The following is a 52,441-nucleotide window of genomic DNA, read 5'->3' on the forward strand; positions in this document are numbered from 1 at the left end:
CGAGCGTAGACACAAACCGTTCTCCCGATCATCCGATCCGGGAGACTCACCCCACAGCGACCGCGCCGGAAGGTGGGACCAGAACACCGCTTACTTTGATACAGCGACCTTGCGAACACGAACTGCAGCCCCCGATACGGCGGACAGCAAAAAGCCAGCATCCCTTCGGGATTGCTGGCTGATTTGGTTGCGGGGGCGCGCAACCACCGAGACTTGACGCTGCCGCCAGTGGCGATATGAGCAAAAATGACTCCTCTGGAAGGATGCGTCCGATACGAGCGGCATGAACGAGCTGGATTCGCGACCTAGGATATCCCCGCTGGTACAACGAGAACTTCCCACTCCCTTTCATTGAGTGATCCGCACATGCCCGCGCCGTCCTCGTGGCGCAGCGATTGCGACCACGTTCGCCCTCACTCCGGCCTCATTCACCACAGCGACCGCTACTCAAAAGCTCATTGGATGAACCTGCGCCGGCCGCTTTGCTCCGGCGCAGGGCGCGTCGGCTGACGGCTGGAAAGAGGCGCCGAAGCGCCCCTCCCCAGTTCTCGAATTTGATCAAACGGTCTTCGGATACTCGATGCTCTTGAAGCTCATGCCTTCCGCGCCAGGCACGTGGCCGATCCGCCGGATGTTGGCCCAGACGTTCTTGTAGTTCGGGATCATCAACTCGTTGGTTCCCTTGCTGATGACGTTGCCGACCTGGCCGGTCGGCGCGATGAACAGCATGAAGGCCTGCCCGGGCTTCGCTGTCGGAGTCGGATAGACCATCGCCTGGGTCGAGCCGACGTCATTATAGACTTCGACAAGGTCACCGGCTTTAAGCCCCAGCTTCTCCATGTCGCCGGGATTCATCTCAATCGGCGCAACCGGATTGCGCTCGCGGACGAAGGGCGAGTGCACGTCGTAGAAGGCGTTCTGCCAGATCAGGTTGTTGCGCCCGTTGTTGATCAGGAACGCGTACTTCTCCTTCTGTTGCTCACGGCCGCCGACCTGGAGGCCGCGCCACTCCGCCTTCATGAACTTGGCGCGCCCGTCGTCGGTCTTGAACCTGCCGTCGGCGTAAAGCCGCTTGGTGCCGACCAGCTTGCCGTTCTCGAAGCCGGCCACCGGCTCCTGCACGCCGTTCGTGCCCATGGAGCGCAGGCGCTCGTAGGTCACGAACCGGCCGCCCTCGGCGTGCTGGTTGTAGCCGTCCATGAAGGCATCTTCTTCGGTCTTCCAGTCGAACTTGCCCTTGAATTTGCCGGCATAGGCTTCGTTGCCCGCTCGCCGGAACGAGTCCTCCAGCGCGTTGGCCAGCCGGGCGGCGATCAGGGCGTCGGGCAGCGCCACGCCCGGCGGGTCCATGTAGCGCTCGGTCAGCCGCAGCCGTCGCTCGCCGTTCATCGAGGTCAGGTTCATCTCGCCCGCCGTGGCCGCCGGCAGCCAGACATGCGCCGCCTCGCCCATCTGCGTCGGCAGGATGTCCACCACCACGCTGAACAGGCCGCCGCGCTTGATCGCCCCGACGATCTGCTCCAACTGGGCCTCGCGGTCGCCGTAGGGCACGCTGTCCATCGCCTCCTTCACCATGTTGGTGCGGCGGCGGTAGACGCGGCGGAACTCCTCGGCGTTGAGCGTGGATTTGAAGTGATCGGTCGCCCAGATGTGGTGGACGCCGCCCTGCCCGCCGATCAGAAGCTGATCGACATAGGCCGCCGGCCGTCCGACGTGGGCGTCGGACGGGCGCACGTAGCCCTCTTGGTGCCCACCGAGACGCACGCAGCCCGTGCCCTCGCGCCCGATGTTCCAAGTGGCCAGCGCCAGGTTCACCATCGCCGCGTTGGTGCGGTAGTTGTCATTGCCCCAGATCAGGCCCTTCTCGTAGGCCAGCATCGTGCGGCGCGGCTTGCCGGGAGCCTTTGGCTCGGCGATCCACCGCGCCGCCTTGCGGATGTCCTCGGGCTTCAGGCCAGTGATGGCGGCCGCCTCCTCGACGGAGACCGTGTTGGCCTTCACGGCGTCGTCGAAGCCGCTGGTGTGCCCGGCGATGAAGTCCTTGGCGTGCCAGCCCTTGGCCACGATCTCGGTCAGCAGGGCGTTCAGCAGCACCAGATCGGTGCCGGGGTTGATGGCGAGGTGCAGGACGTTGTCCTTGCCGGCGGCTACTTCGCAGGCGTTCACCGACACGGTGCGGCGCGGATCGACGATGATGACCTTGGCGGCGGCGTGCGGTTCGGAGGCCAAAAGCCGCTTTTTCTTGTCCAGCGTCTCGCCGCGCAGGTTGGGCACCCAGTGGGCCAGGAAATAGTTGGTCTGGTTCTCCAGCGGGTTGGCGCCGACGACGAAGATGGTGTCGGCCAGCTCCGCGTCCTCGTAGCTGTTGTTCAGCTCACCCACGCCCATGTCGCGGCTGGCGTGAACCTCGGAGTTGTAGGCCGGCCGGTTGTGGATGCGGATGTTCTTGATCTTCAGCGCGTCGAAGTAGAGCTTGCCGGTGCCCCAGGTGTTCTCGTAGCCGCCGGCGGCACCACCGTGGTCGAAGGCGGAGACGATGACGCCGTCCTCGCCCATCTCCTTGATGACGCGCCGCGTGACGTCGGCGACCAGCGACAGGCTGTCGTCCCAGGAGGTCGGCATCATCTGCGAGTAGCGCCACACCATCGGCTGTGCGAGGCGCGCCGTCATGGTGCCGCGCTGGCCCGAGAAGCGTGTCTCGCCCATGCGCCCGCCGCGCACGGAGTTCAGGCCGGCGTTCACCTCGCAGTCCTTGTCCGGCTTGATGACGAGGTGGACGAGCTTTCCGTCCTGCTGGACGACGTTGTACATGGCCGTGTTGTACCAGGCCGGGCTCTCGGCGCCCTGCTGCTGGGTCAGGTCTTCGCCGAACGCGTTCTGGTCCGGCCTCACGCCGCCTTCGCGGTCGATGGGCCACGAGATCGCCTTGTAGCCGCAGCCGACGATGCAGAAGTCGCAGGTGACGTTCTGCACCCTGGCATCCCTGGGCGGGATGGGGAGCTGATCGGTACCGCTCTTGTAGGTCATGGGTCCTGTCCTCCCCGTCAGCCCTGAAGCACGTTGCGCGTGCGGCCGTAGATCAGTTCGTCGATACCGACGGCGCTGATCTCGCCCTTGCCGTCCACGGCGAGGCGGAACATCGCCAAATTCTGCGTGGCGTGCCCCCAGACCTGCTGGCCCTCCTTCTCGGTGTCGAAACGCGAGAAATGGCCGGGGCAGTTCAGCGTCTTGTCCGTGGCGTCGTAGGCCAGCGGATAGCCCTTGTGCGGACACAGCGTGGAGTAGGCGACGACGTCGCCATCCGGGCCGGCACCCCCTTCGACCCGCGTGCCGAGCTTGATCAGCACGCCGGGCGAACCGGCGTCCGGATAGGCGATCTGCACCGGCTCATTGACCTTCAGGTCCTTGATGTTGGCAAGTCGGTTGGCTGGGTAGGAGACGCGGGCGGCCGGGACCGACGCGTCGGCCGGACCAGTTGGAACCACGCTGGCCGCCGCGGCACCGGCGGCAGCGACCGCGCCACCGCGCAAAAACTGGCGGCGGCCCAATTCGACGAGCTTCTGACATCCCGCCATGGGGTATCCTCCCTTGGTTGCAAGCGGCTGCCACCAAGGCAATTTCAAGGCCAGTCGATGGGAATCCCGGCTTTTCGGGCCACGGCCCGCCGCGCGCCGGCCCCGGATGTTCGGATTTCCAAACAACCTGAACTGGCCCGCCACCAAAAACGTTCGGATTTCCGAACTGGCACCCCGGCCCCTCGGCTCCCCGACATTGCCGCCGTCAGGCGGTCGCCGGCGCCAAGGCAAGGCCCGCGCGGTTCGAGGCGCTCCGCAGGCAATCGCGCAGCCAGTTGGCCAGAACGGTGGTCGCCCGGTTCGGGACCTGCCCTTCGGCGCGGACGAGCCAATAGGAACAGGTCGAGGCAACGCTGACCGGGATCGGCGCCACCAGCCGGCCTTCCGCCAGATCGTGTTCCACCAGCAGGGAACGGCCGAGCGCAACCCCAACCCCGGCGGTCGCCGCGCGGTAGAGGCTCGTCCCCTCGTCGAAGCGGGGGCCGAGCTTCATCCGGGCCGCGTCCAGCCCGGCCGCCTTCATCCAGTTCGCCCAACCGCTGGGGATGTCGTCCATCAGCAGGTTCACGCCGATCAGCGAGGCCGGATCGGCAGTGATGCCGTGGCGTTCGGCGAAATCGGGGGTGCAGACCGGGGTCAGCATCTCGTGGGCGAGCAGTTCGGTGTGCACACCGGGCCAGCCGCCACGCCCGTAGCGCATGGCGACATCGATCCCGTCGCGCCGCAGGTCGGCCAGTGCCCGGCTGGCGTGTATGCGCAGGTCGATTTCCGGGTGACGCCCGGTGAAGTCCGCCAGGCTCGGCGCCAGCCACAGCGCGGCCACCGACGGCAGCAGGGAGAAGGTCACCTGGTCCTCGCGCCGGCCGCGCGACAGCATGGCGTCGTTGGCGGCGCGGATGCAGTTCAGCCCCTCGGCCACGCGGGTGAAATAGTCGCGCCCCGCCGCCGTCAAATCCACGTACCGCCCGCGCCGGGTGAACAGGGGGACGGCGAACCAGTCCTCCAGCGTCCGAACGTGCCGGCTGACGGCGCTCTGGGTCAGCCGCAACTCCTCGGCCGCCTCGGTAAAGTTGCCCAACCGCGCCGCCGCCTCGAACGCGCGCACCGCGGATAACGACGGCTGGCCGGTTCTTGGATGAGTTTGAGTCATAGAGAGCGTCGCCTTTAGTTGTTTTGCCGCCAATCCACGAGCACCTATGCTCATGGACCATCTTAGTCCTGCAGTGAGGGCCGGTCCATGAGCGAAGTCGCCGTCGAATGTCAAAGGGGCGCGCGGCAGCCCGCCGCCACCCCCGCCGCCACTCCCGTCACCAACGGCGCGTTGCTGTCCGTTCCGCTGCCGCTGGTGATGCTGCTGTCGGCGCTGGCGCTCGGCATCGCCGGCGGACTCAGCGGCAAGCCCCTGCTGCACGCGCTCGACGCCGGTTTCGGCGCGGCCTTGGCCGAATACGCGTTGATCCTGATCCCCGCCTTCGTGCTCGCCTCGTCCCTGTCGCGTTCGGGGGCAAAGCCGGGATCGGGGCGGGGCGTCGTGCTGCTGGCCCCTCTGGCCGGGGCGAGCATGGCCTGCCCGGACACCGCCTACGCCGCGCTCTCACCGGTGGCCGGCGCGCACAAGATCTCGATGCTGTTCGGCGCCTACGCGGGATTCAAGCTGCTGGTTCCAGCCGGGCCGGCCATCGTGGCGACGGGCTTGGGCGGCTTCGACGTGCATCTGGCCGTGGCGGCGGTCCCGGTGTTCTTCGTGGCCTGGGCGACCGGGTTGGCCTACGCGCACCGTTTTGAAAAGGCGGGGGCGGAGGATGCGCCTTCAGGTCCGGGCGGGCTGAGCAGCCACGTCATGGTGCCGATCGGCATCATCATCGGGCTGCTGGCGCTCGGTCTCACCCTGCAGCGCTACACGACGCTGCCGCCGCTGGCCGCCTTCCTGGTGAGCCCCAAGGGCGCGCTGCTGGTTGCCGCCGTGGTCTCGCTGTTCCCGCTTTCACGCGCCGACCGTGCCCAGGCGCTGGAGAGCGGCATGCGGCGGACCGCGCCGCTGCTGCTGACCATCGGCGCGGCGAGCGCCCTGGGCGCCATGCTGGTCGAAACCGTGCCGGTGGACCGCTACGCCAACGCCCTCGTCTCGACCGGCCTCGTCCTGCCGGCCCTGTTCGTCTTCACCGCGACCTTCAAGGTGATGAAGGGATCGTCGATGGCCACCTTCGCCGGGACGAGCGGTATCGTCGCCGCCTTGCTGCCGTCGCTTCAGGTGTCGCCGGAAGCCGCCACCCTGGCGATGTGCGCCGGTGCCTTCGTGTCGATCACCCCGAACGACAGCCTGTACTGGCAGGTCCGCCAGGACGTCTTCGCCGGCCAGGACGAGGCCTCGGCGATGCGCGTTCTCACCGTGGGATCGGCCTTGCAGGGAATCGCCGCGCTGCTCACCGTGTGCGTCATGCAGGCCGTGGGTATCATCTGATTTCAGACCGGCACGCCGCGCTCCGCTGGCGTCCCCGCGCAGGCCTGCGGCAGCCGGAAAGGCCGCCACCCCTCCGTTGCGTTGGCATCGGCGGGGTGGCGGCAATTCGCGTTTCGAAGCCGGGCCAGTGTATCCGCGAGTTCAAAGCGTTGCATTGACGCTTGAGGCCTTTGCCGCCATCTCATGGCCTTCGCGCAAAGCATTCGCACAAAGCGAAAGCCGAAACGATGATGTCCCGTTCGACGAAAATCAGAAAGTCCGGAACCGTTTTGTCTTGCAAAAGTTTTGTCTTGGAAAATTTAACAAAATTTTCTTGAAATATTTGGACTGCCTTGGCAGTAAACTCTCCTTCAGAACCGCCGGAAGCTCGGCTTATGAAGCGGCAGGCCTGACATGAAGCTGGAAGAACTCGCCGGTTGCCTTGAAAAACTGGGCAATCCCACGCGCTTGGCAATCGTGCGTTTGCTCATCAAGGCTGGGCCGGACGGCATGACCGTGGGCGAGTTGCAGGGCCATCTGGCGATCCCGGCGTCCACCTTGTCGCACCATATTCTTTTTCTGGTGACGTCCTCGCTGATCCAGCAGGAACGCGACGGACGGATGGTCCGATGCAAGGTCAACCTGCCGCTGATCGATGACATCATCCAGGCGCTGATGGCGGAGTGCTGCGCCGGCGTCGATGCGGTCGGAACCGGGGGCGGAGCGGCCCCCGCGTGCAGCGCCCGGCCGCGCCGGAAGGCGCAGTCGTAAGCAGCGCCTCCCGGATTCGGCGCTGGATTCGACATCACATTTTTCCCGTTTCCATGGCTTCAGGCGCGGCCCGCTTGTGCGGGCATCGCCCGGGTGGATTGCTATCCGCGCGCGATCGCTACGAACCGCAAAGCCCCCGAAATCATGGGCGATGCGGCGGAACGTCGCGGTTCCGGCGACTTTAATGTTCACTCCCCCTGCTCCTTTCTTCTCGGCACGCCGCGCCATCGGCGCTCCTTTGCCGTTGATGCGCAAAGGATAACGGCGAAATCCGCAAATTCATCGCCGCCAATCATTCCGCATATGCCCCACCATTATTTTGAAAATTACTGAATTGTATCATGTGATTTTTGAATACATTCATATGAAGGCCGTTTATTTCCGAATTGACAGTCGATAATGCCCGCCGCCATAAAATAACCAGTTGCCTAGAAATATCGTATTATTGCGCCGCACAAAGGTTGCCGGCGCAACGAAATACCGTACCGCACCCGACAATTTTGCGCAGGATTGAACGCATGATCCGAGCGATATCCTTCCCCTTTCGAAAAGGCCGAAGCTTCCTGGCGCTGTCCGTGATGGCGCTTCTCTCCGTCGCGGCTTCGGCCCATGCGGCCGAAACCATCGTGCTGACCGGGTCGAGCACGGTTGCCCCCCTGATGGCGGAGATCGGCAAGCGGTTCGAGGAAACCCACCCCAACCTGCGCATCGACGTGCAGACGGGGGGCTCCTCTCGTGGCGTGCGGGACGCGCGCGCCGGTCTGGCCGACATCGGCATGGTCTCGCGCCCGCTGACCGACAGCGAGCGGGATCTGACGGCGTTCACGCTCGCCTACGACGGCGTCGCCTTCATCCTGCACAAGAGCAACCCGGTCAAAACGCTCACACGCCAGCAGATCATCGACATCTTCACGGGCAAGGTCCGCGATTGGTCGGAAATCGGGCCGGGACGCGGCACCATCGTGGTCGAAAACAAGGCCGAGGGGCGCTCGACCCTGGAACTGTTTCTCACCCACTTCGACATCAAGTCGTCCGACGTGAAGGCCGCCGTCGTGGTCGGCGACAACCAGGAAGCCATCAAGGTCATCGCCGGCAATCCGCTCGCCATCGGCTACGTCTCGATCGGCTCGGCGGTCACCGAAGCCGGCCTCGGCGTGCCCATCAAGCCGCTGCCGATGGACGGCGTCGAGGCGACCATCGACGCCGTCAAGCAGAAGCGGTTCCCGCTCGTACGCGAATTGAACCTCGTCGTCCGGAAGCAGCCCGAAGGCGTCGTGAAGGAATTCATTGCCTACGCCCAATCGGATCAGGTCACCGATCTGGTGAAGGATCTCTACTATGTTCCAGTCGGTCATTGATTCCCCGCGCCGGCACGGCGTCATCGACGTGCGGCTTCGCCGCACGTTGTGGGGGGTGGCCGGGCTGGCCAGCTCCATCATCGCCGTGGTCGTCGCCGTCGTCGCCACCGAAGCCTTGCCGGCCCTGCGCGGCGTCGAACTGCCGCGCTTCCTGAACGACCCCAGCTGGCATCCGACGAACCAGCGGTACAACTTGGCGCCGATGATCGCCGGGACCTTCCTGGTGGCCGGCGGCGCCGTGGCCCTCGGCACCCTCTTCGGTTTCCTGTCCGCGATCTTCTGCTGCTTCTACGCCCCGCCCCGGCTCGCCGGCCTTTACCGGGGGGTGATGGAGCTTCTCGCCGGCATCCCGTCGGTCATCCTCGGCCTGTGGGGGCTGACGACGCTGGTGCCGATCGTCGCGGCAATCAAGGCACCCGGCTTCAGCGTCCTGTCGGCGACCCTCGTCCTCGGCCTCATGATTGTGCCGACGATCGGTCTCGTCGCCATCGCCAGCCTGCAGAGCGTGCCGCGCTCCCTGATCCTGGGCGCCGAGGCGCTCGGCCTGCCGAAATGGCTAACGGTCGTGCGCATCGCCTTCCCGGCCGCGCGGTCGGGGCTGATCGCCAGCGTTGTGCTGGGGATCGGGCGGGCGCTCGGCGAGACCATGGCGGTCATGATGGTCGGCGGCAACATCGTGCAGGTTCCGGAAAGCCTGTTCGCGCCGGTCCGCACGCTGGCCGCCAACATCGCCCTGGAAATCCCGTACGCGGAGGGGCTGCACCGCTCGTCGCTGTTCGTCAGCGGCCTGTTCCTCACCCTCGTCATCCTGGTCGTGCTGTGCATCGCCGAATGGCTGGGGCCGGAGCCGATCCATGATTGAACGCTCGCGCTTCCGCTTCGACGGGCACCTTCTGCTGGTGTGGGCGGCACCCCTGACGATCACCGCGATCTTCGTGTGGATCGTCGGCGGCGTGCTCCTCCACGGGCTGGACCAGCTCTCCTGGTCCTATTTGGTGGAAGCACCCCGGCGGGCTGGCCGGCAGGGCGGCATCGGGCCGATTCTGGTGTCGACGCTCCTGATCGTGTCCGTCTGCCTCGCCGTGGCCATCCCGCTCGCGCTCGGCGCCGCCCTGCTGCTGGCCGAGTTCGTGCCGCGCCGAAGCACGGGCGCCCGCATCGTCCGGCTCAGCCTCGACGTGCTGGCCGGCGTCCCGTCCATCGTGTTCGGCCTGTTCGGCAGCGCCTTCTTCTGCTCGCTGCTGGGACTGCGGTTCTCCATCCTCTCCGGAGGGCTGACCTTGGCCTGCATGATCCTGCCGGTGCTGATCCGCACCATCGAGCAAAGCCTTCGCGGCGTTCCCAACGCCTACCGCATGGGCGCGGCGGCGCTCGGCCTCACCCGGACGCGCGCCATCGTCACGGTCCTGCTGCCGGTGGCCGCGCCCGGCGTCCTGGTCGGCGTCCTGCTCGGGGTTGGGCGGGCCGTGGCGGAGACGGCGGCGCTGATCTTCACCAGCGGCTACGTGGACCGGATGCCATCCTCGGTCCTCGACTCCGGCCGCGCGCTGTCGGTCCACATCTTCGACCTTTCCTTAAACGTGCCCGGCGGAGACGCCGCGGCCTACCGGGCGTCCATCGTCCTCCTGCTGCTGCTGATGCTGATCAATGGGGGCATGTTATGTATACACAGCTTGCTGAAACGCGTCATGGGCATCTCGGCCCAAATCTAGAGTTCCCGGAGCCGCCCTGCCGGCCCGCCCGGATCGACGGGCAGGCGCGGGACCTCCTGTGGCGCGTGTCCGACCTGGGGGTCCATTACGGGCGCAAGACGGTGCTGTCGTCGGTATCGATCGGCCTGCCCAAGGGCAAGGTCACGGCGATCATCGGGCCGTCCGGCTGCGGCAAGAGCACGTTCCTCTGCTGCCTCAACCGCCTGTCCGACTCGATGGAAGGGTGCTGCGTCGAGGGGCGGATCATGATCGGCTCCCAGGACATCCGCTCTCCGTCCGTGGACGATATCGCCCTGCGGCGGCGGATCGGCTACATCTTCCAGAAGCCGAACCCGTTTCCCATGTCGATCCGCCGCAACCTCGAACTGCCCCTGAAGGCGCACGGCGTGCGCGACGCGGCGGAGATCGGGCGGCGGATCGAGTCCAGTCTGGTCGCGGTCGGTCTGTGGAGCGAGGTGAAGGACCGCCTGAACGCCTCGGCGCTGCATCTGTCCGGCGGCCAGCAGCAGCGGCTGTGCATCGCCCGCGCCCTGGTGCTGGAGCCGGAGGCGCTGCTGATGGACGAGCCGTGCAGCGCTCTCGACCCCATTGCCACTGGGGTGATCGAGGACCTGATCCACAGCCTGCGCCAGCGCCTGACCATCGTGATGGTGACGCACAACCTGAACCAGGCCAAGCGCGTCGGCGACGAGGTGGCCCTGTTCTGGTGCCGCGACGGCTTCGGCTATCTGGTCGAAACCGGCCCGGCGCAGCGCGTGTTCGAGGCGCCGCAGGACGAGCTGACCAAGCTCTACATCTCCGGGCGCATCTGCTGACCGGCTAAGCGGAGCGTCCGGCCGCCCTCCCCCACACCGAAGATATGAGCGGCGGCGTCCCTCTGGCGCCGCCGAACCCCCGAACCTTGTCTGGAGAAAGACCATGGTCTACGTGATCCGCCCCCTGGACGGCGCCAACCCGGAGCCGTTCGTCGCCAACATCCCCGGTTCGAAATCCCTCACCAACCGCGCGCTGATTATCGCTGCGCAACGGATGGGCGTCACGCACATCCGCCGGGCCCTGCACTGCGAGGACACCGATCACCTCGCCAACTGCCTCGACCAGTTCGGCGGCCTGTCGGTCGAAAAGACGGCGGACGGCTACCGCGTGACCCGGTCGCAGGAGGTGCTGACGGCACCGGCGCAGGATCTCTACGTCGGCGGTGCCGGCACGCCCGCGCGCTTCCTGCTCGCCTTCGCCTCGCTGGTCGAGGGAGCGACGGTGATCACCGGCAATCCCCGCCTGTCGGAGCGGCCCATGGGCGACCTGCTGCGGACTTTTGACCGGATCGGCGTGCGCTACGAATGCCTGCGCGGCCCCGACCACCTGCCGATCCGCGTTCACCGTTCCACGGCCAGCGGCCGGCACTGGACCATCGACGGCTCCACCTCCTCCCAGTTCACGAGTTCGCTGCTGCTCCTGGCCGCCCGGCAGGACGGCGAGCCGGTCACCGTCACCGTGGAGAACAAGCTCGTCTCCCGCCCCTACGTCGAGATGACCCTCCAGATGCTGAACGCCAGCGGCATCGCCGCCCGCGCCACCGGCGGGCAGAGCTTCGTCGTCGAGCCCGGCCGCCCGCAGCAGGACCGTATCGACATCGAGGCCGACGCGTCGGGCATGTCCTACTTCCTGGCCGCCGCCGCGCTGACGCGCTCGCGCGTCGTCATCCCCAACATCGGCCGCGATTCCGCCCAGGGCGACGTCGGCTTCGCCCGGATTCTCGCCGACATGGGGGCGTCCGTCACCTTCGGGGCCAACGCCATCGAATTGGAGGGGGCCGCCCTGAAGGGCGTCGAGGTGGACATGGACCACATGCCGGACACCGTGCTGACGCTGGCCGCGGTGGCCGGGCTGGCGCAAGGGCGCACCAACATCCACAGCATCGCAAACCTGCGCGTCAAGGAATGCGACCGCATCCACGCGTCGGTGGCCGAGTTGCGCCGCCTCGGCGTCGATGCGGAGGAAGGGCCGGACTTCATCACCGTGCTGCCCGGCGGCGCGATCAAGCCGGCGCGGATCGAGACCTACGACGATCACCGCGTGGCCATGGCCTTCGCGCTTCCCGGCCTGCTCCATCCGGGCATCGAGATCAGCAACCCGAAATGCGTCGCCAAGTCGTTCCCGGAATTCTGGAACGAGTTCGAACGCTTCCGCCGGCACCACGCCCTGGCGCCCGCCCTCACCGCCTAGCCCAGTTCACCGGAACCTCCCATGAAAGCGCTTTTACTCATTCTTGATGGGATGGGGCTCGCCGAGCCCCATCCCGGCAACGCCGTCACGCCCGAGACCATGCCGACCCTGTTCCGCGCGATGGCCGAACACGGGCACGCCGTGCTGGGCGCGTCCGGCCCGTCCGTCGGGCTCGACGCCGGTCAGGTCGGCAACTCCGAAATTGGCCATCTGACCATCGGTGCTGGCTGTGTCATGCCCTCCACCCTATCGCGCATCGACGCCGCCTTCCACGACGGGACCTGGGCCGGCAGCGATGTCTGGGCCGGCTTGTCCGGCCAGCCGCGCGTCCATGTCGTGGGCCTGTTGTCGGACGCCGGGGTGCACGGCCACCTGCGCTCGCTGATCCAGACGGCGTCGCTGGCCGCCCGGCACGGCATCCCCGAGATCGTCGTCCACCCCGTTCTCGACGGGGTGGACTCGCAGGCCGGAACGGCGCCGGCGCTGCTCGACGAACTGCGCGCGCAACTCGCCGAGCTTCCCGGCGCCCGGCTGGGCCTGATCATCGGTCGCCGCTGGTTCTGCGACCGCAGCGGCGACCTCGCCATCTCCCGCGTGTTCGCCGACGCCCTCCAAGACGGAGCGGTGCTGCCGGAGTTCACCGGCGCGGCGCTGACGGCGCACCTGTCGAGTGCCTCCGAAAGCTCCTTTCCCGGCCATCTGGTGCCGGGCGGGCGTCTGGCGGAGGCGGGTGAGCCGGTTCTGCTGACGCAGCATCGGGCCGACCGGGTGGCGCAGGTGGCCGGTGTCCTGGCCGAACGGCATCCCGTCCACTCCCTCGTCGAGCTTGGTTCGGCGGTGCCGGTCTCGCACGTCTTCTTCCCGACGCGGCCGCTGTCGCACGGGCTCGGCTTCGAGCTGATCCGGGCGAAGCTGCCGTCGACGCGCATCGCCGAGGCGTGCAAGTTCCCGCACGTCACCCGCTTCATGAACGGGCTCAACACCGATCTGGAGGGGTGTGCCGTCCGCATCGCGTCCATCCCAGACGCCGAGATCGCTGACCATCCGGAGATGTCGATCGATCTGGTCGTCCAGGCGGTCGAGGCGGTTGTCCGGACTCCGGCCAACCGCGTGGCCATCGTCAACATCGCCAACCTGGATCAGGTCGGCCATCTCGGCCGCTACGACACGGCGGTGCGGGCGGCGCGGTGCGTCGATGCCAAGCTGGAGGCGCTGCTCGGGATTTGCCGCGACGAAGGGTGGACGGTGCTGATCACCTCCGACCACGGCAACGCCGACCGCGTGCTCGACGAAGCCGGTCGGCCGTTCGGCTCCCACACCGACCGGCCGGTGCCCTTCACCGTGGTTCCGGCACCGGGACGGGCGTTCGCCTGGACGAGCCGGGCGGGCTCGCTCGCCAACGTCGCTCCCAGCCTGCTGAGCGTGCTGGGCCTGCCGAAGCCCGATTATATGGAAGCGAGCCTGCTGGAGCCCGCGGCCTGACGGAACCAGCGGAACCGGGTGGCACGGTGCCCGCCCGGTTCCGCCGCTCCTTCATCACGGATGCGGCCAAGGCAGGGACAGCGTCTTGACCGTGGTGTAGAGCCGCATGGCCTCGACCACGCCCTCCTTGCAGCCGAGGCCGGAGTCCTTGACGCCGCCGAAGGGCGACGCTTCCGAGCGGTAGCCGGGAACTTCCCAGACGTTCACGCTGCCGACCCGCAGGTCGGACACGAAGCGGGAAATCCAGTCGATCCGGTTGGTGCAGATGGCCGAGGACAGGCCGTAGCGGGTGCCGTTGCTGATGGATACCGCCTCATCGATGCCGTCGAAGCGGATGACCGGGGCCACGGGGCCGAAGGTTTCCTCGGCGACCAGCTCGCAGCCGGTCGGAACATGGTCCAGGATCGTCGGCTGCAGGAGGGCGCCGTCGCGCCGGTGCCCCGCGACGAGCCGTGCTCCGGCGCCGATGGCATCGGCGATGCGCCGTGCAATCTGGACGGCGGCCGGCTCGTCGATGACGGTTCCGATGTCGGTTCGCTCGTCGGCCGGATCGGCCGCGACGAAGCGTTGCGTCCGGCGCTCCAGGGCCGCCACGAAGGCGTCGGCGATGCCGCGCTGAACGAGGATGCGCTTGACCGCCGTGCAGCGCTGGCCGGAATTGCCGTAGGCCCCGTTGGCGGCCAGTTCGGCCGCCGCCTCCACGTCCGCGTCCTCCATCACGATCAGCGGGTCGTTGCCGCCCAGTTCGACGACGACGCGGCGGTAGCCGGCCTGCTGGATCAGACGCTTGCCGACGGTCGGACTGCCGGTGAAGCTGAGCAGCGCGACCGCCGGATGGCTGGTGAACACTTCGGCGATCTCGATCGGGTTGCCGGTCACGACCGACAGCAACTCCGGCGGCAGCCCCGCCTCGTAGCAGATCTCGGCCAGGCGCAGAGCGGTGAGCGGGGTCTTTTCCGATGGTTTGACGATGATCGGCGTGTTGGTCGCGATGGCCGGGGCGATCTTGTGGACCACTTGGTTCAGCGGGTGGTTGAACGGCGTGATCGCCGCCACCAGCCCGATGGATTCGCGGTGGGTGAAGATGCGCCGGGGCTTGCCGTTGGCGCCGACGGAGCCGGGGAACACGGCGGAATCATCGAAGCTCGTCGCGTCGGCGGCCAGATTCAGCACGTCGATGGAGCGGGCGGCCTCGTACCGCGTGTCCTTCAGGCAGAGACCGGATTCGGCGGTGTTCAGGCGGGCGAGGCTGTCGGTCTCGCGGCGGATGATGTCGGCGATCCGGCGCAGGATCACCGAACGCTGCTGGCGGCTGAGCTTGGGGGGGCTTTGCCGCGTCATCCGCTCGATCGCCTCGGTGACCTGCTCCTTCCCGGCCGCCGGCACCCGCCCGACCAGCCGGCCGCTGTAGGGATCGTGCACGTCGAGCATTGAGGCGGCGAACTGCGCCTCGCCGGCGATCCACATCGGGGTTTCCAAGGGTTTTTGGTCGGTCGCTGACGGTGGCGTTGGCATGGGAATCGTCCGCTGGCTGAGGTGGATGGGGGCGTTCAGGCCGGAAGTGCTGCGCGCCGGGCGGCCAGGAAGGCCTTGAACCGCTCTGCCACGGCCACCGGCCCGACCGTCGGACGGCCGAGCTTTTCCAGCGATCCCGGACGGATGCGGACGTGCAGGAGGTGCGGTCCGGGCGTGCGCAGGGCTTCCGCGAAGGCGCGCTCGAAGCCGGGCAGATCGTCGCACCGGACCGCGTTTCGATAGCCGCAGGCCACCGCGACGGCGGCGAAGTCGACGGTCGCGGAGACCGTCTCCTGGCCGCCGGTCGAATCGTGGACGCCGTTGTCCAGGATTACGTGGACCAGCTTTTCCGGCGCCTGGGCGCCGATGGTCGCCAGATTGCCCAGCTTCATCAACGCGGCACCGTCGCCGTCGAGGACCACCACCGGGTGGGCCACCTGCATGGCGACGCCCAGGCCGATGGCCGACGCGCCGCCCATGGAGCCGACGACGTACAGGTGCTGCTCACGGTCGGCGAGCGTGAACAGCTCGCGCCCGCACTTGCCCGTGGTGGCGATGACCGCGGCGTCCTCCGGCAGCAGGCCGAGCGCGCTCGACAGGACGTCGATACGGGCCGGCCGGGGACCGTGCCCGCGCAGATCCTGAAGACGCCCCGGCGCGGGGGGCGCCACCGCCGGGGGGTGGAGCGGCTCGGGCCCCACGGCGTCCTTGCGCATCACCAGGGCGAAGGGCAAGCCCGTGTCGCGCATCAGGCTGCCCGCCGTCGCCAGCCGGTCGGCGATTTCCCCCGGCTGCTCGGGAAACCCCGCATGCGGGATGCGGATCGTGTCGAGAAGGGCGTGGGTCACCTCCCCCATCACCGTGTGCTGCGGTTCGTCCGGGTGGCCCGGTTCACCGCGCCACGTCACGACCAGAAGGCTGGGGATGCGGAAGGAGTGGTTCAGGGAGGTCAAAGGGTTGACGGTGTTGCCGAGCCCGGAGTTCTGGCACAGGACGGCCGGCAGCCGCCCGGCCAGCCACGCCCCGGCGGCAATCGCCACGGCCTCCCCTTCGCTGGTGGCGCCGACATACCGGCAGGCCGGATCGCTGATGACCCGGTTGATGAGCGGGGCGAGGTAGGAACAGGGCACGCCGGTGTAGAAGTCGATGCCGCCGTCGCGCGCCGCCGCGATGAAGTCTTCCGCACGGATCATGGGAGGGGTCCTCGTTCGGAGAGTCAGGGTTCGGAGAGTCAGGAGAGGGTGGCGACGGCGACCGACGGCTCGTACCGGCCATCGGGATAGATCCAGTACGGGAAGGCGAAGTGTGTGAACTCGACCTCCAAATCCGCCACGGCGAAGCGCAGACCGCGCGCGTAGCTCAGCGCCACGCGCTCGCCGGGCGTCGGGTTGAGGGCGGGCTGCACCTCCCGCGTTCCGGTCTTGATGTGATGGGCGATGTCCCAGTCCAGATGCTCGCCCTCGGCGAAGGTCGAGATCCAGCAATGAAAACCGCTCGTGCTCTTCGGCTTTCCGCCCTCGAAGAAGTAGCCGGCGTAGTAGGTGCCCGGAATTCCGGCGGCGTAGAGCGAACTGAGCAGGAAGGTGTTGATGTCGGTGCAGCTTCCCTTGGTCAGCGTCTCAAGCAGCGGAACCTCGTCCTTGCCGTCGCAGAACCGCACGGGAGGGTGATCGTAGTCGAACAGGGAGGCCGTGAAGGCGACCATCCTTTCCACCGCCGCCGTGTCGTTGGGGACATCCTTGATCAGTTTCGCGATGGCGTCCTTCAATTCGGCGGACGGGCGGGAGTAGCGGCTGTCGATGGGCGTGAAATGCGCACGCGGGCTTTCGCCGGTCCCATCGGCCAGCGTGAACTCGAACCGCGTGCCGGCGCCGTCCAGCCCCGGCAGGAAGAAGGCGTCCTGTTCCGCGTTGAGCGCGCGGTGGCGCGTCAGGCTCGGCACGTTCGGCGCCGTCGTGCCGGCAAGCCTCTGATGCGCCGTGTCCGGCGGGATCGGCACCAGCAGGCCGAGCGGCATCGTCGGCAGGGGGCGGTCGGGGATGTCGAGGCGAATGGAAGGCATGGGATTACCGCTCCGGCGTGGGCTGGGCGGGACCGGCCGGAGGTGGCGATCCGCCGCCGGCCCCGAAAGGTTGGTGATGCGGGGTGGGGTCAGGCGCAGCAGGAACCGGAGGTTGGGGCTTGGGCCGGCACTGCGGCCGGCGCGTCCTCCCCGATGCGGATGACGTCCGCGCGGAAGGCCTCGTGCTCCAGGGTCTTCCACGCGGCATCGGCGACCTTGATCAGCTCGCCGCGCGGATAGCGGTTTCCCTGGTCGTCGACGACCTCCTTCCAGGGCCCCCGGTAGAGGGCCTCGTGCTCCCCGCGCGCGCCGCAGCACGAGCGCGCGGCGTGCGGCTTGACCGCCGTCACGGTCACCGAGAGGAAGCGCACGTCGCCGATGGCTTTTTCCGGCAGATCGCGCCGCACCTCGACACGGATCGCGGCGAAGCCGGCGTGTTCGAGGATCGCGTAGAAGTCCTGTTCGGGGAAGACGCCGCCGTAGCAGCTCGCCCACAGCTCGGGGTCCCGCCTCAGCTCGTCGGGCAGGTCAATGTTCGAGACGATGTCGGAAATCGCGATGCGTCCGCCGGGGCGCAGCACGCGGAACATCTCGTGGAACACGCGCGCCTTCTCGTCCGTCCGGACCAGATTGATGACGCAGTTCGACACGATCAGATCGACCGAATCGTCGGCGACCAGCGGCTGGTCGGCGGCCGACCGACGGACCTCCTGCTCCACCTCCAGATAGCGGGTGAGATCGGAGACCGGATTTCGGGCCAGCGCCGCGTCCAGCGCTTCCAGGTCGGTGCGCATGTCCTGGATGCGGCCGAGCAGGAAGGTCAGGTTGTCGAAGCCGACCTTGGCCGCGAAGCCGGACCGATGCCGGCGCGCCAGGGCCAGCATGTCCCGGTTCATGTCAATGCCGATGACCCGCCCCTCCGGCCCGACGATCTGCGACAGGATGTAGCAGATCTTGCCGCTGCCGCTGCCCAGGTCGAGCACCACGTCGCCTGCCCGCGCGTGCTTCGACGGGTTGCCGCAGCCGAAATCCGCGTTGATGATTTCCGGCGGCACGTTCTTCAGCAGATCGCGGTCGTAGGCCTCCGCCGAGCACATCTGCAAGGACGTGTATCCGGGGGTGACTTGCGGATCGCTGATCCGCTTGCTGTAGCTTTCCAGGACAAGCGCTTCGGTATCCATTGAGCGTTTCCTTATTCCCCGACACGGCCGGATGCCGCCGTCCTTCGGCGCCACCGTCCACATAACTAGAAAACTAGAAGTGTCGAACCGATGGTAGTCGGCACGGGGGGATGGGCAAAATGCGAAATGCTGGGCCAATGCATGATCTAAATTCATGCTGCGCGGTGCCACTCTCGCCAACAGCATTGCATACACTCGTCTGACAATGTCGTTGCATGATTTTAAGTCATGCATTGGCCGAACATTTCGCATTTTGTGGCCTTCATGGCTGTCGCTACCATGAATTCGACAGTTCTAGATTTCTCGTTTTATGGGACGGAAGCGGCTGGCGGGCCTCGGCCCGCGCAACACAAGGAGCGGCGCATGCGGCACATCGCGATCTATGGAAAGGGAGGCATCGGCAAGTCGACGCTCTCGTCGAACCTGACCGCGGCTATTGCGGAACAGGGCTTGACCGTCATGCAGATCGGCTGCGATCCCAAGGCCGACTCCACGAAGAACCTGACCGGCGGCCGGAAGATCGCCTCGGTTCTGAGCCTTGCCGAACAGTACGGCATCGCCAAGCTGGAGCTTGAGCAAGTGGTGGTCCAGGGCTTCAACAACGTCTACTGCGTCGAGGCGGGCGGTCCCGAGCCGGGCATCGGCTGCGCCGGCCGGGGCGTCATCTCGGTGATGGACTGCCTGAAGGAACTGGACGTCTTCAACGAGCTGAAGATCGACGTCGTGCTGTACGACGTTCTGGGCGACGTGGTGTGCGGCGGCTTCGCCGTGCCGCTGCGCAACGGCTACGCCGACCAGGTCTACGAGGTGACCTCCGGCGAGATGATGGCGCTCTACGCCGCCAACAACATCGCCCGCGCGCTCAACCGCTTCGGCCAGCGCGGCCCGGTCCGCCTGGGCGGCCTCATCTGCAACCAGCGCAACGCCTTCATGGAACGCGAGGCGGTGGAATCCCTGGCACGCAGCCTGGGCACCCAGGTCGCGGCCTTCGTGCCGCGCGACAACGTGGTCCAGGAATGCGAGATGCAGGGCAAGACGGTGATCGAGGGCGCCCCGGACTCGGCCCAGGCCAATGTCTACCGCAGCGTCGCCCGCACCATCCTCTCCAACGAGCGATATTCCGTCCCCACGCCGCTGACCGACGACGAGTTCGAGGAGCTGTTGGTGCGGGTGAAGGCGGAAGGGCTCGCCGCATGACGCCCGCGATCGAAGAGCGGATGGGCCTCTTCTCCGAACTGGTGGAGGCCGTCGAGGCCGATCTGGTCCGCATCCGCGAAGGCCTCGACATGCACCAATTCTGCGCCTACTGGGGCGCGCACGAGATCTTCGGCTACATCGACGGCGCCGTCTGCGTCGTGCACGGCACGTCGGGCTGCATGTCGAACCGGCGCTTCCTGCTGCCTTTCGGCGGCGCCGACAAGTGCCATCTGGAACCCCAATACACCACCGCCTTTTCCGAACACGACGTGATCTTCGGCGGCGAGCGCAAGCTGGCCGAGGCCATAGCACTGGTCCAGGAACGCCACAACCCGAAGCTGATCGCGGTGATCACCAACTGCTGCGCCGACATCATCGGCGACGACGTCGGCGGCGTGGTGCGCGGCATGGAAAAGGACGGACAGCGCATCGTCTGGCTGCACACCGGCGGCTTCACTGGGAAATCCTACCGCAAGGGCACGGAGGAGGCGTTCAACGCCCTGGCCCGGCTGATGGCCGAGGCGCCGCCCAAGCAGGTGGTTCCCGGCACCATCAACCTGTTCCCCCGGCGCTGGGTCTGGGGCGAGAACCAGCAGCGCGAAGCCGCCGAAGGCATCCGGATGCTGGAGAAGCTCGGCCTCAAGGTGAACTCGATCCTGCGCAAGGGCATCCCCTACGAGGAGTTCCTCGACCTGCGCACGGCCGAGGCCAACGTGTCGCAGTGCTTCTTCTGGAGCATGGAACTGTTCGAGCAGATGTCCCGCCACTTCGGCACCAAGCAGATCAAGGCGTCGAACCCGGTCGGCCTGACCTCCTCGCTGGCCTGGATGGAGGCGACGGCGCGGACCATGGGAATCGACTACGACTTCGACAACGACCCCGAGGTCGCCGAGTTGAAGGAGTTGCGCGAGCGCGTCCGCGCCCGCGTCGGCCGGGGACGCAAGGCGGTCGTCTGGACCCAGACCGGCGAGAAGCTGGTGGGGCTGGTCAAGTTCGCGCGCGACCTCGGCCTCGACCCCGTCGCGGTGGGCGTCGATCCGGCCATCGTGCGCGACAAGATGGGCATGTTCCGCAAGGAACTGAACGACGGCTTCGACGTGCCGCTGTACCTGTCCAGCTACGTCGAGGAGATCAAGGGCTTCGTGGACAGCCTCGACGACCCGGTCGTCATCTGCAACGAGGACTATTTCCCCGGCCGCGTCGTCTTCCGCCATCGCTACAACGGCCAGCAGACCTACGGGCTGGAGGGTGCCCGCAGCATGTACGGCGAATTCCTGCATGCCCTGGACAACCGGCGGAGCCGCTACTCCTTCCTGAGGGAGGCCGTGTGATGGACGGCATACTGGACACGGCCCCGGCGGCCGAGGGGGTGTCGGGTCCCTGCATGGTGGACCCGGTCACCAAATGCGCCATCTTCGGCATCGCGCAGGTGGTGGGCGAAATCCGTGGCGGCACGGTGCTGGTGCACGGACCGAAGGGGTGCGCCTTCCCCGCCTTCGAGGCGACCCATCTGTCGCAGGTTCGCTTCAACTATTCGGAAATGTGCGAGAAGACCGTCATCTTCGGCGGCGAGACCCTGCTGCGCGAAAAGCTGTGGGAGACCTACCACGACAACGACACGCTGCTGATGGGGGTCATTTCCACCTGCTCCTCGGAAATCATCGGCGACGACATCGAAGGCGTGATCGCCAGCGCCGGCCTGCCGGTGCCGGTGCTGAAGTTTGAAGGCGCCGGCTTCAAGCGGACCCATCGGCAGGCCATCGACAACGCCATGGCGGTGCTGCTGAAACGCTTTCTGCGGGCGCGCGAGGGGTCCGACGGGTCCATCAACCTGCTGTGCCACGTCGGCGCCCATTCCCGCTGGAAGGACGACTGCGTCGAGCTGGCGGCCCTGCTCCGTCGCTTCGGCCGGCCGGTGCGCCCGCTGTTCCTCGACAACGATCTGTCCGACCTCGCGGCGGCGGCGGCGGCCGACCTCACCGTGCTCGCGTCCCCCGACGTGGGCGACGAGGCGGCCCGCGTCCTCAAGCGCAAGGCCAAGATCCCCTACATCGCCCCGCCGCCGCCCATCGGCCTGGAACGCACCGCCGACTGGCTGATGGCGGTGGCCGGCGCGCTGGGCGACCCGCTGTCCCGCGACGAGGTCGATGCCCTCGCCGACGCCAGCCGTCGGCGGTTCTGGACCGGCCTGGGGCGGGTGTCCTCGCAACGGCCCTTCGAGCACCTGCGCACCGCGCGGATCGCCGTGGTCGCCGAGCCGGCCGCCGCCGAGGCCTACGCTCACCTGCTGACGCGTGAGCTGGAGGGAACGCCGTCGCTGGTGATCTTCAAGACGACCACGCCGGACGACCCGGAGGAGCGCGCGTTGGCCGACAAGCTGCCGGCCACCAGCCGGGTCGTCGTCACCGGCGACAACGCCCGGATCGAGGCCGAGTTGCGGGCCGCGTGCCCGGACATCCTGCTGGGCAGCGACCTGGACTTCATCAAGCACCAGGGTGCGGGAAGGGTCGCCTACGTCGGCGTCTCTTACCCGTCCACGCGCCGCGTCTACCTCAACCCGCGCTCTTACTGGGGCTTCGACGGAGCCCTGAACTTCGTCGAGGACTTGTTCAACGCCGTCACCGACGCCCATGGCTGACACCCCATAGCTGACATAAGGAGAAGCACCATGACCGAGAAGACCGAAACCACCAAGACCGCCACCGAGACCGACGAGCCGCCCAAGGCCGAATCCTGCTGCGGCTCGTCCGCTCCGAAGGCCAAGGACCTCAGCAAGTACGACTACCGCCACAAGGAGCATGGGCAGGAGGGGACGCGCCGCAAGGGCTGCTGCTGACCCACCTCTTGGCCGGCGGTCACCCGCCGGCCACTCCCTTCCACCGACAGCGCGAGAACCCCCTTATGAGCGTTCCAGCACCGACGCCGCCATCGACGCCGACTTCGCCGCGCGGCCCCTGCGCGACCGCCTGCGCCGACACCCGCTTGCCGCCCGTGGCCGAGGACATCGAAGCCAAGGTGGCGCGGCACCCGTGTTACAGCGCGAAGGCACACGGGTCCTTCGCGCGCATGCACGTCCCCGTGGCGCCGGCCTGCAACATCCAGTGCAACTACTGCAACCGCAAATACGACTGCTCCAACGAGAGCCGGCCGGGCGTGACCAGCGAGCGCCTGACCCCGGAACAGGCGGCGCGCAAGGTCGTCGAGGTCGCGGCGCAGATGCCGCAGCTCAGCGTCGTCGGCATCGCCGGGCCCGGCGATCCCCTGGCCAAGCCCGCCGCCGTCTTCGAGACGCTGGAACGTATCCGGGAGGCGCTGCCGACCATCACACCGTGCCTGTCCACCAACGGGCTGGTCCTGGCCGACCACATCGGCACCCTGAAGGAGCTCGGCGTCGGCCACGTCACCATCACCATCAACGCCATCGACCCCGACATCGCCGCGCGGATCTATCCCTGGGTCTATTTCGACGGCAAGCGCCACGAGGGCCGCGCCGGGGCCGCCATCCTGCTGGAACGCCAGCGCGAGGGCATGAAGGCGGCGGTGGCCGCCGGCATGCTGATCAAGATCAACTCGGTCATGATCCCCGGCATCAACGACGAGCATCTGGTCGCCGTCAACCGGGCGATCACCGCCTGGGGCGCCTTCATGCACAACATCATGCCGTTGATCTCCGCCCCGGAGCACGGCACCCATTTCGGCCTGACCGGCCAGCGCGAACCGACCGCCCAGGAGCTGGAGGCGCTCCGCGCGCGCTGCGCGGGGCCGGTGAAGCTGATGCGCCACTGCCGCAAGTGCCGGGCCGACGCCATCGGCTTCCTCGGCGAGGACCGCCACGCCGAGTTCGCGAACACAAGCCTCAGCGTCCAGGACATCGAAGCCGGCCTGAAGCGGCGCGAAAAGTACCTGAACTATTCGCGAAGCTTCGAAGGCGCGGCATGATTCCGCCGGGTTCGGCGATCCCGCGAAACCAGCATTCACCTAAAAGGCGGGTGTGCACCGTGACGGCGACCTGTTGCTCCTACGATCATGACAGCCTTGGGAAGAACGCCGCCATAGCCGCGCTGGCGGCGCTCGCCCAGGGCTCCCGCATGGACATCTTCCGGCTGCTGGTGTGCCACGGCCCGATGGGTCTGCCGGCGGGCGAGATCGCCGACCGCCTCGGGGTGCAGCCCGCCACCCTGTCCTTCCACCTGACGCAGCTCAGCCACGCCGGTTTGGTGACGTCGCGCCGGCAAGGACGGTCGATCATCTACAGCGCCGCCATCGAAACTATGACGGAGGTGGTGTCCTTCCTGCTACGGAACTGCTGCACCGGCAATCCGGACCCGAACGACGCCGCACCGGCCGATGGCCCCGCCTGGCCCCTCACCCAAACGTTGGGGAATGACCGCACAGTGAACGGAAAACGGCCATGACCGCCCACACCGACGTCGTCACGCCCGCGCCGGCCGCGCCAGCCTTGGGCCTCTTCGAGCGTTACCTGACCCTGTGGGTGGGATTGTGCATCGTCGCCGGGATCGCGCTCGGCCATCTGGCGCCGGCGCCGTTCCAGCTGCTGGGCCGTTTGGAATTGGCGCAGGTCAACCTGCCGGTGGCGGGCCTGATCTGGCTGATGATCGTGCCCATGCTGCTGAAAATCGACTTCGGCGCGCTGCATCATGTGCGCAAGCACTGGCGCGGCATCGCGGTGACGTTGTTCATCAATTGGGGCGTCAAGCCATTCTCCATGGCACTGTTGGGATGGTTCTTCGTTGCGCACCTGTTCCGGCCGTTGCTGCCGGAGGCGCAGATCGACGGCTACATCGCGGGGCTGATCCTGCTGGCGGCCGCGCCCTGCACGGCGATGGTGTTCGTCTGGTCCGGCCTGTGCCGGGGCGAGCCGCACTTCACGCTCACCCAGGTGGCGCTCAACGACACGATCATGATGGTGGCGTTCGCTCCGCTTGTTGGTCTGCTGCTTGGCCTTTCGGCGATCACGGTGCCGTGGCAGACGTTGTTTCTGTCGGTGGTGCTCTACATCGTAATCCCGGTAGGCGCGGCGCAGGTCTGGCGCGGGCGCCTGCTGGCGTCGGGCGGCCCGGCAGCCCTGGAGCGGGTGCTGAAGACGCTGAGCCCGGCATCGCTGCTGGCGCTGCTGGCCACCTTGGTGCTGCTGTTCGCCTTCCAGGGCGCGGCGATCATCGCCCAGCCGCTGGTCATTGCGCTGCTGGCCGTGCCGATCCTGATCCAGGTCTACCTGAACGCCGGGCTTGCCTATCTGCTGAACCGCATCTTCGGCGTGGCGCATTGCGTGGCCGGGCCATCGGCGCTGATCGGCGCGTCGAACTTCTTCGAGCTGGCCGTGGCCGCCGCCATCGCGCTGTTCGGCTTCCAGTCCGGCGCGGCGCTGGCGACGGTGGTCGGCGTGCTGGTCGAGGTTCCGGTCATGTTGTCGGTCGTGCGCCTGGTGAACGGCTCCCAGGCGTGGTACGAGCGCGGCGCACGGTGAGAGCGCCCAGAACGATGGAGACGAGCATGGTCCCGACCAGCGCCGTGAGAAAAGCCGAGGGGGACGGCTGCGTCGATCTCGCCGCCCACCGGGCCGACCTGCACCGCTTCGTCCTGAGCGTTGTCGGGAATGCCGCCCTTGCGGAGGACATCGTGCAGGACACCTTGCTGCGGGCGATGACGTCCGCCGCGACGTTCACCGGGCGCTCGCAGCCGGCGACGTGGCTGTCGGCGATCGCCCTCAACGTCCTGCGCGACCATCATCGCCGGCCGGCAACCCGCCGCGAGGTGGCCGCCGAGGAGGGCATGCTGGACGACCTGCCTGCGGGCGGCGATGTGGTCATGGCGCTGATGCGGGATGAAATGAGCGCCTGCATCACCGATCACCTGATGGCCCTGCCCGACCGGCAACGCGAGGTTCTGACCCTGCACGACATCGGCGGCGCCGACCACGCCGAGGTCGCGGAACTTTTGGGTATCAGCGAAGGGAACGCGCGGGTGCTGCTGCACCGGGCGCGGGCGGCGCTGCGCGAGCGGTTGGGACGGCATTGCCAACTCGATTTCGGCCGCGACGCCGTTCCCTGCACGCCGCACCGCGGGAAGGCTGCGTAAGCCTTGGCCCGTTCGATGTGCCCCTTTCGAAGGCGATATTGACGCCCAGCGTGTAAAAGCGGGCCATTGTCGCCGTGGCGGCGAAGCCTTGACTTGCTACGAGCCGGCAGCCGGGGGCGGCACCTTCGCAATCACCGACGGGGAGGCGAACGCTACCAAGGACCGCTTCAACTTCGCCAGCCGCGGGAGCCAGGGTATTGCGCGCGTGGGGCCGGTTCAGCGTCAGGGGGGCGATATCGGCCCCGACTGCGTGAAAAGGAACGGTTCGGGTTCGGACATCGCCTCGTTTGCATTCAACGAATTGTCGCCGGGAAACGCCAACCGGCACGACCCACGCCCGCACCCAACCGTAGCCGGGATGCGGGCGCCCTCATGCAACACTGTAACGAGGTGCGTGCGTCAGCAGCACGTGGTGGGGGCCGTCGGCTCCACGCAGGAGGCCGCGGGAGTGCCCTCCGTGCCGCCACCAAGCCGAGCCTCGGCATGGTTGATCGCCTTGGAACGGATCAGCGCCACGAGGGCGGCGACCTCGTCGAGGTGATCCTGCGGCACGCCCAGCGCCCGCGCGGCGGCCAGATGCTTGTCGAGATTGCTCGTGCAATTGACGGCAAGCGAAGCGCCCACGGCAATCAACTCGGCCCGCGCATCGGTCGTCGCGCAGCCGCAACCATCTTTGGCCGGAGACTGGTCGAGGGCGTGGCGGCGCATCCCCTCGCTCGCGCTGCTTCGCATGCAGACCGCGCCCGCCACAGCCTTCTCGATCTCGGCATCGGTCGCACCCTCACGCCGCGCCTCCATCAGGTGGTAAGTGGTGCAAGGCCGGCAGCCCGCCGCCACCGAAACCGCCACCGCCACCAATTCCTTGTCCAGCATCGTCAGTGACATCGTCGTTCCCTTTCCCGTCGCGGGCGCGGCCAATCCGCGCCCCAACACCCGTTGGACGGAAAGGTCGACCGGAACGTTACACGTTTTCTTTTCGACGGCGGTGACCGCAGCAACCTGTGGCGCCCTCCACGCCACCGGCACGGCACGTCCGTTGACGGCCCGAGCGTTTTGTGCGTTTATCAACCAGAAGGTATAATGAATGTCGCCATGCAGCCTGCGAAGCACAGCGCCCCCGGCCAGTACCTTGGTTTCGCTCTTCAGCCTGTACGGCTGTGCTACCACCTTTTGACATGTCCGGCGGGGACGAAAGTTTCACTCGAATATCTTGATGACATCGCCATTCACGCGGCTGATGGGTCAGTGACGCTCGAACAAACCAAGAGCGCGCTCAAGCAGAATCCCCTTTCCGACTGGGCCAACGACTTTTGGAAGGCGCTTGCCAACTGGATGGATGCCGTCAAGGACGGAACGGCGCCAGGAGATGCGCAATTCCGGCTGTATGTGACACCCGTCCGGACCGGCGCACGGGCGCAAGCAATGAGCGATGCGACGACTAAGGCCGACGTCGCAAGCATCACCGCGGCATTGACGGCAGGGATCGCAAAGCTGAAGAAACCGCCCGGGTGCATGGAGTTCGTGCAGCGCTTTCTCGACGCGACGGACGAGGAACGGTTTCGCGTCGTCAGCCGTCTGACAGTGGTCAGCACGGACGACGATCCGGTGGGCCCCATACGCGACCGCCTTTCGACGGCCGTGCCGCCCGCGATCCTTGACCATCTCTGCCAAGCAGCCATCGGGATGGCGAAGCAACAAGCCGATCGACTGATCCAGGAAGGGAAACCCGCGATCTTGGATGGCGACGCGTTCAAGGTTGAATTTCGGGCTTTCGTGCAGAAAAACAACTTGCCGGGATTGCTCGTCCCACTGACCGGCGAGCCCCCCGCCGGCACGGTGGCCTCCATCCTGGCTGGGCGCCCGACCTTTATTCGGCAACTCGAATTGGTTGAACTGCCGGAACACGACAAGGTCCGGGCTGTCAGCGATTTTCTCCGCGCCTCGGCGAACAAGGCCGAATGGGCGGACGCCGGACTCATCTTCAAACAGAGCCTCGACGAATGGGATGAGGATCTGGTTCGCCACCACGGCCTGATTGCGGGCGAGATCGAAGACCTTTTCCCAGAAAAGGCCGCTCCCCAACGAGGGCGGATCGTGTACCGGCGCTGTTGCCAAGTTCGAGAGCCGCTGGAGGGGCGGGCGGTGCCTCAACACTTCATCAGCGGGTGTTTCAACGAGCTAGCCGATGGCCGCCGCCTCGGCTGGCACCCCGACCACCACACGCTTCTGGACGCCGATCCGGCATGATCAGCCCACCCTCCGACCGCAGACGCCCGCTGAGCGAACCGGAAATCGTTCAGAACCCGGCGCTCGGCGCCTACATGATCTGGCAGTTCGGCCTTGGCTTCCAGGCGGAGGACGCCCGGCCGGCACCGTTGCCGCTGGCCTTCCTGGTGCTGCCGCTCCTGCTCCACCGGCGCACGCTGGAGATGATCGGGTCCACGCGCAAATCCTCGGGATTGGCCCTGTTCGCGGCCAAGCTCGGCGAAGAACGCGAGAACCTACTGGCGGTGCATGAGCGCGCTCTGCTCCTGCGCTCGTTGACGCTCCAGTCCGTCGCCATGGGGAGCCGCGCCAAGCTGTTGACCGTCGACTATACGGCGGCGACGGTGCGGGCGAACGCGTTGGAGCCGAAGAGCAAGAAGCCCGCCCTGCCCGAGAGGATCAAAGGCGTGTCCGGGGCTGCGGAGAAACTTGGCCACTGGTTCTGCAAGGCCGGCCTGCATCAGGTCGCAACGACACTGAGGGTGGAGTTCTGATGTACTTTCAGCTGCGCAAGCTCATCCTCTGGCCCCGGACCGACGCGCCGCCTCGGGTGGTGGACTTCACGCCGGGCGTCGTCAACGTCATCAGCGGTGCCTCGAAGACCGGCAAGTCCGCGGTCATTCCAATCGTCGACTACTGCCTCGGGGCCGACAAGTGCGCCATTCCCGTGGGCGTCATCCGGGAGAACTGCTCCTGGTTCGGCATCGTGGTTGATACCATCGAAGGGCAGAAGCTCCTGGCGCGGCGCGAACCCGGCGACCAGCAGAAGACCGGCGACATGGTCCTTTTGGAGGGAGCCGAGGTCGAGGTTCCACACCGGATCGAAGAGAAGACCACCAACGTCGACATCGTGAAAGCAACGCTCAACCGGCTTGCCGGCCTCACTGGGCTGGAGTTCGACCCGGCGTCGGAAGGCGGCTACAAATCCCGTCCCAGTTTCCGGGACTTGATGGCGTTCACGTTCCAACCGCAGAACATCGTCGCCAATCCCGACGTCATGTTCTTCAAGGCCGACACCACCGAGCACCGCGAAAAGCTCAAAACCCTCTTTCCGTACATTCTCGGCGCGGTCACCGCCAAGGTGATGCAGGCGCGCTTCGAACTCGACCGCGTGAGCCGGGTACTCCGCCGGAAGGAAGCGGAACTGCGCAACGTCACGTCGGCAACGTCCGCTTGGCGACTTGAAGCCGAGACGTGGATCAGGCAGGCGGTCGAGCTTGGATTGCTGCCGCCGAACCAAGACATCCCAACGGATTGGCTGGACGTCATCGACCTGCTCCGGCGCATTGTCGCCAGCAATTCCCGGGCGGCCCATCCGAGCCTCGCTGGACTGGACGTAGGGTTGGCGCGCCTGGAGACCTTGCGGCGCGAGGAAACCGACGTGGCCGGTCAACTCACCGAGCACCGGCAAAAGCTGAACGAATTGCGCCGCCTGTTAGAAAGCAGTGAGGCATACGGCGGCGCCATGCGCATTCAGCGAGACCGGCTCGCCCTGGCGGATTGGTTGCGCGGTCTCAACGCCGGCGGGGACAACGACCCGCTCACCGCGCTGGGCGACGCCGGAAACGAGCGGCTGGCCCAACTGTGCGAGAGCCTTGACGCGCTCGAACTCCAGCTGCGCTCATACCCCAGCCTCTCCGATACTCTGGACAAGGAGGTGATCCGTCAGCGCGCCCTGGCCGAAGAGACCCTTGAGCGGCTGACCGAAATCCGCCGCGAGATCGCTGTCTTGGAGCGAGATTCCCAGGCCGCGCGGGACGCGGTGAACCGCTTCGACCAAACCGAGCGCTTTCTCGGCCGCTTGGAGCAAGCCCTCCGCCTGTATGATCGAGCCGACCAGTCGTCGGGATTGCGGGAGGAGATCGCCGGCCTTCGCGCGCAGATGGAGACCTTGCAGCGAATCGTTTCGGAAGCCGAGATACGCCGCAAGCTGAGAAATGCCCTCGACCGCATCGAAAACATGGCGAGCCGCCTCATCCCGCAACTCGATGCCGAGTGGCCGGACGCACCGATCAACCTCATCATTGACGATCTGACCGTGAAGGTGCTGCGCGGCAACCGCGACGACTATCTGTGGGAGATCGGCAGTGGCGCGAACTGGCTCGCCTACCACATCGCACTGACGCTCGCGCTTCAGAAATTCTTCTTGGGCGAACCCCATCATCCGGTTCCCGGCATGCTGATCTACGACCAGCCGAGCCAAGTATACTTCCCTAAGCGCGTCGCGCACGACGACGAAGCCGACCTCCCTCCTTTGAAGGATCAGGACATCGCCGCCGTCCGCAAGGTCTTCGCCTTGTTCGGGGAAGAAATCGGCGCCGCGAAAGGCCGGCTGCAGATCATCGTGCTCGATCACGCGAGCGAGGATGTGTGGGGCGGGTTGCCCGGCGTCGAGTTGATTGAGGAATGGCGGGAGAAAGCCCTGGTCCCGTTCGGCTGGGTGACAGGCTGAGACGCATCCTGGCGGTTCCGATCAGGACGTCGCTCGGAGCAGTTGTTAACCACCAAGCGCCCTTCAAGTGGAGTGGATATGGCACGTCTATTTCGTGCTGCGCGAACCCGTCTCTACGCATCCACCTCCTTCACCGCCAAGCCGAGGCGGCGCATCTTCTCCCACAGCGTCGTCCGCCCGATGCCGAGCAGCGCGGCGGCCTTCGACAGTTGCCCCTCCGCCTGACGCAAGGTGGCGGCAATATGCTCGCGTTCGACCTCGTCTCGCACGAAGGCGAGCGCCGGCCAGGACGGGTCACGCCAGTCGTTCGCGGCGCTCGGCGCGCCGCTTTCCGGGAACAGCCTTTCCGGGAACAGCAGGTCCACGCCGATCCACGGGCCGTCCACCAGCGCCACCGCCCGCTCGACCCGGTTGCGCAGTTCGCGGACATTGCCGGGCCAGTCGTGCGCCAAGGCCCGCGCCTCGGCCGCCGGGGCGAAGCCGCGCACGGACGCGCCAAGACGATCCACGTAGTGCTTCAAATAGCCGCGCAGCAGCGGCAACACGTCGTCCCGACGGTCGCGCAACGCCGGTATGGGCACCGGGATGACGTTGATCCGGAAATAGAGATCGCACCGGAACCGCCCATCCTGAACGCGAGCCTCCAGATCGGCGTTGGTGGCGCACACGAGGCGCGCGTTGAAGGTCAGGGGCTTCTCGCCGCCGACCCGGAAGAACACACGCTCCTGGACGAGGCGCAACAGCTTCGCCTGAACCAGCAGCGGCAGCTCGCCGACCTCGTCGAGAAACAGCACGCCGTTCCCCGCCCGCTCCGCATAGCCCCGGTGCATCGCGTGGGCGCCGGTGAAGGCCCCCTTCTCGTGGCCGAACAGCTCGCTGTCGATCAGCTCCGACGGGATGGCCGCGCAGTTCACCGCCATGAAGGGCTGGGTCGCCCGGACGGACGCTTGATGCACGAAGCGGGCGGCCACCTCCTTGCCGACGCCGCTCTCCCCGGTGATGAGCAGTGTGCTGTCGATGTCGGCGACCCGGCGCAACAACCGCTCGACATGGCGCATGGAAGGCGCGCATCCCAGCGTGCCGCCGGGCGCGTCACCGGGCGCGCCCGCCCTACCACGCCCGCGCAGCAGGCCGCCGATCCGTTCCAGGAAGACGTCCACGGCGAAGGGTTTGGTCAGGTAATCGTCGGCCCCGGCGCGGACCAGCCGGACGGCTTGGCCGATGTCGCCGAACCCGGTCACGAAAACAACCGGCGTTCCGCCGAGCGACGGGGCCAGGGCGTGGAACAACTCCTCCCCGCACATGTCGGGGAGACGAATGTCGCAGACGAGCAAATCCGGTCGCACACCGCGCATCCCGGCCAGCGCCTCGGCCCCGGTAGTCCACCACACGGGCCGGTAGCCCTCCAGCGAGAGCCGCTGCACGAGGGATTCGCCCATGATCGGATCGTCCTCGACAACCGCGATGGTGAGTGCGGTTCGCGATGCCATCGGACGGGCGATGACGGACATATCAAGCTGCGGCATCCTGCGGCCTTCTCTCCAGGGCGGCATCCTCGACCACCGGCAGGACGAGCGTGATCGCGGTGCCCCCCTCCGGCTCGCCGGCGATCTCCACGCTGCCGCCCGCCCATTCCAGCAGCCGCGCGATGGTCCACAAGCCGAGGCCCCGAGCGCCGGGCGATACGGCCCCGCCTTTGGCCCGCAGCACATCGGCCATCTCGGCGGGCAGGCCCGGCCCCTGGTCGCGCACGGTCAGCCGCAGATGGCCGTCATCCCCCACGTTTGCCTCCAGCCGCACCTCGCCACCCACCGGCGACGCCCGGCTGGCGTTGAGCAACAGGTTCAGCGCCATCTGGCGGACGGCCGCGCCATCGACGCCGACCCAGCCGGGCAGATCGTTCTTCCAGACCAAGCGAAGGCGGCGGCGCTGGATGTCGTGCAACGCCAGATGGCGGACATCGTCCAGATCCTCCGGCGTCAGGCCGATGACGCCCGGCGCTTCCTTGTAGGCAAGCAACGCCGCGCGCACGACGGCGCCGATGCCCTTCAGGCCGCGCTCGACCAAACCGGCGGACTGCGACCGGATGCCCGGATCGTCGCCGTGGTGTTTCAGGGTGTCGAGCGCCATCAGCATGCCGCCCAGCGGGTTGTTGACCTCGTGCGCCATGCCGGACGCCAGCCGGCCGAGCAGCGCCAGCTTTTCCTCGGCGGCCAGCCGGGCGGCCAGCGCCTCGCGCTCGGCCAGAGCCTCGGCCATGGCGTTGAAGCGCCGGAACAGGCGGCCGAACTCGCTCCCCTCCCCGGCGATGAAGCGCGCCGGGATCGGCTCGACCCGGCCCGTGCGGATGCGCTCGACATAAGCGTCGAGCACGCGGATGGGCCGCAGCAGCCGGCGGACCAGAGCGTAGCCGAGCGCCGCAAGCGTCAGCGTCAGGCCGGCGTTGATCGCGACGAGCGTCGTCAGCGCATGCCGGCGCACGTCGAGCAAGCCGCCGATGTCCATCTCGACCAACACGGTGCCGAGCGGGACGCCGCCCGCCTCGACACGCCGGCGCGACCAGGCAAGCCGGCCGGGCTCGTCGATGACCAGTTCGTCGGGGGCCTCCAGACGCGGGCGCAACACGGCGGGAAGCGGCGCACCGACCGGAAAGGCCAGCGGATCGCTCGCCGCCAGCACGGAACCGTCGGGCAGCGTGACCAAGGCGAAGCGGGCAGCGGCGAACCGCGCGGCGATGCCCCCGTCACGCCGGCTGGTGCGGTCCAGCACGTCGAACGCCTCCCAAACATCCTGGCGGATGAGGTGCGGCTGCAGCGCCACCGCGAGACCGTCGAGGTGGGTGGCCGCAAGCTGGCGGAGATAGGCTCCCTGGTCCTCCTCCAGGCGCGCCAGCACGATCCAGGAAACGCCCGACGCCACGGCCGCCATCAGCCCGGCCACCAGCAACGGCACGGCAACGGTGAGCGGCCAGTTGGCTGGATGCGGCAGCCGTCTCATGCGTGCGTCCGCACGAAGTCGTGCATGGCGGTGATCGGATTGAAAAGCGTGCGCGGCGCGGTCTGGAATCCGTCGAGCCGCAGCATGTCCAGCACCTCGCACCCGTCGGGATGGTCCCGCATGGAGGTGAGCGCCGCCCCGAACGCCCGCAGGGCCGGAGCGTCCTCGCGCGCGGTCAAGCAGGCGACCGGCGGAAAGCCCAGCCACTCCGAACGGCGGACCACCCGCGTGTTCGCCACCAGCTCGGGTTCCACCTCGGCCATCACCTCCCAGACGTAGCCGTCCACGCTGCCGCTCTGCGCCAGTCCGGAGGCGACCGCCCGCACCACGTTGCGGTGCCCGTAGGTGAAGAAGAAGCGGCGGAAAAAGCTGGCCGGGGTCTCGCGCCGCATGGCCAGCTCGTACCGCGTCACCAGGAATCCCGAGTTGCTGTCGGGGTCCGAAAAGGCGTGCACGCCGCCTCGCAAGCCCTCGACGTCCGTGGCGGTCTCGCGCGCGTTGGCGATGAGGTAGGACTGGTAGAGCGGTCGCCCGTGGTAGACGGGCACCGCGACGAGCGAGAGCTGGTCGCGGTACTGGACAAACGGAAAGCCGCAGATCCAGGCGGCGTCCAGTTGCCCGGCCAGCAACAGCGTCGTGATCTCCTGGTAGGTGCGGCGCTGGACCAGCGCCACCGGCTGCGTGAGCCGAGCGGTGAGGTGGCGTTCCAGCGCGCCGAGGAGCCGGGCGTCTGAATCAAGGAAGACGGGCGTCAGCCCGAAACGGAACATCGTCTGTGCACGCACAGGCGGTGCGGCAAGGCTGGCGCCGGCCGCGCACAGGCTTCCCAGCACGCGACGGCGATTCCATCCCCGTTCACGAGCGATGCACGGCGCCTGGGTCCGGGCCGGCATGGCATTCTCCCTAAACCAGCCATCGGTTCACGATGCCGGCACAGTCTGCGCGGCGCTTCGCCCCGGTTGGCCACCGCCCCTCGTTGTGAAGAACGGATGTTTATCTACCGCCAGAACTCTACGCCACGCCCGCCAAAGCGGCAACAACTCCTTGAAAATCATCCATTTGTAGGCACGACCGACTCAGCCGCATTTGGCGTTCCCCAAGACGCAGAAGCGGCTGCAATGCGGGTGGCTCAACCACACCCGCCGACGCGCCTCGGCGAGGCTGGTGCCGCAACGGAAGCGTTCATCGTCCGCGATGAGCGTGCAGGCCATCACCTCCGCCCGGTCGGCGCCGCGCCGGCGCACCACCATGCGCGACGACGCGCACATCATGGCCTGCGGCCGGACGCCGAGAAGGTCCCAGCAGCTCTCGGCGATTTCCGGTACGGCCGCGCTGCCGTCCATCTCCGGAAACAGCACCAGTTGCCGTGGATCGTCGGCATCCAGCGACAAGCACTGTTCCGCGAACATGGCGGCGTAGCCCCGGCGCAGTTCCTCCTCGTTCTGACCGAAGGCGAGCCGCCCGGCCACAGCGACGCGGGCTCCGGTGCCGGACAGCCAGCGCAGCCCTTCCAGCGCCCAAGCGAAGGTGCCGGGGCCGCGCTCCGCCTCGTGCCGTGCCGAATTGAAGTGGTCGAGCGAGACCCGGAAGCCCAGCCGCGCCCCGAACCGCGCGGCCAACTCGGTGATGGCCGCGCGGTGGACCGTCAGGGGGCGCGTGGCGTTGGTCAGGACCAGCGCGTCCAACCCACGCCCCAGCGCGTCCGCTAGCATGGCCGTCAGGTCGCGGTTGACGAAGGGCTCCCCGCCGGTGAAGCCGACCTCACGCAGGTCTGGAGCCTCATGCACCGCCTCGTCGAGGAAGCGCCCCACCTCTTCGGCCGTAAGGTGGACCAGCGCGTCGTTGCGCGGCGACGACTCGATGTAGCAATGCCCGCAGGCCAAGTTACACAGCGTTCCGGTGTTGAACCACAGCGTCGTCAGTGCGTCGGGCGCCACCGACGCGCGCGGGCGGCCATCGGCGGTCCAAAGGGGATCGCGGAACCTGGGGCCTATCGCGCCACCGACGATTCCATCCATGGCTACGCGCTTTGCGGCTGTGGCGGGGCAACCCCGATGCTGGAAGCTTCGGATGGTTCCTCCTCCTTACGAAAGCTGTAGGCGCCGAGCCGGCCCCGGAACGGCAGCACCAGCAGGTGGAGCAGGCCGAGCTGGGCCTGATCGCGGAACTCGGCCAAGCCCAAGGGCACGCGCTCGTGCCCAGCCGCCGGAGGCGCGTGATGCGCGGTGCCGCAAAGACGGTCCCACACCGACAGGAAAAAGCCGAAATTGGTGTTGGTCTCCTCCGGCACGATGGAGTGGTGAACGCGGTGCATGTCCGGCGTGCACACCACCCAGCGCAGCGTGGTGTCCAGCTTGCCCGGCATGCGGATGTTGCCGTGGGTGAAAACCGCCGCTCCGTTCAGCACAGCCTCGAAGGTGACGACCACCCAGGGATCGGCGCCGATGGCCGCGACGACGGCGGCCTTGTAGACCAGCGACACGAGGATCTCGATAGGGTGGAAGCGCAGGCCCGAGGTCAGGTCGATGTCCAGGTCCGCGTGGTGCACCCGATGCAGCCGCCAGAACACCGGCAGCGCGTGCGACATGACGTGTTGCAGGTAGATGGCGAAGTCCAGGACCAGGAAGGCCGCCACCGCCTCCGCCCACCACGGCAGGTCGAGCGCGTTGAACAGACCCCAGCCGTGTTCTTGCGCGTACAGCGCCGTCGCGAAGGCCAGCGCCCCGACGGTCAGACGCTGCACCACCACGTCGACGACGATGAGGCCCAGGTTGATGCCCCAGCGTCGCCATTTGCTCTCGGTCGGGGGGCGCTTCGGAAAGGCCGCTTCGAGCAGGGCCACGATGGCGAAGATGCCGAGGAAGATCCCCAGGCGGACGGCGGCTTCCATGGAATGCTCCGGAGACAGGCTGCGGGCCGAATGGCGGGTTGACCGGTGTCCGGCCCGCCGCGACGATCAGTTCTGCGTGACGAGCGGGTACTGATCCGGCGGCGCGGCCGACCAGTCCCACATCGAACCGGCGTAGTTGCGCGCCGTGTAGCCGAGGTCGTTCAGCACCGTGGTGAACCAGCCCGAACGGATGCCGCCGGTGCAGTAGGAGACGATGCTGGTGTCCTTCGACACCCCCTTGGAGGCCAGCAGCTTTTCGATCTCCGCGCGGGGCAGCAGCTTGCCGTCCTTGTCCAGGAAGTCCCGGTACCAGATGTGCTTGGCGCCCGGCACATGGCCGCCGCGGGTCTCGCCGTAGGGCGTCTTGCCCTCGTACTCGCGCGGCTCGCGGGCGTCGATCACCACGAGACCCGGCGCGCCCAGCGACGCCTTCAGATCCTCGCGCTTGATCTCGAAACGGTCGGTGCGCTGCACGACGAAGTCGCCCTTGGCGGCGGCTTGCACCGGCAGAGGGCCGTCCTTCAGCAGCGCCGGCAGCCCGCCATCCACCAGCACCGCCTTGCCGTGCCCCAGCGTGCGCAGGGTCCAGACGATGCGGCCGTCCTCGCCCCAGCCCTTCACCGGGTCGGCCACGGCGACCACCGGCTTGTCCTTGGACACGCCCAGCGCTTGCAGCTTGGCGGTGAGCACGGTGTCGTCGGCGATCAGACGGCCCTTGGTCGGCAGGTTCGGCTCCGACAGGTCTTGCCAGACCAGAACCGAGGCTCCGGGCAGCGGCTCCGCCGCCTTCAGCTTCGGGTCGCGGGCGTCCAGGGCCACGGCGCCGGCCGCGATCAGGTCCCGCGCCGCCTTTGGCGTCACCAGCCAGTCCCGCTCATAGGCGATGGCTGCGCCGTTGGTCGCCGCTTCCGTGGCAAGCGCCGGACGGGCGGCCAGATGAGGGGCGGCCAGGACGCCGGCCGTCAGCAGCGCGGCAAGAGAAAGCCGCGCCAACACGGGGGAAACTCCGAAAGCCATGCACCTCTCCATTCTCCGGCAACCGCCCGAAGGCCGATGCCATAACCCTATTTAATAAGTAGAGAACTGATGATGCATTCAGCGGCGCAACCGGTCAATGAATATTAGATTTATAGACTATTATGCGCTTTCGATGTCGCCCCTCGCCACGCGGGCCCTCACGCAACGTCGGCGTCCGTCCGATGGATTCGGCCGATCTCGTCCAGGCGGCGCTTCAGCGTCAAACGGTCCAGGCTGTCGATGCGCAGGCTCGCGAAAATCTTGATCCGGTTGTCCAGCTCCAGATAGACGCGCCGGAAGGCCCTCATCCGCTGTTCGTCCGTGCCGACCATCTCCACCGGGTCCTCGACGCCCCAGTGCGCGGTCATCGGCTGGCCCGGCCAGACCGGACAGGGCTCCCCGGCCGCCTTGTCGCAGACGGTGAAGACGAAGTCGAGCGCCGGGCTGCCGGGCCGCGCGAACTCGTTCCAGTCCTTGCTGCGCAGACCGTCCACCGGATGGTTGAAGCGGTGCAGCAGGTCGAGCGCCATCGGGTCCACCACGCCGCGCGGCATGCTGCCCGCCGAAAAGGCATTGAAACGCCCATTCGACCAGCGGCGCATGAGGCATTCCGCCATGATGCTGCGCGCCGAATTGCCGGTGCAAAGGAACAGCACGTTGTAGGTCTTCTCGGGCGTCATGCCGGTCTCCACAGCGGTCCTTATTATTTCGATATTTGTTTGATTATCGAATACAACACACTGGGTCAAGCGCGCGGGCCGAGCGCAACAAAAGGTTCATCCAGCCCGCCGCGTCAGGAACCGTCGTCAGGCTTTCCGCTCATACCAATCCTTCGTCGCGGTCACGATCCGCACGACGGAGAGCATCACCGGCACCTCGACCAGCACGCCGACGACGGTGGCGAGCGCAGCGCCGGACTGCAGGCCGAACAGGCTGATGGCCGCCGCGACCGACAGTTCAAAGAAATTGGACGCGCCGATCAGCGCGCCGGGCGCCGCCACGCACCACGCAACGCCAAAGCGCCGCGCCAGCCAGTAGGCCAGCCCGGCATTGAAGTACACCTGGATCAGGATCGGGACCGCCAGGAGCAGAATGACCAAGGGCTGCGCCAGCACCTGCTCCCCCTGAAAGCCGAACAGCAGCACCAGCGTCGCCAGCAGCGACACCAGCGACACCGGCTGGAACCGCCCGAGCACGCGCTGGAGCGCCGCCTCCCCACCCGACACCAGCAGGCTGCGTCGCCACAGGTGCGCCGCGATGACCGGGATCACGATGTACAGCACGACCGATAGCAGCAGCGTGTCCCAGGGCACCGTGATCGACGCCACGCCCAGCAGCAACCCGACGATGGGCGCGAAGGCGACCACCATGATCAGGTCGTTCAGGGCCACTTGGCTCAGCGTGTAGTGCGGCTCGCCCCCACACAGGTTCGACCAGACGAAGACCATCGCCGTGCAGGGGGCGGCGGCGAGCAGGATCAGCCCGGCGATGTAGCCGTCGATCTGATCGGCGGGCAGCAGCGTGCGGAACAGCGTGGCGATGAACAGCCAGCCCAGCAGCGCCATGGAGAACGGCTTGACCGCCCAGTTGACGAACAGCGTCACGCCGATGCCGCGCCAGTGCTCCCTCACTTGGTGCAGCGCGCCAAAGTCGATCTTCAGCAGCATGGGCACGATCATCAGCCAGACCAGCACCGCCACCGGCAGGTTGACCTTGGCGACCTCGGCCGCCGCGATCACGGAGAACACACCCGGCATCAGGTGCCCCAGCGCGATCCCCGCAACGATGCACAGCGCCACCCACAGGCTGAGGTAACGCTCGAAGACACCGAGCGCCGCAGCACCCCGCTCACGCGTGTCGAGGTCGGTTTGCGCGCTCATGGATCTGTGCTCCGGATCGGTTTCAACGGGGGTCGGGAAGGGCCGCGAGGGCGGCGGACGGCCTCTCGGCGGGTAGCCGCAGGGCAATGAGGAAGGACGCGGCGACCAGCGCCCCGGCCACCAGCAGACAGCCGATGACGCCACCCCATTGATACGACAGGCCGCTGAGCAACGAGCCCGCCAGCCGTCCGCCGGCATTGGCCATGTAGTAGAAGCCAACGTTCAGCGCGACCTTGTCGGCGTCGGTGTAGGCCAGGATCAGATAAGAGTGCACCGAGGAGTTCACGGCGAAGGCCACGCCGAACAGCCCCAGCCCGACCATAGCGCTCACCGCCGGATCGAGCCCCGCCGCCAGCGCGGCCGCCAGCCCGAGCGGAATCAGCGCCAGGACCAGAGCCCAGGCGCGCGCCGCCCGCACCTCCGCCGACACGCCATCGGGAGAGCGCGCGACGAGGCCCGGCGCCGCCGCCTGCACCACGCCGTAGCCAATCACCCAGGCGGCCAGAAAGGCCCCGACCTCCGCCGCCGACCAGCCGAGTTGGCTGGCCAGGAACACCGGCACGCCGACCACGAACCAGACGTCGCGCGCCCCGAACAGAAAGAAACGCGCCGCCGCCATCCGATTGACGGCCGGCGTCTTGGACAGCAGTTGAGTGAACTTCACCTTCGCCTTCGACCGGCCAAAGTCGCCGCGCAGCAGCAGCGCCGAGACCAGCAGCACGAGTGCCAGCCCGGCCGCCATGGCCCACAGCCCACCCCGGAAGCCCAGGACGGACAGCAGCAGGCCGCCCAGGAAGAACCCCACCCCCTTCAACGCGTTCTTCGACCCGGTCAGCAGGGCGACCCAGCGGAACAGGGCGCCGCTCTTGTCCTCCGGCACCACCAGCTTGATGGCGCTCTTAGACGACATCTTGGTCAGGTCCTTGGCGATCCCGGCCAAGCCCTGCGCGGCCACGACGTAGGTGACCGACAGCACCATCGTCCAATCCGGATCGACCAGCGACAGCATCAGCAGCGCCGCCACCTGCAAGGCCAACCCGGCGAACAGCGTCACCTTCAGCCCCAGCCGGCTGCCGACCCAGCCCCCCACCAGATTGGTGACGATGCCGAAGAACTCGTACAGCACGAACAGGAAGGCCAGTTGGAAGGGCGTGTAGCCCAGCGCGTTGAAGTGCAGCAGCACCAGCATGCGCAACGCGCCGTCGGTCAGCGTGAAGCCCCAGTAGGCCGCCGTGACGATGGCGTAGTTGCGCAGGTCGTTCATAGGGAACGCGCCACCTTGGCGGTCAGCTCGGCGAGGCGGTTGGCATAGCCCATCTCGTTGTCGTACCAGGCGATGAGCTTCACCTGCGTGCCGTCCACGACCATGGTGGACAGCGCATCCACGATGGACGAGCGCGGGTCGGAACGGAAATCGACGGACACCAGGGGCCGCTCCTCGTAGCCGAGAATGCCGGCCAGCGGGCCGGACGCCGCCTTGAACAGCGCGTTGACCTCCGCCGCCGAGGTCGGCCGCGCCACCTCGAACACGCAGTCGGTGATGGAGGCGTTCAGCAGCGGCACACGCACCGCCATGCCGTTCAGCTTGCCCTTCAGTTCGGGATAGATCAGCGCGATGGCCGTCGCCGATCCGGTGGAGGTCGGCACCAGCGACGTCAGCGCCGAACGCGCCCGGCGCAGATCCTTATGCGGGGCGTCCACGATGACCTGCGTGTTGGTGACGTCGTGGATGGTGGTGATGGCGCCGTGGCGGATGCCCAGCCCCTCGTGGATCACCTTCACCACCGGAGCGAGGCAGTTGGTCGTGCAGGACGCCGCCGTGACGAGGTCGTGCTCGGCGGGATCATAGAGGTGGTCGTTGATGCCCATGACGATGTTGAGCGCGCCCGGCGTCTTGACCGGCGCGGCCACCACCACCTTGCGCGCGCCGTTCTCGAAATGCGGACGGTTCGCGTCGGTGGTGACGAACTTGCCGGAGCTTTCAATGACCAGCTCGACCCCGAGGTCGCGCCAGGGAATGTTGGCCGGCTTGCCGTGCTCGGTGAAGCCGACGCGGCGGCCGTCCACGGCAAGGTGGTCCTCACCGGCCGACACCGGCACCGGCCAGCGGCCATGCACGCTGTCGAACTCGATCAGATGGGCGGCGGCGGCGGGTCCGCCCTTCACCTCGTTGATGTGCACCACCTCGAAGGCCGGGTTGCCATGGGCGGCGCGGAAGGCGAGCCTGCCCATGCGGCCGAAGCCGTTGATGCCGACACGTATCGTCATGGATCGTCCCTGTTAGCGTCCGCCGGCCTGTTTCGCTTCGTCCGGCCCGCAGCACGCGCCCTCGCCCGAACCGGCAACGGCGCCAAGGCCACAAAGCTCGGGATGGCCGGAGCAGCAATCGTTTAGCAGGAAGCCGATCACATCCCTCATGGCGGCGATGTCGGCGCTGTAGATGATGGACCGGCTCTGCCGGCGCGACGTCACCAGCCCGGCGTGGCTGAGCTGCGCCAGATGAAAGGACAGCGTGGCCGGCGGCACGCCGAGGCGTTCGGCGATTTCGCCGGCCGGCAGCCCTTCCGGCCCCTGCCGTACCAGCAGCCGGAAGACGTCCATCCGGGAGTCCTGGGCGAGCGCGGCCAACGCCGCGATGGCGCGTTTTTGTTCCATGATTTTGCATTTATCAAATTAATGAAGGACATGTCAACCGGCGGCATGATTCGCGCATCCACGGCTGATTCGGGTCACATCCTTCGCCACCTTGTACAGCCGATGCAATTCATTGGCCTCAACATGATGAGCGAAGTGAATCTTACTACCCGTTCTCGGATAGGTCGAACACGACCGCCTTAATGTAAGTCTTCAGACGCCGTCCGCATACACGACGATCTACTCGGAACCGGATTCACAGTTCATTTCCGTGGATATAGGTGCCGACCTTCCTGACAGTGGCAAGCCCGCGTGTACAGCTTGATCCGCTTTGTCCCTAGACTGGCTATGTGGTCGGTCCGCAGCCCTTAGATGAAGGCATCCCCAGATGCCTTCATCTATCTAAAGATAGCCATCCCCGGGGACAAATTTCCATTGCGAATTAACGTGTTATCCCGGGACGGAATTTGGGGACGGGGATCGGCCAACTGTTGATATAACCACGCAATATCAAAGACTTAGCTTATTCCCTATAACTTCCATCCCCATTGGGGATGCGGGAACCGGGGATGCCATCCCGGCGCGGGCTACTCCTCGTCTGCATCGTCAACGACATAGGCATTCTTCACCGCCTCCGGCGCACCCGACTTCACACGGCCGGTCCCTCCAGCGAAAGGCCCTTCGGGGACATCGAGCCACTTCTTTACCGATGAACCCTTTTCTGCACTTTTGCGGATGCGGTCGGCTTGGAGGAGGCGTTCGATGATGTCCTCAAGGCGGTTGCGCGACAGCTTGAAAAGCTCTGGTCCCAACAGGTGGCGATTCGCGTAGACGCCATGTTCGCGCCCCTTGTGCTGAAAAGGTCGACCGGTTTCCGCAAAATGCCGAACCTTGTCGACCATCAGGTCCATCAGCAATTCTACGGATGGACGGTCCCCTCGAAGCTGGTGGGTCAGATCGACGAGAAGGCCGACGTGGTTACGGACATAGGTGCGGGTGCCGCGGTCAGCCTTGGCGTTGGCTTTCACAACGGCGCCGTGCAGAACCTGATTGGGCACATAAGGCCGATCCAGACTTTTCAGGATGGACCGTGCGGTGCTTTCTTCGGCAGGCCACAACACATAAGCACAGCGCACGCCGTCCACCAGGGCCGAGGTGCCCCGGATCGCCTCGCGCGCCATTTCCGGCGAGGTGATCGGCTTGCCATTGGCCGGCTTGCGCATGTGGTGATTGATGATGATGGCAGCCCCCGTCTCGCGCGCGAGGCGTGCGAACTGGGCCATCGCATAGGCAGCGCCGGTGGTATCCGTTGTAAGATCGCCATGCAAGAATACTTGCAGAGGGTCGATCACAACCAGTTTCAGATCCTCAATGGCCAACAAGTCACGCTGCATCTGCTCGAAAAACGGCGTGATGGTTGCTTGCCCCTTGTTCATCGTCACCAAAGGCTGGGCGCCACCAAAGTCGATAAGCGGCACGATTTGAAGATTGTTGTTGACGCAATGGCGATTATGAGGATCGAGGTTGCGAAGGCGCTCATGGACGGTGTCGGCGTCGTCTTCGGCAAGATACATGACCACTTTGCCTGTTGCCTTGACCGCACCGCCGAAAGCCAATTCTTCGCTGCCAAAGGTCGCATTCGGCACGCCTACAGCGGTCTTGATGCTCAAATCTTGGGTCATCATGCCCTTGCCAGCATCCCCCATGGCAGCAAACAGCGTCACCGCCCCGAGAGGGATGATGCCGTCCACCAGGTACTGTCGGGGCTTCGGCGCACCGCGGAACATGTCGCGTGCCGACGGAATGGTTGACAACCCGCAATACCGAGCCGACTTCGCCGGTCCGCCGACCGCGGTTCGCATGCCGCCGTGCGCCCAGCTGCGGATGTTGTCATCGGTCCAGCCCATGCCACGCAGGTCGGCCGCGTCGGTGCCTTCCTTCCAGGCCTCCGTCGGCACCAGGATGTGCACCGACAGGGCGCCGGCCGCGATGACCGCCTGCGCCGCCTTCTCGGCGTAGTCCCAACCGACCTTGTCCTTGTCCGGCCAGATGGTGACGTGCTTGCCGGCCAGCGGGGACCAGTCGGTGCGGTCAACGGGGGCTTTCGCCCCGCCCAGCGCCGAGGTGGACGGGATGCCCAGCTCCCACAGCAGATCGGCGCATTTCTCGCCTTCGACCAGCATGACCTCAGTCGTGTTGGACAGCTCCGGTTGGCGGTACAGCGGGCGCGGGTCCGGCGGAGCGCTCCACTTCCGGCCGCGCGTGTACCACTGGCGATAGGTCTTCTTCTTCTCGCCCGTATCCGGATCGACCGGCTCGAAGCGGTAGACGCGGCAAATCTCGGCGCCGGCCATGTCGTGGTAGACCCACATGCCGGTGTGCGGTCCCAGCTCGTCCATCGGCGGGGCGCGCATGACGGCCCAGCCGTCCGGCCGGTCGGGGGCGGACTTGGCGCCGTTGATGTAGGCGTCGGACAGGCCGCTGTACCAGTTGTTGATGGACTCCAGAACCTTCGGGAATTGGCTGCGGTCATCGAGGCCATGGCAGATCGCCCACAGGCGCAGGATGTCACCGGACTCCTGGCCCGTCGCGGCGTTGCCGTGGTCGCACCAGACGCCGGCCTTCTCGCCGTACAGCTCGACCTCCAGGCTGTCACCCTTCTCGCCGGCAGCGGAGCCCACCACGAACTTCTTGCCCTGGCGCCGGCCGTTCGGCAGCAGGTGGATCAGCACCTCGGGCAGCGAGGCCAGCAGCAGCTCCTTCAGGGTCTCCTTGGCGCCAGCTTGGGCGGCGGAGTCCGGCAGCAGGATCTGGTTGGGGGCGTCGTTGAAGTCCAGCCACGCTTTGGGCCGGATCACGTTGTCAGGCATGGTTGATTTTCCAGTGGGGTTTTGCCCAAGCCGTCGCACATCACCGGTTGTGGCGCGTGCTTCACTGCGGATTGGGCTTCCGGAAAACTACGTGCCGAACGCCAATTCTCCCCGCCGCTCCCACGGAAAAATTTCAACTGGACCATTGGCCATTCGCCGCGCATGCGGTTTAGCCATTCCACGGCTCCGCCAGCCCGCCACTTCCCCCCAACCTTCAACCGGCCGACGATTGCCGCCTTCAATGCATTCGAATAAGCTCAAACAAAAATTCAGCACAAACATAAACCAAAAAGGATTTATCGCCGGCAACTCCTCGGCTGCAGGTCAATTTTTACTGCCACGTACCTCTAATATTGCTGACAACTGCCGGACCGCTAATTCGAGGTCCTCATGACCAAGCTTGCGGGCAATCGCCTTGACTTTTCCCTCCAAGGCAAAGCGTCGATCATCAATGGATCGCTCAGCGTCTTCAAAAAAGTGCTGGATCGGCATATCAAGATTACGGCCGAGTTGCTCCAGCGTCTCGATGGTCGGAAACGTACGGCCGCGCTCGATGTTGGAAATCGCTTCGACCGTGCGCCCAACCAACTCAGCCAACGCCTCTTGGGTAAGGCCGCGGGCCACCCGCGCCTCCTTAACACGCAACCCGACACGCTGCTTCAGGCTCAACGACATGAGCCGGATCATTACGCCGTTCGACAACCTTGACCACGATCCATCATGCCGTTACTTGTGAGCATGAACGAACTGATGGATCGGTATGAGCCCATGCAAGCCGACGGACACATCAACTCAGGTGTTCCAGCCGTCATTGGATCACCCGGCATCAGCCTCGCCAGTTCCGGCCCGCGGTCCCATTGGTTATGCCGCTTACATCGCCAGCCCACAGTGGCGCGCCCTACGGCGTGAAGCGATCGCCCGCGACGGTGGGCGGTGCGTCCTGTGCAACAGGACCGACGGGCTTGAAGGCCACCACCGCGTTTACCCGGCCGGCGGTGACTGGACCCATGATCGCTTGGATGCGGTGACAACGTTGTGTGCGCCCTGCCATGCCATGGTGACCGGCATGCTTCGCGCCCGCCGCTACGCCACGTCCACGGTCGACCTTCCCGACACCCAGCCAAACCGCCGTCCACCACGGCTGGAGGCCCCCGATGTATCAGTCCCTGAGCTTCCGGATCACCGGCGTCTCACCCCTGCTCATGCACAACGGCCGGTTGGCGGACCCGCTCGAACCGCTGGTCAAAGAAATCAAGAAGCTGAGCGGCAAGCGGCCGAAGACGGAGACCGACCAGGAACAGATGGCCAAGCTTGAGTTCCTAGGCTCGCTCTACCTGCATGGCGGCGAACCCTGCCTGCCGGGCGAACTCATCGAAGCAGCCCTGATCGACGGCGCCATGCGAAAGCGTCGTGGGCCGCAGGCCAAGGCCGGCCTTTTGTGCGACGGCAACATTCCGCTCCAGTATGAGGGGCCGCGCCGACCGGAAGATCTTTGGAACGATGACCGCTTCCGCTTCCGCACCGGCGTTCGGATCGGGCGGCTGCGCGTGATGCGGGTCCGACCGCGCTTCGACACCTGGAGCGCCGCCTTTACCATCCAGTTCATGCCATCGCTGCTGAATGAGGACGAGGTGCGCGACATCGTCCGCCTCACCGGCGAGGTGGTCGGCATCGGAGATTGGCGTCCCAAGTTCGGACGCTTCATCGTGCATTGAGGGGCCGGACGGCTCCTCAATGCTCCCTTGGCGTGGCACGGATCGGCGTGGCATGGCAAGGCTGGGCATGGCAGGGGAAGGGCGGCGTCAGCCGCCCTTCATGCCGCCGGATGGGGCTTGTATCATCGGACCACCGGTCTCCCCTGCGGTCCGGACCTCCCTCGTCCCTCACGCCCCACGACAACGCACCATGACGGATCACCCTCCAACGGCCCGCACTGAACAGACCGAATCCTGGGAACCGCTGTTCCACGCCGTCGTCGACCGGCTGCGGCTTACTGATCCGGAGCGGATCGAAGCCTGGCGGTACTATGTTCAGAAACTCCCGGACTTGGCGGCCTCGCACGCGGCACTCGACCAGACACCGGCTCCCAGTGCCACGCGCGACCGGATGAAGCGCATCGTGGCCGCCTGCGACTCGCTGCTGGAGGCGCTTCAGGAGGGTGAACCCGAGGATGGCCGGATTGCGGTGGTGCCCGAGCTCCTGTGGGGCTTGGCCGAGCAACTGATGCCGAATGATCCCAACGCCGCTGTGGTCGATGGGCGGGCAGATCACGCGTTCGAGGACGCGTTCAGCCGCGTCCTTAAGCTGCGGCAGGCCGCCATCCTGGTGCGGGCTACCGAAGAGGCCCGCGTCGCGCCCGGTGTTGGCGGCAAGCGCCACACGTCGGCCGACGGTTACCGCATGACCTTCGGCTTCCTGCTGGACGTCTACCAGACGATCACCGACCGACCGCTCGGCACCTCCTGGAATGACCTCGACCAGACGGCCGGCGGACCTCTCGTCGACTTCCTGCACCTCTGCCTGGAGGCGGTGGGGTACGAAAAGTCCAAGAACGCCATCCGCACCGCCGTGAAGCGCGCCGTCGCCGACCGGCCGCCGGACAGGAACAGATCAGCCGCGCCAGCGAGCTGATCCGGCCCTTTCGCCGGATGGGCCCAGCTCTGGCAAGGAGGGGACATGAGCAACCATGTCCCCTCGCCCGACACCGACCGCCCCGTTCCGGCCGCCCCTGAGACCACGGGCGACCGCCTGCGCGCGCTGGCGCGCCTGCTGGGCCGCATGGCGGCGCGGGAGTGCCGATCGGGTGCGGGCGAGGCGACGCAGCCCCCGAGCGCCGAATGACCAAGCCCCATTCCCAGCCCCCTGCCCTGCTGACGATCCCGCAGATCGCCGAACGCCTGCAGGTCAGCAGCAAGACCATCCGTCGCTGGATCGCGGCGGGCGACCTGCCCACCGTCCGCCTCGGCCGCCAGCTCCGCGTCCAGCCGCAGGACCTCGACCTCTTCCTGCGCCAGCGCTGGACCTGCTGACCACTTCCGGGCGCACTTGTCCAATAAAGACAAGACCATATGCCATCATCGGGAAAAGGCCACCCAAGCGTTTTCGAACCAAACACGTGCTACGACTTCCCGATCCGGACCTCTCGTCCACTCCCGTCTTCCCGAGGCCATGGATGACCATTGCCACCACGTCCCGATCGACGAACACGCCGCCCATGGCGCCTGCCTCGGCGCCCGCACGGTCCTTGGCGGACGTGCTGAACCATCTCCTGGCGGACCCCTCTTTGCCGCCGCAGCGCGTCCGTGATTATGCTTCCTCGCTCCGCCGCTTCGGCCGTATTGTCGGCCGCGACCTCGCGGTGATGCCGGCCGGCTTCGACGCCCTGCGGCCGCTGATGGCGTCCGTCCACCCGGCGGCCCACGACCTGTCGCAGAAGCGCTGGCAGAACATCCGCTCCGACGTCAGCGCCCTCTTGCGCCGCTACGGCACCGCCACGCCGCGCCGCCGCCTGGCTTGCCACCTGCCGGAACCCTGGCGCGGCCTGCGGGCGGCGGTCACCGATCCGGCAATGCAGCGCGGCCTTGCCCGCTTCCTGCGCTACTGCGTCGACCACAACGTTCCGCCGGCGTCCGTGTCGGACGACACCTTCGCCGCTTTCGGCGTCTGGCTCGCGATGGACACGCTGGTCGCCAAGCCGTCACGGGTGGAGCGCATGGCCCGCCGCCAGTGGAACCGCGCCGTCGTGGCCGCCCTGCCCGGCTGGCCTGCCATGCCCGTGCCCATCCACAGCAACCGCGACGACTACCAGCTGCCGCTGGACCGCTTCCCGCCCTCCTTCGCCGCCGACTTGGAGGCGTGGACCCGTCGGCTGTCCGGCGCCGATCCGCTCGACGAGTTCGGTCCGGTCCGTCCGTTGCGCCCCAGCTCGTTGCGCAGCGCGCGCGGCCACGTGCTGCGTTTCGCCGCCGCCCTCGTCCACGCCGGCGAGGACCCGCAAGCCCTGACCACGCTGGCGGCGCTGGTGGTGCCGGAGCGCTTCAAGGCCGCGCTGCTGTGGTTGATGGCGCGGCGAGGCGGACCGAGCCCCGGCCTGATCGAGCAGGCGAAGTGCCTGCTCGCGGTCGCCCGCCACTGGGTTCAGGCGTCGAAGGCTGACCTGGAGCGGCTGGAGAAGCTGGTCGGCAAGCTCGGCCCCCGGCGCAAGGGCATGACCGACAAGAACCGCGCCCGCCTGCGCGCCTTCGACGATCCCAAGCATCTGCTGGCGCTGCTCACCCTGCCGGAGCGCCTGATGGATAAAGCGGATCGCGTGTCCGAGCCTGGGCGCCGCGAGGCTCTGATGGCGCAGACCGCGGTGGCGCTGCAGATCCTGCTGCTGGTGCCGTTGCGCCGGCTCAACCTGCTGCGCCTCGACGTCCACCGCCATCTCTGCCGCAGCCGTTCGGGCCGCAACGCCGTCGTCCATCTCGTCATCCCGGCGGAGGAGACCAAGACCAGCCAGCCGATCGAGGCGGTGCTGCCGGAGCCGCTGGTCCGCATGATCGACCGTTTCATGACGCGCTACCATCCGCTGCTCACGTCCGACACCGGCGGGCTGCTCTTCCCCGGACGCGCGGGCGGCAGCAAGCACATCACCAGCTTGGCGGCGCAGATCGAGGGGGCGGTGCGTGACCACACCGGCCTCGCGGTCAACCCTCACCTGTTCCGCCATCTCGCCGGCAAGCTCAGCCAGCAGTTCGACCCCGGCAACTACGAACTGTCGCGCCAGCTGCTCGGCCACCGCTCCACCGACACCACGGTCACCTATTACACCGGCCAGGACACCGCGGCGGCGGTCGCCCGCTATGACGCGAACATCCTGGAGCGCACCCGGACGCTCCGGGGCCACGTGATGGGGACCTGAGGTGATGATGAACACGAATCGCCATGCTCGTCCTGTCGCCGAGTGGCCGGCGCTGGACCGCGGCCTGTGGCACGCGGCCTGCGAGACCGGCGGACCGCTCGATGAGGCCGGTGCCGCCGCCGGTTGGGCGATGGCGACGCGCCGCAGCCGGGAGGCCAACTACGGCCGCTGGCTGACCTTTCTTGATCAGCGAGGCTTGCTGGACCGGAACGCCGGCCCCGCCGAGCGGGTGACGCCCACGACCGTGCGCCTCTACATCGACGCGCTGCGCCCGACGCTGGCGCCGCTGTCGCTGTGGACCACCCTCGACCAGTTGGCCGCCATCCTGCCAGCGCTGGTGCCGGACACCGACTGGCGCTGGCTGCGCCGGGTTGCCGGCCGCCTGAAACGCGGCGCCACCAACCGGCGCCCGATCGCGCCGCGCATCCGCAACGCCGCCGACCTCTACCAGCGCGCCGTGACCGTGCTCGACCAGATCGAGGCGGCACCCGAAGCACGACCGTTTGGTCACGCGACGGCCTTTCGGGATGCTCTGATGATCGCCCTCACCGTTTCCCGCCCGATGCGCCGCCGCACCCTGGCCGGCTTGCGTGTTGGCCAGCACCTCCAGCCGACGTCCAACGGCTTTGTGATCCGGCTGGAGCCCGAGGACCTGAAGTGCGGTGGCCCGATGAGCTTTCCCCTGCCGGCCAGCCTGGTTCCCCACATGACGCGCTACATCGCCCATCACCGGCCCCGGCTGCTGCAAGGCCACACCCACGATGCCTTGTGGATCACCCGCGAGGGCCAGCCGATGACCATCAACGGCGTCTCCAGCCGCTTTGAGCGCGCCACGCCAACCGTCCTGGGCGAGCGCATCAATCCGCACCTCCTGCGCCACTGCGCCGCGACCAGCATCGCGCTCGATGACCCGCAGGGCGCCCGGCTGACGGCGGCGCTGCTCGGCCACAGCACCCTGCGCACCAGCGAGCGCTACTACACCATGGCCCAGGGGCTGGAAGCCAGCCGCCGCTACCAGGCCACCCTCACCGACCACATCAACCGCCTGCGCCGCGCCGCCCGCCGCGGCGAGCGCCCGTAGGAGCCCGCCCCATGCGCGCCGTCATCTACGCCCGCTACTCCAGCGACCAGCAGCGCGAGGCGTCCATCGCCGACCAGATCGAGGTCTGCCGGCGCTATGCCGAGCGCCAGGGCTGGGCCGTGGTCGAGCACTACACCGACGCCGCCCTCAGCGGCGCCAGCCGCCACCGCCCCGCTTTCCAGAAGCTGCTGCGGGACGCCGGGCAGCGCCGCTTCGAGGTGGTGCTGTGCGAGGCGATCGACCGTCTCGGCCGCCGCCTCGCGGACACCGCCGACCTCCAGGACCGGCTGGCCTTTCATGGCGTGCGCCTGTTCACGCCGCAGCTGGGTGAAATTACCACCATCCACGTGGCCGTAATGGGCATGATGGCCCAAGTCGCGCTGAAGGATTTGGCGGAGAAGACCCGCCGCGGCCAGCTCGGCCGTGCGCTGGCCGGCCGTATGCCGGGCGGCAAAGCCTATGGCTATGACGTGCTGGAGGGCGACGCCGGCGGCCGGGGCAAACGGCGGATCAACCCGACCGAAGCCGAGGTGGTCCGCCGCATCTTCCGTCTGTTCGCCGACGGCGCCAGCCCGCGCGCCATCGCCAAGCGCCTCAACGCCGACGGTGTGCCCGGGCCGGACGGGCGCTGCTGGCAGGACACGACCATCCGCGGACAGGTCGAGCGTGGCACCGGCATCCTCAACAACGCGCTGTATGTCGGCCGGCTGGAGTGGAACCGCTGCTCCTACGTCAAGGACCCGGAGACCGGCAAGCGCGTCGCCCGCCCCAACCCGCCGGAGGCCTGGGAGGTTGTTGACGTGCCGGAGTTGCGCATCGTCGATGCCACGCTGTGGGACCACGCCAAAGCCCGCCAGGAGTCGATCAGCTTCACCATGGGCCGCGATGACCAAGGCAACGCGCTGAACCGGGCGCACCGACGCAAGTTCCTGCTGTCGGGGCTGTTGACCTGCGGGTGCTGCGGCGCCGGCTACACCATCATGGCCAAGGACCGGTATGGCTGCGCCGGCCACCGCAGCAAGGGCACCTGCGGCAACGACCGCACCATCAGCCGCATGAACATCGAGCGGCGGGTCCTCTCCGGTCTGAAGGAGCGCCTGCTGGCCCCGGAGCTGATTCAGGACTTCATCGACGGTTTTCGGGCGGAATGGGAGGCCGCACAGACCAACCGCGAAGCCAGCCGACGCCATCGCGAGCGCGAGCTGGCCTCGGTCGAGCGCAAGATCGCCGGCATCCTCAAGGCAATCGAGGACGGGCTGTACCACGAGTCCATGAAAGAGCGCTTGACCACCCTGGAAGCTGACAAGGCCCGCCTGCTCGCCGACGGCGAGGATGCCGACACGGGTCTGCCGCCGATCCTGATCCACCCCAACCTGTCGGAGCTGTACCGCCGCAAGGTCGAGGCGCTGGAGGACGCGCTTGCAGCCGGGGTGGAGAGCGCGGAGGCAATGGAACTGGTGCGCGCGATGATCGACCGCGTGGTCCTGACGCCCTCTCCTGCCGGGGCCGGGCTGGACGCCAACCTGCACGGTGAGTTGGCCGGCATCCTGGCGGTGTGCGAGGGTGTGGCCCAGACGCACAAACGCCCCGATCCTTGCGGAACGGGGCGTCAAGTGTCGGTGGTTGCGGGGGCAGGATTTGAACCTGCGACCTTCAGGTTATGAGCCTGACGAGCTACCGGGCTGCTCCACCCCGCGGATGTTCCAGCGGTCGTGTGGGGAAGGACGATGAAGAAGACATGCAAGTGACGGTGCGTTGAGCGTTCGTTGGGTGTGGTTGGTGTTGGTGTTGTGTTGTGCGCGTCGTGGCGACCTGGCGGCGACCTACTCTCCCA

At 67.1% G+C, this 52,441-nt stretch carries 47 protein-coding genes and 1 tRNA gene; 26 read left to right on the top strand and 22 right to left on the bottom strand.

All coding sequences use genetic code 11. The features are described 5' to 3' along the window. Positions 1-558: 558 nt before the first annotated feature. From J2852_RS28905 to gcvA, 3 genes are all read right to left on the bottom strand, one after another. Complete coding sequence (locus J2852_RS28905; protein ID WP_209882380.1) at positions 559-3,027, bottom strand: arsenate reductase (azurin) large subunit; 2,469 nt, start codon at positions 3,025-3,027, stop codon at positions 559-561. Between the two features lie 17 nt (positions 3,028-3,044). Further along, complete coding sequence (locus J2852_RS28910; protein WP_209882382.1) at positions 3,045-3,575, bottom strand: arsenate reductase (azurin) small subunit; 531 nt, start codon at positions 3,573-3,575, stop codon at positions 3,045-3,047. A gap of 205 nt (positions 3,576-3,780) precedes the next feature. After that, positions 3,781-4,779 (bottom strand): transcriptional regulator GcvA, encoded by a 999-nt coding sequence (gcvA, locus tag J2852_RS28915; RefSeq protein ID WP_343206845.1) that lies wholly within the window; start codon positions 4,777-4,779, stop codon positions 3,781-3,783. Between the two features lie 33 nt (positions 4,780-4,812). On the opposite strand from gcvA, the gene J2852_RS28920 reads away from it, so the two are divergent. From J2852_RS28920 to J2852_RS28955, 8 genes are all read left to right on the top strand, one after another. Beyond that, the gene (locus tag J2852_RS28920) at positions 4,813-6,036 is read left to right on the top strand and encodes a GntT/GntP/DsdX family permease (protein WP_209882385.1); all 1,224 of its coding nucleotides are present in this window, start codon (positions 4,813-4,815) and stop codon (positions 6,034-6,036) included. Between the two features lie 393 nt (positions 6,037-6,429). After that, positions 6,430-6,786 (top strand): ArsR/SmtB family transcription factor, encoded by a 357-nt coding sequence (locus tag J2852_RS28925; protein WP_209882388.1) that lies wholly within the window; start codon positions 6,430-6,432, stop codon positions 6,784-6,786. Between the two features lie 518 nt (positions 6,787-7,304). Next, entirely contained in the window at positions 7,305-8,144 is an 840-nt protein-coding gene (locus tag J2852_RS28930; RefSeq protein WP_209882390.1) for a phosphate ABC transporter substrate-binding protein, read from the top strand. Beyond that, positions 8,125-9,006 (top strand): phosphate ABC transporter permease subunit PstC, encoded by an 882-nt coding sequence (gene pstC / locus J2852_RS28935; RefSeq protein WP_209882392.1) that lies wholly within the window; start codon positions 8,125-8,127, stop codon positions 9,004-9,006. The genes J2852_RS28930 and pstC overlap by 20 nt, the downstream gene beginning before the upstream one ends. Continuing rightward, the gene (gene pstA, locus J2852_RS28940) at positions 8,999-9,856 is read left to right on the top strand and encodes a phosphate ABC transporter permease PstA (RefSeq protein ID WP_209882394.1); all 858 of its coding nucleotides are present in this window, start codon (positions 8,999-9,001) and stop codon (positions 9,854-9,856) included. The genes pstC and pstA overlap by 8 nt, the downstream gene beginning before the upstream one ends. Positions 9,857-9,921: 65 nt before the next feature. Then, on the top strand, positions 9,922-10,671 hold the full coding sequence (locus J2852_RS28945) for a phosphate ABC transporter ATP-binding protein (protein WP_343206846.1): 750 nt from the start codon (positions 9,922-9,924) through the stop codon (positions 10,669-10,671). Between the two features lie 103 nt (positions 10,672-10,774). Beyond that, positions 10,775-12,082, top strand: a complete 1,308-nt coding sequence (gene aroA / locus J2852_RS28950) for a 3-phosphoshikimate 1-carboxyvinyltransferase (RefSeq protein ID WP_209882397.1) — start codon at positions 10,775-10,777, stop codon at positions 12,080-12,082. Positions 12,083-12,103: 21 nt separating this feature from the next. Beyond that, a complete protein-coding gene (locus J2852_RS28955; RefSeq protein WP_209882399.1) occupies positions 12,104-13,564 on the top strand; it encodes an alkaline phosphatase family protein in 1,461 nt (486 codons plus the stop codon). A 54-nt stretch (positions 13,565-13,618) separates the two neighbouring features. Here the strand turns inward: J2852_RS28955 and phnY are convergent, their stop codons facing one another. The 4 genes from phnY to J2852_RS28975 all read right to left on the bottom strand — a co-directional run bounded on the left by phnY (position 13,619) and on the right by J2852_RS28975 (position 18,322). Further along, complete coding sequence (gene phnY / locus J2852_RS28960; RefSeq protein WP_209882401.1) at positions 13,619-15,031, bottom strand: phosphonoacetaldehyde dehydrogenase; 1,413 nt, start codon at positions 15,029-15,031, stop codon at positions 13,619-13,621. 83 nt (positions 15,032-15,114) lie between these two features. Then, positions 15,115-16,272: a phosphonopyruvate decarboxylase gene (gene aepY / locus J2852_RS28965; protein ID WP_209882403.1), complete on the bottom strand. Its 1,158-nt coding sequence runs from the start codon at positions 16,270-16,272 to the stop codon at positions 15,115-15,117. Positions 16,273-16,310: 38 nt separating this feature from the next. Further along, entirely contained in the window at positions 16,311-17,141 is an 831-nt protein-coding gene (locus J2852_RS28970; protein WP_209882405.1) for a transglutaminase domain-containing protein, read from the bottom strand. A gap of 89 nt (positions 17,142-17,230) precedes the next feature. Continuing rightward, a complete protein-coding gene (locus J2852_RS28975; RefSeq protein WP_209882406.1) occupies positions 17,231-18,322 on the bottom strand; it encodes a methyltransferase domain-containing protein in 1,092 nt (363 codons plus the stop codon). Positions 18,323-18,685: 363 nt separating this feature from the next. Here J2852_RS28975 and J2852_RS28980 point away from each other — a divergent pair, with 363 nt between their 5' ends. From J2852_RS28980 to J2852_RS29015, 8 genes are all read left to right on the top strand, one after another. Then, entirely contained in the window at positions 18,686-19,519 is an 834-nt protein-coding gene (locus J2852_RS28980; protein ID WP_209882408.1) for a nucleotide-binding protein, read from the top strand. Beyond that, a complete protein-coding gene (locus J2852_RS28985) occupies positions 19,516-20,850 on the top strand; it encodes a nitrogenase component 1 (RefSeq protein WP_209882410.1) in 1,335 nt (444 codons plus the stop codon). Before J2852_RS28980 ends, J2852_RS28985 begins: the two co-directional genes overlap by 4 nt. Then, the gene (locus J2852_RS28990) at positions 20,850-22,157 is read left to right on the top strand and encodes a nitrogenase component 1 (protein WP_209882412.1); all 1,308 of its coding nucleotides are present in this window, start codon (positions 20,850-20,852) and stop codon (positions 22,155-22,157) included. The genes J2852_RS28985 and J2852_RS28990 overlap by 1 nt, the downstream gene beginning before the upstream one ends. Before the next feature lie 30 nt (positions 22,158-22,187). Further along, positions 22,188-22,355, top strand: a complete 168-nt coding sequence (locus J2852_RS28995) for a hypothetical protein (RefSeq protein ID WP_209882414.1) — start codon at positions 22,188-22,190, stop codon at positions 22,353-22,355. Positions 22,356-22,420: 65 nt separating this feature from the next. Continuing rightward, positions 22,421-23,458, top strand: a complete 1,038-nt coding sequence (gene nifB, locus J2852_RS29000; protein ID WP_209882416.1) for a nitrogenase cofactor biosynthesis protein NifB — start codon at positions 22,421-22,423, stop codon at positions 23,456-23,458. A 59-nt stretch (positions 23,459-23,517) separates the two neighbouring features. Next, a complete protein-coding gene (locus tag J2852_RS29005; RefSeq protein WP_343206847.1) occupies positions 23,518-23,934 on the top strand; it encodes an ArsR/SmtB family transcription factor in 417 nt (138 codons plus the stop codon). Between the two features lie 44 nt (positions 23,935-23,978). Further along, positions 23,979-25,007 (top strand): ACR3 family arsenite efflux transporter, encoded by a 1,029-nt coding sequence (gene arsB / locus J2852_RS29010; protein WP_425514410.1) that lies wholly within the window; start codon positions 23,979-23,981, stop codon positions 25,005-25,007. Between the two features lie 26 nt (positions 25,008-25,033). Beyond that, positions 25,034-25,618 carry an RNA polymerase sigma factor gene (locus tag J2852_RS29015; protein ID WP_209882422.1) on the top strand — a complete coding sequence of 195 codons (585 nt, stop codon included), beginning with the start codon at positions 25,034-25,036 and terminating at the stop codon, positions 25,616-25,618. Positions 25,619-26,017: 399 nt separating this feature from the next. Here the strand turns inward: J2852_RS29015 and J2852_RS29020 are convergent, their stop codons facing one another. After that, positions 26,018-26,503, bottom strand: coding sequence for a carboxymuconolactone decarboxylase family protein (locus J2852_RS29020; RefSeq protein ID WP_209882424.1), 486 nt, complete (start codon positions 26,501-26,503; stop codon positions 26,018-26,020). 195 nt (positions 26,504-26,698) lie between these two features. On the opposite strand from J2852_RS29020, the gene J2852_RS29025 reads away from it, so the two are divergent. From J2852_RS29025 to J2852_RS29035, 3 genes are read left to right on the top strand one after another with little or no spacing between them, the layout of a single operon-like run. Beyond that, entirely contained in the window at positions 26,699-27,865 is a 1,167-nt protein-coding gene (locus J2852_RS29025) for an ABC-three component system protein (RefSeq protein ID WP_209882426.1), read from the top strand. Further along, entirely contained in the window at positions 27,862-28,377 is a 516-nt protein-coding gene (locus J2852_RS29030) for a three component ABC system middle component (protein ID WP_209882427.1), read from the top strand. Before J2852_RS29025 ends, J2852_RS29030 begins: the two co-directional genes overlap by 4 nt. Continuing rightward, positions 28,377-30,335 (top strand): DUF3732 domain-containing protein, encoded by a 1,959-nt coding sequence (locus J2852_RS29035; protein ID WP_209882429.1) that lies wholly within the window; start codon positions 28,377-28,379, stop codon positions 30,333-30,335. The genes J2852_RS29030 and J2852_RS29035 overlap by 1 nt, the downstream gene beginning before the upstream one ends. Positions 30,336-30,448: 113 nt before the next feature. Here J2852_RS29035 and J2852_RS29040 read toward each other — a convergent pair whose 3' ends face one another. The 13 genes from J2852_RS29040 to J2852_RS29100 all read right to left on the bottom strand — a co-directional run bounded on the left by J2852_RS29040 (position 30,449) and on the right by J2852_RS29100 (position 45,298). Next, positions 30,449-31,861 carry a sigma-54-dependent transcriptional regulator gene (locus tag J2852_RS29040; protein ID WP_246500066.1) on the bottom strand — a complete coding sequence of 471 codons (1,413 nt, stop codon included), beginning with the start codon at positions 31,859-31,861 and terminating at the stop codon, positions 30,449-30,451. After that, positions 31,848-33,332 (bottom strand): sensor histidine kinase, encoded by a 1,485-nt coding sequence (locus J2852_RS29045; RefSeq protein WP_209882431.1) that lies wholly within the window; start codon positions 33,330-33,332, stop codon positions 31,848-31,850. The genes J2852_RS29040 and J2852_RS29045 overlap by 14 nt, the downstream gene beginning before the upstream one ends. Then, the gene (locus tag J2852_RS29050) at positions 33,329-34,225 is read right to left on the bottom strand and encodes a substrate-binding domain-containing protein (RefSeq protein WP_209882433.1); all 897 of its coding nucleotides are present in this window, start codon (positions 34,223-34,225) and stop codon (positions 33,329-33,331) included. Before J2852_RS29050 ends, J2852_RS29045 begins: the two co-directional genes overlap by 4 nt. Before the next feature lie 183 nt (positions 34,226-34,408). Further along, positions 34,409-35,350, bottom strand: coding sequence for a radical SAM protein (locus J2852_RS29055; protein ID WP_209882435.1), 942 nt, complete (start codon positions 35,348-35,350; stop codon positions 34,409-34,411). Positions 35,351-35,352: 2 nt separating this feature from the next. Continuing rightward, complete coding sequence (locus tag J2852_RS29060; protein WP_209882437.1) at positions 35,353-36,222, bottom strand: sterol desaturase family protein; 870 nt, start codon at positions 36,220-36,222, stop codon at positions 35,353-35,355. Positions 36,223-36,288: 66 nt separating this feature from the next. After that, positions 36,289-37,239, bottom strand: a complete 951-nt coding sequence (locus J2852_RS29065; protein ID WP_209882439.1) for a sulfurtransferase — start codon at positions 37,237-37,239, stop codon at positions 36,289-36,291. Between the two features lie 158 nt (positions 37,240-37,397). Continuing rightward, entirely contained in the window at positions 37,398-37,919 is a 522-nt protein-coding gene (locus J2852_RS29070; protein WP_209882441.1) for an arsenate reductase ArsC, read from the bottom strand. 126 nt (positions 37,920-38,045) lie between these two features. Further along, complete coding sequence (gene arsB / locus J2852_RS29075; protein WP_209882443.1) at positions 38,046-39,119, bottom strand: ACR3 family arsenite efflux transporter; 1,074 nt, start codon at positions 39,117-39,119, stop codon at positions 38,046-38,048. Positions 39,120-39,141: 22 nt separating this feature from the next. Beyond that, a complete protein-coding gene (arsJ, locus tag J2852_RS29080) occupies positions 39,142-40,383 on the bottom strand; it encodes an organoarsenical effux MFS transporter ArsJ (protein WP_209882445.1) in 1,242 nt (413 codons plus the stop codon). Continuing rightward, positions 40,380-41,387 carry an ArsJ-associated glyceraldehyde-3-phosphate dehydrogenase gene (locus J2852_RS29085; RefSeq protein ID WP_209882447.1) on the bottom strand — a complete coding sequence of 336 codons (1,008 nt, stop codon included), beginning with the start codon at positions 41,385-41,387 and terminating at the stop codon, positions 40,380-40,382. Before J2852_RS29085 ends, arsJ begins: the two co-directional genes overlap by 4 nt. 12 nt (positions 41,388-41,399) lie before the next feature. Next, complete coding sequence (locus J2852_RS29090; RefSeq protein ID WP_209882449.1) at positions 41,400-41,774, bottom strand: ArsR/SmtB family transcription factor; 375 nt, start codon at positions 41,772-41,774, stop codon at positions 41,400-41,402. A 566-nt stretch (positions 41,775-42,340) separates the two neighbouring features. Then, a complete protein-coding gene (locus tag J2852_RS29095) occupies positions 42,341-44,623 on the bottom strand; it encodes an AAA family ATPase (protein ID WP_209882451.1) in 2,283 nt (760 codons plus the stop codon). Between the two features lie 324 nt (positions 44,624-44,947). Then, positions 44,948-45,298 (bottom strand): helix-turn-helix domain-containing protein, encoded by a 351-nt coding sequence (locus J2852_RS29100; RefSeq protein ID WP_209882453.1) that lies wholly within the window; start codon positions 45,296-45,298, stop codon positions 44,948-44,950. 479 nt (positions 45,299-45,777) lie between these two features. Between J2852_RS29100 and J2852_RS29105 the strand changes: the two genes are divergently transcribed. The 7 genes from J2852_RS29105 (at position 45,778) to J2852_RS29135 (ending at position 52,271) form a co-directional block, all read left to right on the top strand. Continuing rightward, positions 45,778-46,338, top strand: a complete 561-nt coding sequence (locus J2852_RS29105) for a hypothetical protein (RefSeq protein WP_209882454.1) — start codon at positions 45,778-45,780, stop codon at positions 46,336-46,338. A 190-nt stretch (positions 46,339-46,528) separates the two neighbouring features. Beyond that, the gene (locus J2852_RS29110) at positions 46,529-47,254 is read left to right on the top strand and encodes a hypothetical protein (RefSeq protein ID WP_209882457.1); all 726 of its coding nucleotides are present in this window, start codon (positions 46,529-46,531) and stop codon (positions 47,252-47,254) included. A gap of 45 nt (positions 47,255-47,299) precedes the next feature. Then, positions 47,300-47,464 (top strand): hypothetical protein, encoded by a 165-nt coding sequence (locus tag J2852_RS29115; protein ID WP_209882459.1) that lies wholly within the window; start codon positions 47,300-47,302, stop codon positions 47,462-47,464. After that, complete coding sequence (locus J2852_RS29120) at positions 47,461-47,652, top strand: helix-turn-helix domain-containing protein (RefSeq protein ID WP_209882461.1); 192 nt, start codon at positions 47,461-47,463, stop codon at positions 47,650-47,652. The genes J2852_RS29115 and J2852_RS29120 overlap by 4 nt, the downstream gene beginning before the upstream one ends. A gap of 143 nt (positions 47,653-47,795) precedes the next feature. Beyond that, positions 47,796-49,526, top strand: coding sequence for a site-specific integrase (locus tag J2852_RS29125; RefSeq protein ID WP_209882463.1), 1,731 nt, complete (start codon positions 47,796-47,798; stop codon positions 49,524-49,526). 4 nt (positions 49,527-49,530) lie between these two features. Next, positions 49,531-50,607 carry a tyrosine-type recombinase/integrase gene (locus tag J2852_RS29130; protein WP_209882465.1) on the top strand — a complete coding sequence of 359 codons (1,077 nt, stop codon included), beginning with the start codon at positions 49,531-49,533 and terminating at the stop codon, positions 50,605-50,607. An 11-nt stretch (positions 50,608-50,618) separates the two neighbouring features. Beyond that, on the top strand, positions 50,619-52,271 hold the full coding sequence (locus J2852_RS29135) for a recombinase family protein (RefSeq protein ID WP_209882469.1): 1,653 nt from the start codon (positions 50,619-50,621) through the stop codon (positions 52,269-52,271). On the opposite strand, the gene J2852_RS29140 is transcribed toward J2852_RS29135, so the two are convergent. Further along, positions 52,228-52,304 (bottom strand) — tRNA-Met (locus tag J2852_RS29140). The genes J2852_RS29135 and J2852_RS29140 overlap by 44 nt on opposite strands. Positions 52,305-52,441 lie beyond the last annotated feature (137 nt).

Origin of the sequence: Azospirillum soli (genome assembly GCF_017876165.1) — a bacterium.
GTDB classification, from domain to species: domain Bacteria; phylum Pseudomonadota; class Alphaproteobacteria; order Azospirillales; family Azospirillaceae; genus Azospirillum; species Azospirillum soli.

Bases quoted from the DNA above. Each gene is read 5' to 3' on its own strand.
- J2852_RS28905 (WP_209882380.1), bottom strand. From the start codon at position 3,027: ATGACCTACAAGAGCGGTACCGATCAGCTCCCCATCCCGCCCAGGGAT.
- J2852_RS28910 (WP_209882382.1), bottom strand. From the start codon at position 3,575: ATGGCGGGATGTCAGAAGCTCGTCGAATTGGGCCGCCGCCAGTTTTTG.
- gcvA (WP_343206845.1), bottom strand. From the start codon at position 4,779: ATGAGCATAGGTGCTCGTGGATTGGCGGCAAAACAACTAAAGGCGACG.
- J2852_RS28920 (WP_209882385.1), top strand. From the start codon at position 4,813: ATGAGCGAAGTCGCCGTCGAATGTCAAAGGGGCGCGCGGCAGCCCGCC.
- J2852_RS28925 (WP_209882388.1), top strand. From the start codon at position 6,430: ATGAAGCTGGAAGAACTCGCCGGTTGCCTTGAAAAACTGGGCAATCCC.
- J2852_RS28930 (WP_209882390.1), top strand. From the start codon at position 7,305: ATGATCCGAGCGATATCCTTCCCCTTTCGAAAAGGCCGAAGCTTCCTG.
- pstC (WP_209882392.1), top strand. From the start codon at position 8,125: ATGTTCCAGTCGGTCATTGATTCCCCGCGCCGGCACGGCGTCATCGAC.
- pstA (WP_209882394.1), top strand. From the start codon at position 8,999: ATGATTGAACGCTCGCGCTTCCGCTTCGACGGGCACCTTCTGCTGGTG.
- aroA (WP_209882397.1), top strand. From the start codon at position 10,775: ATGGTCTACGTGATCCGCCCCCTGGACGGCGCCAACCCGGAGCCGTTC.
- J2852_RS28955 (WP_209882399.1), top strand. From the start codon at position 12,104: ATGAAAGCGCTTTTACTCATTCTTGATGGGATGGGGCTCGCCGAGCCC.
- phnY (WP_209882401.1), bottom strand. From the start codon at position 15,031: ATGTGGATCGCCGGCGAGGCGCAGTTCGCCGCCTCAATGCTCGACGTG.
- aepY (WP_209882403.1), bottom strand. From the start codon at position 16,272: ATGATCCGTGCGGAAGACTTCATCGCGGCGGCGCGCGACGGCGGCATC.
- J2852_RS28970 (WP_209882405.1), bottom strand. From the start codon at position 17,141: ATGCCTTCCATTCGCCTCGACATCCCCGACCGCCCCCTGCCGACGATG.
- J2852_RS28975 (WP_209882406.1), bottom strand. From the start codon at position 18,322: ATGGATACCGAAGCGCTTGTCCTGGAAAGCTACAGCAAGCGGATCAGC.
- J2852_RS28980 (WP_209882408.1), top strand. From the start codon at position 18,686: ATGCGGCACATCGCGATCTATGGAAAGGGAGGCATCGGCAAGTCGACG.
- J2852_RS28985 (WP_209882410.1), top strand. From the start codon at position 19,516: ATGACGCCCGCGATCGAAGAGCGGATGGGCCTCTTCTCCGAACTGGTG.
- J2852_RS28990 (WP_209882412.1), top strand. From the start codon at position 20,850: ATGGACGGCATACTGGACACGGCCCCGGCGGCCGAGGGGGTGTCGGGT.
- J2852_RS28995 (WP_209882414.1), top strand. From the start codon at position 22,188: ATGACCGAGAAGACCGAAACCACCAAGACCGCCACCGAGACCGACGAG.
- nifB (WP_209882416.1), top strand. From the start codon at position 22,421: ATGAGCGTTCCAGCACCGACGCCGCCATCGACGCCGACTTCGCCGCGC.
- J2852_RS29015 (WP_209882422.1), top strand. From the start codon at position 25,034: ATGGTCCCGACCAGCGCCGTGAGAAAAGCCGAGGGGGACGGCTGCGTC.
- J2852_RS29020 (WP_209882424.1), bottom strand. From the start codon at position 26,503: ATGTCACTGACGATGCTGGACAAGGAATTGGTGGCGGTGGCGGTTTCG.
- J2852_RS29025 (WP_209882426.1), top strand. From the start codon at position 26,699: ATGAATGTCGCCATGCAGCCTGCGAAGCACAGCGCCCCCGGCCAGTAC.
- J2852_RS29030 (WP_209882427.1), top strand. From the start codon at position 27,862: ATGATCAGCCCACCCTCCGACCGCAGACGCCCGCTGAGCGAACCGGAA.
- J2852_RS29035 (WP_209882429.1), top strand. From the start codon at position 28,377: ATGTACTTTCAGCTGCGCAAGCTCATCCTCTGGCCCCGGACCGACGCG.
- J2852_RS29040 (WP_246500066.1), bottom strand. From the start codon at position 31,861: ATGCCGCAGCTTGATATGTCCGTCATCGCCCGTCCGATGGCATCGCGA.
- J2852_RS29045 (WP_209882431.1), bottom strand. From the start codon at position 33,332: ATGAGACGGCTGCCGCATCCAGCCAACTGGCCGCTCACCGTTGCCGTG.
- J2852_RS29050 (WP_209882433.1), bottom strand. From the start codon at position 34,225: ATGCCGGCCCGGACCCAGGCGCCGTGCATCGCTCGTGAACGGGGATGG.
- J2852_RS29055 (WP_209882435.1), bottom strand. From the start codon at position 35,350: ATGGATGGAATCGTCGGTGGCGCGATAGGCCCCAGGTTCCGCGATCCC.
- J2852_RS29060 (WP_209882437.1), bottom strand. From the start codon at position 36,222: ATGGAAGCCGCCGTCCGCCTGGGGATCTTCCTCGGCATCTTCGCCATC.
- J2852_RS29065 (WP_209882439.1), bottom strand. From the start codon at position 37,239: ATGGCTTTCGGAGTTTCCCCCGTGTTGGCGCGGCTTTCTCTTGCCGCG.
- J2852_RS29070 (WP_209882441.1), bottom strand. From the start codon at position 37,919: ATGACGCCCGAGAAGACCTACAACGTGCTGTTCCTTTGCACCGGCAAT.
- arsB (WP_209882443.1), bottom strand. From the start codon at position 39,119: ATGAGCGCGCAAACCGACCTCGACACGCGTGAGCGGGGTGCTGCGGCG.
- arsJ (WP_209882445.1), bottom strand. From the start codon at position 40,383: ATGAACGACCTGCGCAACTACGCCATCGTCACGGCGGCCTACTGGGGC.
- J2852_RS29085 (WP_209882447.1), bottom strand. From the start codon at position 41,387: ATGACGATACGTGTCGGCATCAACGGCTTCGGCCGCATGGGCAGGCTC.
- J2852_RS29090 (WP_209882449.1), bottom strand. From the start codon at position 41,774: ATGGAACAAAAACGCGCCATCGCGGCGTTGGCCGCGCTCGCCCAGGAC.
- J2852_RS29095 (WP_209882451.1), bottom strand. From the start codon at position 44,623: ATGCCTGACAACGTGATCCGGCCCAAAGCGTGGCTGGACTTCAACGAC.
- J2852_RS29100 (WP_209882453.1), bottom strand. From the start codon at position 45,298: ATGTCGTTGAGCCTGAAGCAGCGTGTCGGGTTGCGTGTTAAGGAGGCG.
- J2852_RS29105 (WP_209882454.1), top strand. From the start codon at position 45,778: ATGTATCAGTCCCTGAGCTTCCGGATCACCGGCGTCTCACCCCTGCTC.
- J2852_RS29110 (WP_209882457.1), top strand. From the start codon at position 46,529: ATGACGGATCACCCTCCAACGGCCCGCACTGAACAGACCGAATCCTGG.
- J2852_RS29115 (WP_209882459.1), top strand. From the start codon at position 47,300: ATGAGCAACCATGTCCCCTCGCCCGACACCGACCGCCCCGTTCCGGCC.
- J2852_RS29120 (WP_209882461.1), top strand. From the start codon at position 47,461: ATGACCAAGCCCCATTCCCAGCCCCCTGCCCTGCTGACGATCCCGCAG.
- J2852_RS29125 (WP_209882463.1), top strand. From the start codon at position 47,796: ATGACCATTGCCACCACGTCCCGATCGACGAACACGCCGCCCATGGCG.
- J2852_RS29130 (WP_209882465.1), top strand. From the start codon at position 49,531: ATGATGAACACGAATCGCCATGCTCGTCCTGTCGCCGAGTGGCCGGCG.
- J2852_RS29135 (WP_209882469.1), top strand. From the start codon at position 50,619: ATGCGCGCCGTCATCTACGCCCGCTACTCCAGCGACCAGCAGCGCGAG.